Here is a 57671-nt window from a genome sequence, read left to right as displayed (position 1 = left end):
TGGAAAATGCTTTTCTTTGTCAAATACTGCTAATAATCGAAAATGGTCAACTTTATAGCCCGTTTCTTCCCAAACCTCTTTTGCTGCCACTTCTGTTGGCGTATAACCAACATCCGCCCATCCACCTGGAAGAGCCCATTTCCCATCACTTGTTTCTTTCACAAATAATAATTTGTCATCCTTATATACGACAGCCCGAATATCTACTTTCGGTGTTTGATAACCTGTTTCATTAGCAAATAATTTTTCTACCACTTCCCAATCAGTCTTCGTATAATGAGACATCATCGTAACTGAAAGATCACGTAATTGCCCGAAACGTTCAATATCATACACATCTTTTGAATACGTTAAACCCGCCTGAGCAATGGCTTGTATTTGTTTTACCCAATCGATCCATTTCGCTTCCATATTCTCACCATCCTATAAATAATATAATATTTGCATTTATTTACCTCACCTACACAAATAGTATCCTATTCACGCAAAATTTAAAAGAAATCAAATAATTTTATAAAAGTCTAGTCTTTTTTTATGAAATATATTAATCTATTTTGATTTTCCGACATACAGGTTGCTGCTACGAAGAAGAAAAGGTTACTTGCACTCATGTTCTCTCCCTATTTTGACTTGACATGGGACGGAAGAGGATACGATTGTTTCTATGCATAACCGGATGCTCTTCGCCTAAAAAGAAAGAGTTTAATATCGATTTTTTAATTTGAATTTCTATAAAACAAGAAAGAGATTGACAATATATCAACCTCTTTCTTGTTTTATCTTGCTATATATATCCATTTTAATTTTCCGACATATAAGCCACGGTTATGAAAAGAAAAGAAGGTCTTCACTCGTTTTCTCCTTCTGTTTTCACATGACATGGGCGACTACCCATGAGCGGATCCTCTCTCCTACATAAAAGGAAGGGGTTTATGTAGGTCTTTCAATCCACATTTATATATTTGCGAGCAGTAAGCCCCCACTGATTAAACTTTCACTTTATGACAACTCATCTAAATGTTCATGTATATATTCACGCCGCTTATTTATATATTGAAAAATAAACTCTGCTTCTTGATCAAAAATATCTATTTTATCTTTCATATAGGGATCTTGTATAAGGTATGGACGAATCGCTTCACACATCTCATCTACTTTCGGCTTTATAAAAGAAATTGTGAATTTTTCTTCCAAAATTTCTTCAAGAATATTGCGGTATTGTTTTCGAAATACCGGTATATCAAGAATTCTGGCACTCAACGTATTATATCCTTGGATTCGAATGTATTCATGGTTAAGTGGCCTTCCCTCTACATCACGTCCCCATGTAGCGTCATAGTCCCATGGGATTATTTCAAATAAACTCGTTTCATCATTATGATACAATGCATAGTTATGAACAAAACCATCAAAGTTTTGAGTCAAAATAACACCTGCTAACCACCGCAAATACTTTTCAACATCAAGATAATTTACAATTCCTTTTTCATATTTTTCTCGTGATAGTACATTTGCCTGATAAACAAATTCACTAAGCTGCTCTTCACTATGTTCATTTACACATTTAAACTCGTAACCTGCAGATAGATTTGTTTTAACATCCTTTTCACGCTCACTTATTAATGAAAAATTCGCATCATCATCAATTGCATAATAAATTGATCCACTCGGTAATTTACGGCTTTTCAAAAAGTTTTCATCTACAGATTCTAATTGTAAATATACCCCTTGAATTTGACCATTGATTTTAATAAAAACATGCTGTGATTTTGGCGATAATACACCAATATCACTAAAGAAGTCAAGTGATAATTTATTTCTTATAAGTGACGGATCCTTGAACTCTGAATTCAAATGAAACTCTTTTACCCCTTGAAATTGTTTCGGTTTATAGAACATAACTTGATATGATTTTTTATCAAATTCTCGAATATGCGCTCCCCGGTATACAATGTCAATATCATACTTTCTTTTTCCGTACGTTAACTTAGCAGGCACTGGATTATCAGACCAAATGTCCTTTTTTAGTTCAACAAGATACATTGGATGAATAAAAAAGTCATAAGAAGGCAACATGTTCTCCCATCCCTTCTTCTTCTCTTTCTCTTCATTCAATATATGCTCATGATTTTGTCCATACATCCGCTATCTACCTATTTTCTATAACAATTAAACTCTTGTCACATACAGGGTGATAAACACTTTCATATCATGATTAATGTAAAAGGCCACAAAAGGCCACTTTTTCATTTTATAAGCGATAAGGAGGATTTCTATGAAACGTGATATTCAAAAAGCCGTCGAGGAAATCAAAAGTGCAGGGATGGAGGAGTTTTTACATCAGGATCCAAGTACTTTTGATTGTGACGATGATTGTCATTCAAAAGAAGATTGCGGATGTCCAAGAACAAAATGTACTCATATAAAAAAATGGACATTTGTTACAAAAGTTACACGTGTAAAAAAATGTACATTTGTTACAAAAATTACACGTGTGAAAAAATGTAAACTCATTACGAAATGTGTTCGTTTTGAAAAGAAATTTTTCTGGACTAAACGATCATTCTGTAAAAAAACTGTATTTTATCGTGATCATGATTGTGATCATCGTAAACATTCATCTTGTGATGACGACTGTCATACAAGATGCCATGAATGCGATGACAGTAAACATTCATCCCGCAAAAGAAAAAAATTCGATCACTTCTGGTATAAAAAGCGTAATTGCTAATCCTTTATGCCTTCCTGTTAAAAATAAATGTAAAAAGACCGCTCTCGCGGTCTTTTTATACTTGCTGGAAATGACTGATATCGGCAAACTGTTTCACACTAGACTTTTTCTCTTCAAATTCAATAATACTTAGGCTTGCACTATGCATAAATGGATCATCCCACACTTTTTCAACAGAAAGACCAGCGAAGTGCCCTACCAGCAATTTTGCCGCTGCTGCATGTGATACAATTAAAATATTTTGCCCTTTATGTTTTTCTAAAAGAAAGTTTACTCCTTCTATCACTCGATTATACACATCATAAAAATTCTCACCGGATGTCGAACAAAAACGATGTGGTTCATTCCAAAATGTATGTACTTCCTCCGGATACTGCGCTTCCAAATCCGCTAACATTTGTCCTTCCCAGCTCCCCATATTAATCTCGTAAAAATGTTCATCAGCTATAATCGGGATACTTCGCTCACCCTTGATTAACTCTGCGGTATGCATGGTTCTTCCACTTGGACTGCTATATATCGCATGAAGTGGTATATCCTTTATACGTTCCCCCAACTGTTTTGCTTGTAGCATTCCTTTCTCAGTTAAATTCGAGTTCTTTCTTCCTTGCATACGCTTTGCTATATTCCATTCTGTCTCTCCATGACGTGTTACATATAAAGTCGTTTTCATTCGTTTCCTTCCTCCTCATTAAATTGGTCGTAATCCCCATGGCTCTATTGTCCCTACAATACACTCATCTTCTTTACTCTGAATTCCTGCTATAACCCCTTCAGCAATTTCTTCATGAGTCAACCATCTTGAATATTCACCTTGTAAAATAAATCCTAATATAACTCTATGATAATTACATAAAGGACTCTCTATTTTTCGGCGTTCCAATCGAGAAGCACTACTCCCTAATATATGAAACAGACTATATGATTTAGAATGTAATTCAATTTCTTCACAAATTACTTGAAGCGCCTTTTTAGCAGTTGTATGTATCCAAGCTACTACTAATGTGATAGGACCATTTTGTTTAACAGTATCTTTAATAGATTGTTTTAAAGTTTCGCTATCATGGTAATCAAGAGAAATACATGTGACATTTTTTGGAGCATTACATGTATTCTTTACACCTTCTAACTTATCTTTATCTCGCCCAATAATAGAAACGTAAAACTCTTGATTACAAAGCCAAACAGATACGTTCTTCAGCATCCCTGTGCCACCAATAACAAGAGCATGCATACTCTCCCCATCCCCTTATTCATCAATAAAATTTCATATGTGGTTTCTCTTCCTTATAATACTTCAAGCGATCCTCTAATGTACCTGAATGAAATTCAAACTTATGTCCATCTGGATCAATAAAATAAATAGACTGACAGTCTCTTACATCACGTTCTCTTCCTTGTAAAATATGAACTTTATTTTCCTCTAAGCGCTTTAATAGATGATCAAAATCCTCTTGTTGAACAGAAAATGCAAGATGTGTATATGACTGATGAATTTCATTTCTTGCAATATCTGTTTCTTCATTGAGTGCGATCCACACTCCACATACATCAAAATATGCAAGTTTTCTTCCTTTTACTAATAACTTCCCCTCTAATACTGTTTCATAAAATTGAATAGACTCTTCTAAATCTGAAACTGAAAAACAAAGATGATTAAGGCCATTTATCAACATAAATCCTCCTTACAAAATAAGAGATGAGCGAATATTCACTCACCTCTTATTGTACTATTTTTTTGTAACATATGCCCATTTATAACTAAAATCTCCACCGAATGTATGGTTTGCAATTCCTTTTACATATGGTTTTTCCAAATATGCGGTACTTTGCTGATAAGTAGGTGAAATTGCAACATCTTCTCCAATTAAGATTTTTTCTGCTTCAGCCAGTGCTTTCCAGCGTGCAGCATCGTCTTTTAACAACTCACCTTTTGACTTAGCAACTAAGTCATCATATTTTGGATTTGAGTACGCCATTTCATTAAATGAACTTCCTGTCACAAACATGTCAATATACGTCATTGGATCTGGATAATCCGGACTCCATGCCGATAAAGAAAACTCATACTGTAATTTTTTCTCTAAATCTAATTTTTGTTTATATGGTTGTTGTTTTAAATTCACTTTAATTCCAGGTAAATTTTTCTCAAGCTCTTCTTTAATAAAGTCGCCAACTTTTTTCCGACTACCATCATCATCGTTTAGTAATTCAACTGTAATTGTATCTTGTCCCAATTCTTTTTTCGCTTCTTCCCATAACTTTTTCGCTTTTTCTACATTATCTTTGCTGTCACGGAAATTTTTATTAACTGTACGGAAATCCTTCCCATCTGGACCCATTGTAAATTTTTCTGGTACTAAGAAATATGCTGGTAATGAACCATTATTTAAAATGACATTCGCAATCCCTTTTTTGTCATAAGCTAAATCAATCGCTTCTCTCACCTTTTGGTTTTTAAAAGTTGGATTTTGCTGATTAAAACGTAAGAAATACATACGTGGGTCTAATTTCGTTTTAAACTCATCTGCTTTGCTCTTTTTATATTTATCTACAAACTCAGAAGTTAAGATGACACGATCTGCTTGATCACTATCATACAGGTTCACACCTGTGCTCGTTTCCTTGACAATACCAACGTTAATCTCTTCTAGTTTTACAGTGTCTTTATCCCAATAGTTTGGATTTTTCTTTAATTGATAACTTTGTTCATGTTTCCACTCACTTAACGTAAATGGTCCATTATATAAAATTTTATCAGCTTCTAATGCATAATTTGCCCCTTGCTCTTTGACGAACTTCTCATTTAAAGGGAAGAACGTTGGGAAAGATGTAAGTTCAAGAAAGTACGGTGCTGGTTGCTCTAGTTCAACTACTAATGTTTTATCGTCTTTTGCTTTAACACCTAATTGCTCTAATGGTAATTCTCCTTTATTTACTTTTTGTGCGTTTTTCACATCAAATAAAATAAATGCATATTCAGCCGCTGTTGCTTTATCAAGCGCACGTTGCCAACCATATACGAAATCTTGTGCACGAACCGGCTCACCATTCGACCATTTTGCATCTCGCAATTCGAAAGTATATGTTTTCTTATCCTCACTAATTTTCACATCTTTTGCCATACCTGGAGTTGGTTTATTGTCTTTATCTAACCGATATAACCCCTCCATTGCATTAACAAATACTCGGAATGATACGGAATCTGTTGATTTTGATGTATCCATCGAAGGAATTTCTGCTGCTTCTAGTAAATTTAGCACTTGTTTATCGGCCATTCCCTTATTCGTTTCTTTCTTCGTTGTCGATGCTTTCTCCCCATTCCCGCAACCTGCAACGAACATACTTGTTGATAATGCAAGTGCCGCAAGCGTTGAAACTTTTTTCTTCATTCTTCCTTCCCCCAATCTGTATGTATACAATAAAGCATGTATGATAGTATTATACAAAAAATTCTGATTATTTCAAATGTTTTTCTAGTATAAAACAAAAAAAGAAATGAATATAAAAGCTACTTCATTTACTCTTACATCCATTTCTTATAACATTTCTTTCTTATCATCTTTGTGTAATCCATCTTCCAACTCAAAAAGATCTTGCGTCCGAAATACATTTTCCATCATTTTAAAAAATTCTTGTTCACCTTGCGGCTCACCGTTAACTGTAAGAGAATAAGGTTCGATTTCATGTAATCTGTAATCGACAACAAATTGAATAACGATTTTCTGTCTTGTCATTCCACTAGTGTATCCATGAAATTCTACTAATTCTAGTCCATCTTCACCGCGATAATACACCCAATTTGGTTGCTGAAAATGTTGTTCAAACGATTCTCCAATTGAAAAGAACGGATACTCATAAAGAGAACTTGCTCGTACTTTTTGAATAACATCTTGATCTGTCGGAAAGAAAAAGTGACTCATAAATATACTAGCAGCTGTCAAAATTGTAACAATAGTCGCTCCAATTCTACTTGTTCCACCACTATCACGAATAAGATAACCTTCAACATCGTCATTCTTTATTCCTCTTGCTTTTATCCGATATATTTTCCGCTCAGCAAATCGATAATATAACCCATTGGCAAAAATCCCAATTCCGATCATCATTAAAATAAGCAATAAAAAAGTAAGCGGCACCATATTAATGACTGGAAGTGCAATATTGAACCCCATATAATAGGAGAATGCATCACAAGCTACTAATAAAGTTACAAATAAACAAGCAGGTAAGTAATACTTTCGATATCCAAACCACCCAACATTAAAAATAGCAGCCCATCCATTCCAGCTCCATCCTGCTATTCGTTTCTTTTCTGTGTTCCATTTCCTTTTATAATACGGATAGTGTGCTCCCACATATTGTTCCATATCTTTTTCTAGTGGTGAGATTTCCTTTTTTGTTCTATTATGTAAAACTTGCTGACAATCTTCACAATTGAACTGACCGTCAGGACAAGGATTCCCACAATTTATACAACGCAAAATAATCCCTCTTCCCGTGATTTATCCCCTACTTATGCTTCTGTTGTTCAACCTACTTAAAAACTTAGTTGGTTGAAGAAAGAGCCTTTCATACGATGATACCTTCTCATAAATAATAGATTAAATCATTCATTTTAATACAAAAAGTTTCATCATTATTTCAAAATCCCCTCATGTTTTAATAACCATTCTTTTCGCCATAGACCACCTGCATAGCCAACTAACTTTCCGCTTTTTCCAATTACTCGATGACACGGAACAATAATAGAAATTGGGTTGCGACTATTCGCTCCGCCAATCGCACGCACTGCCTTTGTGTTACCAACCTTTTCCGCAATATCTAGATAAGAAGCACTCACTCCATATGGGATCGTATAGAGCGCATCCCAAACATTCTTTTGAAATTGCGTTCCAATCGCTGACAATGGTACTGTAAATTCAGTTCGCTTTTGATAAAAATATTCATCTAATTCAGTAAGACACTGTTCTACAATTTGATTTTTAATCTCTTCTTTCCGTTCCTCTACAAAAATAACAGACATAATTCCTTCATCATTTGCAGTGATTTCAAGCAAACCTATTTCGCTATCATAATACGCTCGGTACATGCCCCTATCCTCCAATTTGATTCATTTCAATCATTGTAACATATATATACAAAATTTCGAGAATAAGCGTTTCATTATGGAAACAAAAATGATAATGATACAATAAAGGAAACTACATAAGGGGGAATAACTATGGACTATCATCTTTTTTCACCTTATACGATTAAAGACATTACATTAAAAAATCGTATTGTTATGTCACCAATGTGTATGTATTCTTCAGAAAACGAGGATGGAAAGGTTACAAATTTCCATCCTATCCATTATGCATCTCGAGCAGCTGGTCAAGTAGGCCTTGTTATGCTTGAAGCTACAGCTGTTGTACCTGAGGGACGTATTTCTAATAAAGATTTAGGTATATGGAATAATAATCATATTCCAGGGTTACAAAAAACGGTGTCACTCATCCATGAAAATGGCGCAAAATCAGCTATTCAGTTAGCGCATGCTGGACGAAAAGCTGAATTACATACAGATGCTGTAGCACCCTCGGCTATTGCTTTTAATGATACAATGAAAATCCCGGTAGAAATGAGTAAACAGCTAATCAAAAAAACAATTTCCGCTTTTCAAGATGCTGCATATCGTTCCAAACAAGCAGGATTCGATATTATTGAACTCCACGCGGCTCATGGTTATCTCATTAATGAATTTCTTTCACCATTATCAAACAAACGAACTGATGAATATGGTGGACCTCCTGAAAACCGTTACCTCTTCTTAAGAGAAATCATTGATGCTGTAAATGAAGTTTGGAATGGCCCTTTATTCGTTCGTATTTCTGCAAATGACTATCATCCTGAAGGATTAACAGTACATGACTATGTTCAATTTGCAAAATGGATGAAAGAACAAGGTGTAGCTGTAATTGATTGTAGCTCTGGTGCAGTTGTCCCTGCTCAAATCGACGTTTACCCTGGCTATCAAGTAAAATATGCAAATCATTTAAAAAAACAAGTGGACATCGCGACAGGTGCAGTAGGACTCATTACAAGTGGTATACAAGCAGAAGAAATTTTAGCAAATAATGAAGCAGACTTAATCTTTATTGGTCGCGAGTTACTTCGTAATCCATATTTTCCAAGAACAGCAGCGAATGAACTTGGATTTGAATTACAAGAACCACGCCAATATCAACGTGCTCGTGGTAAAATAGCCCCGACTCGCCGCTAATACGACATAAAAACGAGAAGGGATTCCGCTTCTCGTTCTCATTATTTCATCATTGTAATCTCTGTGGAATTATAAATATGGACACCAGATTCTTCACGTAGTGCCGCTAAATACATCCCTTTTGCAACCTGCTCAGTTGTAATCGGCTTATACTTTTTTAAAGTGCCATTAAATACAAATGGTAAGACGCCAAATATCTTCTCAGCCATTCTTTCTCCAAAACGAAATTCTTCTCGATCCCCAAGCAATAGTGATGGTCTAAATATATGAATCCCACCAATCACCAACTTTTGAAGTTCTTCCTCCATCTTTCCTTTTACTTGTGAATAAAAGAAAAGTGATTTTGGATTGGCCCCCATAGAAGAAATAACAAGAAAATTTTGCACACCTTGTTTTTCTGCTAAACAAGCTGCTCGTAATGTAAATTCATAGTCTACTTTTTTAAAATTTGCTTTCGTTTTTGCTTTCTTAATTGTTGTCCCAAGACAGCTAAAGACATCATCAACAGCAAAAAATTCTTTATATTCTTCTAATATAGAAAAATCGACTTGTTTCTGCTGTAATTTTTCATGTTCCCATTGTAGTGGTTTTCTGACAAAAATCATAACCGAGTCATAGTAATCTGAATCAAGTAATAGCTGCGTCACTTCTTGTCCAACTAAACCACTTGCTCCCAGTACTAAGGCTGTTCGTTTATTCATCTACTTTTATACCTCTTTATCTACTTTTATTCCGTCTGAACGGGTAGCATAACTCCCACTTGTGAGAGTTTTCCTTTATCTCATTTTATCATAAGCAAAGCACTATGCATGATGCAAGTGCTTTGCTTACTCTTTTTCGTTTTCTTTCTCTTGTGGTAGTTTCGTTATATTTGTAGAATCGCCAAGATTACCTATTAATGTTTTTAAAAAAATCAAAACACATGTTAATGGCAAAACTATTGCTAGCACTAACAAAATTGCTTCCATCAAGTAATCCAATCGCTCATCTCCTTTTTATACCCTCTACCCCAATATATGAAAGTAGTATTGTCACATATGCAATAAACAGAAAAATAATACTGTTCTTTTTAACAACTTTATAACAAAATCAAATCGTAATGATTATTATTTATTGCAACTTTCGTAAAGATGTATTATACTAAGTCCGCAACTTAAAACGTAATTATTCCGTTTTATAACAAAAAGATATTTTTTCTCTTATTTCTGGAGAAAATAAAATTGGAAAAGAAAGAAAAGAGGAGAATTACATGAAGAAAAGATTAATGGTATTTTCTTTTATACTTATTTTCACATTAATTTTCGCTGGGTGTTCCGGCAAAAAAGACGGATTAGCAAAAAAAGATGGAAAACTTTCTGTATATACAACCATTTTTCCACTTGCTGATTTCGCAAAAAAAATCGGCGGGGACTATGTAAATGTCGAAACAATTTATCCGCCTGGCGCTGACTCTCATACATATGAGCCAAGTCAAAAACAAACAGTACAAGTTGCAAAGGCAGACCTGTTCGTATATAACGGTGCAGAATTAGAACCATTTGCAGAAAAAATGGAAAAAACATTAAATAAAGAGAATGTAAAAGTTGTTAATGCATCTAAAGGCTTCGATCTTATCGCTTCATCAGAAGAAGAACATCATGAGCACGAGGAAGGTCATAAAGAGGAAGAACATCACCATCACGACAAAGATCCACACGTATGGTTAGATCCTACACTTGCGATGAAGCAAGCTGAAAAAATTAAAGATGCACTCGTAGAATTACAACCAGATCATAAAAAAGAATTCGAGAAAAACTTCGCTGCCTTGCAAACAAAATTCACTGATTTAGATGATCATTTTAAATCTGTCGTTTCAGATGCAAAAACAAAAGATATTTTAGTTTCTCATGCTGCATATGGATACTGGGAAAAACGCTATGGTCTAAAACAAATACCAGTTGCTGGAGTTTCAGCTTCTGATGAGCCATCCCAAAAAGAACTTGCTAACATTTCAAAAACAGCAAAAGAACATGGTTTGAAATATATCTTGTTTGAAACATTCTCTACTCCAAAAGTCGCAGAAGTGATTCAAAAAGAAACAGGAACGAAAATTTTACGTTTAAATCACCTTGCTACTATTTCTGAAGATGATGCAAAGAAAAACAAAGATTACTTTACATTAATGGAAGAAAACGTGAATGCTTTAAAAGAAGCTACAAGCTAAATATTTTTATCTTTCAGACAGCTGGAATTTTTTCAGCTGTCTTTTTCATAGGCTATTGCTTGACTTAAACGGAATAACAAGTAAAATTATCCATATTAGATTCAAAGATATAACACTTTATGAAAGCGAGTTGGAACTATGAATCTTCACATTTGTGAAGTAACAGCAAATAATTGGCGTTCAGTCGCTGCTTTAGACGTAGCAAAGGAGCAGCAACACTTTATCGAAAGTAATGCATTTTCTTTAGCGGAATCTCTATATGAAGGAAATGGAACGTCAGTAGGCTTATATGATGCCGAGACACTTGTTGGATACGCAATGTATGGTTGGCATTCAGCAAAAGATGATAGCGTATGGATAGATCGTTTTATGATTGATCATCATTTTCAAGGAAATGGCTATGCGAAACGTTTTCTCCACCTACTCACCCAGTATTTGCAACAAAAATTTCAATGTAAAAAAATTCATTTAAGTCTTCATCCAGAAAACAAACTAGCAATGAAACTATATGAGTCTTTCGGCTTTCACTTAACTGGTGATATTGATGATGATGGGCCCGTTGTTGGTGTTGTGATGGAATTGCTTATAGATAAAAAACAAGCCTGCTAAATTAGCAGGCTTATTTTACACATTCTTTAAAATGTTCCTGGAACCACTCTTTATTAATGTCTTTCCCGATAAAGACCACTTCACTCACTCGCTCTTCTCCCTTTCTCCACTCTCTATCGTAAGAAGTAGCAAATAATGTATGAACACCTTGGAAAACAATGCGGCGATCTACTCCATCAATCGAAAGAATTCCTTTATATCGATATAGATACTCTCCTAGCTCTTGAACAACAGCTGACATCCATTCATTTAACTTTTGTAAATCAAGTGGACGCTCTTCACGTAATACAAATGATTTCACACCTTCTAAATGATGGTGCTCTTTATGCGGATAAACTTCTAATGTATCACGCGTTTTAAACGTTTGAATTTCTAACAAAGCAGGAATATCTACTTCACAATTTGTCGCTGGAATTAATTTTGCCGTCGGATTAATCCCTTGTAACTCGGTGAGAATCTCTTCCTTTTTCGCTTCTTCAATTAAATCTACTTTATTTACTAAAATCATATCAGCAAAGGCAATCTGCTCTTTTGCTTCTAATCCTTTTTCAAAATGTTTATGTATATGATAACTATCTACCACTGTCACAACACCATTAACTTTGTATGCTGATTGAATAACTGGATCTAAAAAGAACGTTTGGATAATCGGTCCTGGATTTGCAAGACCTGTCGTTTCAATCACTAAACCATCAAAATCCATGTTCCCTTCTGCTTTTACATCCAATAGTTGTTTTAAAGCAACGAGTAGGTCTTCACGTACTGTACAGCATAAACAACCATTTGTCATTTCCATAATTTCTTCTTCTACATTCATAATCAATTGGTTATCGATGCCAATTTGACCTATTTCATTTACAATGACCGCTAGTTTCTTACCATGTTCTTCCGACAAGATACGATTTAATAATGTCGTTTTCCCAGATCCAAGAAAACCAGTTAAAATTGTTACTGGAATCATTTCGTACATCTCCTTATAACTATATCTTCGTACATTATACCATATAGATAAGATGAAACTTTAATCAGTGGAGTTTTCTTTATCCCCCCATGATTAAAGTTTCGCAAATTGAGTTTTTAAGGCAGTAATCCACATCTACTTTCCTACTTTCTCTCTAGCCCTTTAGGCGTAGGTTTACTGCTCATTCATACAGAATAAGATTGTTTTTTACACCAAAGGCATATCCATTGTAAGTACAATCTAATAACTTTATAATAGTACCGAACAAGAAAGCCTTTTCAAAAATATTATCATTCATCAAGGGGGTCTACTCAAAATGGAACGAATTCAAATGGCTAGTAATCTTGAATTTTCTCGTATCATTCAAGGATTTTGGCGTTTAGCAGAATGGAATATGTCAAAACAAGAATTACTTTCTTTTATCGAAAATTGTATGGATATGGGGATTACAACTTTTGACCACGCCGATATTTACGGGGGATATACGTGTGAAGCATTATTTGGAGAAGCATTACAATTACAGCCTTCTTTACGTGATAACATGCAAATTGTCACTAAATGTGGAATCGCTCCCCCATCACCGAAATTACCCGAACGATATGTTGCTCACTATAATACGAGTGCTGAACATATCGTGAAAAGTGCGGAGCAATCACTGCGAAACTTACATACTGATTATATTGATTTGTTACTGATTCATCGCCCTGATCCATTTATGGACCCAAGTGAAGTTGCAGAAGGTTTCACACGTTTAAAACAAGAGGGAAAAGTACGTCATTTTGGTGTATCTAATTTTTTACCTTCTCAATTTAATATGCTTAGCTCATATTTAGATTTCCCGCTTATTACCAACCAAATTGAAGTATCTGCGATGCAGCTTGAACATTTTGAAAAAGGTACAATTGACTTATGCCAAGAGAAAAGAATCAGTCCTATGATTTGGTCTCCTCTGGCTGGCGGAGAAATCTTTACAGGACAAAATGGACGTGTTGTACGCTTACGCGAAACTTTACAAAAAGTCGCGAATGAACTCAATGTTGATAGCATCGATATTGTCATGTATGCATGGCTACTTGCTCATCCAGCAAAAATGATGCCAATCGTTGGTTCTGGTAAACTGGAACGAGTGAAAGCAGCTACCGCTGCAACAAAGTTTACATTAAATCGCCAACAATGGTTTACCATCTTTGAAAGTTCTAATGGGCATCCTGTACCGTGATGAGCAAATAATTCATGAAAAAGCAGAGCTAATACATTACAGCTCTGCTTTCTCATATTTGTTTCTTGTCATCGCAAACACACATGTATCCCTGAGTCCGCTACCATCTACTGCTGCACCGCTACTTTCTAAAATACCCTCTAATTTAAAACCTAATCTCTCAGGTATCGCTCTACTTTTTACATTTCGTGAATCACAGCGAATCTCTACCCGGTTTGCCTTTAACTCTGAAAAAGCATAATCCATAATCCCTTTCGCCGCCTCTGTCATATAGCCTTTTCCACCAAAGCGAGAATCTATCCAATATCCAATTTCAAATTTTGGTATTTCCCAATCAATACGATGCAATCCAGCTGAGGCTACAAATTCGCCAGTTTCTTTTAAAAATACTAGTAATCTCAAATCTTCACGTTGTAAAAATTGAATATGTGACCTTCTTATACTCGTTTCGATTTCTTTTTCTGTTTGCTCCTTTTGAGCGAACACCATCCACGGTTTTAGTTCTTCTATCGATGCATTGATAGCTTCATAGACCGCTTTTCCATCCCCTGGTTTCGGCATTCGAACAAAAAGCCTGTCTGTGTAAAATTCAGAAGGAAAATCAAGTAATAACGGATTCATTCCAAACACCCCTTATTTTTCTTTTATATATAATAATATTTAATCTTAATCATATAGTAAATGTTTTTTCTGATTTTTCTAACCATCTATACTTCACCTTATAAAAAATCGTTAAGATAACATACCTCTCCCATCATTCCTGTCCCAAATATTATTTATAAAGCCAATCAATCTCAGCTTGAAAATTATTTTCTGCTTCCATCATTTTTCGTTGCTAAGCCACTCCTTTCAAAGAAATAAACACTATAATCCCCGCTATCTCAATTGATTCACCTCTACAGCTGTACGTATTCCAGACTCAATCGCTCCTTGTATCCATCCATGATAAAGCGTTGTATGATCTCCTGCAAAATATATTTTCCCCTCTGGTTTTACAATCGCCGGTTGCAGTTCTGTTTCTTGACCAGCTTGAAAAATAGCAAATCCTCCTAATGCATATGGATCTAATGTCCAACTTTTGGATACTCCTGATATAAATTCATCATATACTTGACCGCCTAATATAGTTGCTAAGTTTTGTAATGTATAATAAATACGATCACCTTTCGTTTGTCCATCCCATAACAATGCATCATATGACCAAGTATAACTCCCAAGCATCATAGCCGGTCCCTTCGAACCAATTCCATGACTAGGATAATACGCATAGCGGATTGGTAAATCTGTAATAATCCTCCCCCCTAATTGACCCTGTTCTTCCCAAAAACGGCTTTTAAATTGAATTCCTATTTTCGTAGCCGCCATATAATGTAGTTCACGAATTGCTTTCCACTTTTCATGTGATACAGAATCGAAAGGATCAATTTCCACAAAGCGCATTGTGGAAAACGGAATTGTCGTAATAACTAAATCACCTGTTATGCTACTATATTCAAACGTTTCTTCATGCCTACAATAAGCTGTTACTCCTTTTTCATGCTGATGAAGCTTCATCAATTTTTGATTGTATATAATATCATCCTGTAACTGAGGTAAAAATGCTTTCGGTAGTTGATCATTGCCCCCTGTAATTTCACAAAAACCGCTTTCTTCCTGCAGTATATATATAAAACGTAATGTTTCAACAAATGATCTTTCTAAAAATCCTTCTAAATCTAAAAGTACACCAATCATCTCAATTGTTACTGGTGAAAAGTACGTATTATATTGATAAGGGTGATACTTTAAAAACTGTGCTGTTGAATACTTACCAAAGTCTTTTTCAACAATTCCCCAGTTTTTATCTGGATTTCTTTTAATGAAGTCAATAATTGGCTGCACTGCTAGTAATAATAATTCCTCAGATGTTTTTCCTTCCTCATTGATTGCTACCGGATAACGTAATACACTAGGAGTCTTTTCATACTGTCTTAATGTTGTTTTTCTACCATTCACATAAATAATATCTGTCTCATTTCGATTAATAAAAGGAGTTACTTGTAGCCCAAATTTTCTTATATAAGCCATCGTTAGTGTATGAATATAAGGAATACGCATTGCTCCAACATCTAAATATAACCCAGTATCCTCCATTCTAATAGTCTCAATTCGGCCTCCTATACGGTGATTCGCTTCTAAGATTTTCACATGATGTCCTGCACTCTTAAGTAACGATGCTGATACTAAACCAGCCATTCCAGCACCAATTATAATGATTTGTTTTGGCTCTACTGTTTTCGGTAGTCCTTTATCAATAATTTTCAACATCTCATCAGCTACAACATGGGATTGTGTATGCACTCGCATCATTCCACCCCTTACTTAGAAAATACAAAACAGTGATTCTCTGAATTGTATTCACGAGCATAGTAGAACAACACATCATATTTCTGAATATTCACTAATAATTCACAGAGATTTGCTCTCATTCGATCTTTCTTATCATATAATGAAAATATAGATAGGAAATGTAAGGAAAGGATTGATTCAAATGAAACGTACTTACGACTATCTTGAAACAAAAAAACATTTGGAATTGAAAAAACAACTATTATGTAAAAAATTATTAAATGTAAATTTAACTGAAGAGGATCGAAACCAAATTAAGATGGAGATCGATAACTACGACTATATTTTAACTTTAGTGGACATGAATCATTATGAACGAGGAATTTCTCATAATAAGCGGATGTGAAAACATTCGCTTTTTTCTTTGAGCATTTCTTTACGCATTTTTCGTAAGTAAATATATAATAGAATGTACATTAAGATAGAGAGGTATATTCTATGATAAAATTAAGCGTATTAGATCAATCACCTATTTCTGATGGCAGTACAGCAACTGAAGCTTTTTCCAATACAGTAACACTTGCTCAAGAAGTAGAAAAACTAGGATTTACTCGTTTTTGGGTATCTGAACATCATAATTCTGTCAGTTTAGCTGGTTCAAGCCCTGAAGTACTCATATCTCATATTGCAGCGAAAACAAATCATATCCGCATTGGCTCTGGCGGCGTTATGCTTCCTCACTATAGCTCATACAAAGTAGCTGAGAATTTCCGGGTATTAGAGGCACTTTACCCGAATCGAATTGACCTTGGCGTAGGTAGAGCACCAGGCGGTATGCCAATTGCAACACGCGCGTTACAAGAAGGAAAAATGCTTTCTCTCGATCAGTATCCCGAACAAGTACAAGATGTGGCAATGTACCTACATGATAAAGTTCCTGAAAATCATCAATATGCCAATCTAAAAGCTTCACCTGTCATTCCTACTGCACCTGAAATATGGATGCTTGGATCCAGTGGAGAAAGTGCAATGATTGCAGCAAAACAAGGAGCTGCTTTTGCCTTCGCTCAATTTATTAACGGCTATGGTGGCCCTGAAGTTATGAAAGCTTATCAAGAACAATTCCAGCCATCTTTCTTAGGAGACAAACCAAAATCAATTGTTTCTATTTTTGTTGTTTGCGGAGAAACAATTGAAGAAGCTGAAAAAATCGTGTCTAGTCTAGACTTATCAATTCTATTATTAGAACAAGGAAAGCGTACAACTGGTACTCCTTCCATTGAAACAGCACAAAACTATCCTTATAGTACCTATGACCTGTTCCGCATCAAAGAAAATCGACAACGTATGATCGTTGGAGATCAGACACAAGTAAAAAAACAAATCATGGAATTGAGTAAAGCATATAACACAGAAGAATTTATGATTGTAACCATCACTCATCAATTTGAGGATAAATTAAAATCGTATCGTTTATTAGCAGAAGCTTTTCATTTATAATATACAAAAAAGAGTGCATCACCGCATCACCCTATATGACGCACTCTTTTTTTACCTAAATTTTTTATAAATCTGTATCCTCAATGTATCTAATTGCTTCTTGTAAGATTTCTTCAAAATTCTCTGGATAATCATGCTTTAAGCCTTCTATAACTTTATATTTATACGCTATATTTTTCTTTTTTAATAATGCCACAAATTTCTGTGTACATTCAAAGCAATCTTCATCCTGATCTCCACAAACAATATATCCTTTGATACCTCTATCTTTTAATGTGTTCAGCAATTTTTCCCACTCTTCAACTTCAGGGAGCCACGGTGCTACAAAAATAAATCCTTTTACTTTTATATTTTCTTTTAATATTGTATGTAGCGCCACCCTTGCACCAGCAGAAAATCCCCCGATAATTGTATGGTCAAGCTCACCATGATTGTTCGCTATAATACTTTCATAATGTTCCTTTAACTCACGGGACCCTTTTTCTACATGATCCCACACATAACCTTCTGAAAATTGAATTTGAGAAGACTGCGGCAATGCTAACAAATAACCATGCGGTACAACCGATTGCCAATATGGTGCTGCTATCTTCATATTTTCTTGATCGCCATGCAATGAAATGAATAAATTGTTATAAATACCGCTATTTCCTTGTATCAATTTCAAATGAACTTGTTCAGACTTCTTTGCTACTTCTTCCCTCTCTTTACAAAGCTGAACCATCTGATGAAATTCTTCATGTTTATGGAGAGGTTTCAAATCATCGTCCGTCATTAAATACTCATAGCCATACCAAAATTTATTTTCTATAATCGCTTCTTTCATTATATGTAAAGCTTCTTTCTCAAGCCCTGATGCACTTGCTAATGCATATTTAAAATTATACAGTTGAGCTTTATTACCACTAGTTACTTTATCAGCGTTTTTTGTAATATATTGATACGCTTCTAAACTACCATTCTTTGTATAACATTCTAAAGTTCCATTCAACAAACCAATATAAGTGATGTTACTCATCCATCATTTCCTCCCGTAACTTTTTTAAAATATAAACTTCGCTAAAAGCTTTTGTACCATCCTAAGGTTTCGGCAGATGAGTACTATTATAGTCTGCCTATCTATTAATAGTGACTTCCTCTATCCTTAGGACACCGTTTGTTAATTAGATGATAATTTTTCATTATACATCACTCTTTTCTGCTACTCTCTTATTATTCAATCACCTTTAGACAGATTAATCAATCTATTCGGAATTATATATTTCCATTTAAATTTCTTATAAACAAAAAAAGACAACAATATATAAATTGTTGCTTTCATGTTAAACAATATTCTTTTTACTCTTATCTGGTTTACTTGAAACTAAATAATGTTTCTCTGAAATATATAAATTTCTTTTTAATACACGATCTAGATATGGTGCTAGTTTCAATCCACATATGAGACGATTCTCATCTTCTTCTACAATAGGAAACATTTCTTTTTCTGTCACATATTGATCTACTGCTCTTTGCACAAGATCAATCTCTTTTACAAGCTCCAAATTTTCTGCTGTATGATCAAATACCTCAAGCGTTTCCTTCGTTATAATGAACGTATTTGTAGGAAATGCTGGTAAATACGGCTTTAACAAATCATAATTCACTGTATAGTCTTCATTGACTAATACTGTATAAACAATATTTGCATTTTTTTCAAGAAATTGAGCCATCGCTTGCTCTAATTCATCTTTCGTAATTGACCTCTCCTCTTTTCCACTTTTGAAAAAGCGAAACATTGCATCGCCTCCTTTTTTACTATATTATACCATAAAAAGAATGCTTAAAAATCATAAAAAAACCTATTGAAAGAATTTTCAATAGGTTTTTGATATCTTATTTTAAGAATGCACTTAACATCCAAACATGTTGTTCTAATGTTGTATGAATAGCTAATAACATATCTGCTGATGTTTCGTCTCCAGCCTCATCTGCTACTTCCATACCTTCTTTTAACTCTTGAATAATCGCTGAAAAATCATTTACTAATGCTTGGACCATTTCTTCAGCTGATTCCTTACTTGAACCTTCATGTACTGTCGATGTTTCTAAATACTCTTTCATTGTTGCTAATGGTTTTCCTTCTAACGCCAAAATACGCTCTGCTAGTTCATCAATATACGTTGCTGCTTCTGTATAAAACTCCTCAAATTTTTCGTGTAATGTAAAAAAGTGTGGACCTGTTACATACCAGTGATAGTTATGGAGTTTTACATATAACACATTCCAGTTTGCTACCTGCTTGTTTAATACTTCAACAACATTCGTTTTTGTACTCATTCAATCCACTCCTCTTATTACTTTATAATTATTCTCTTTTGATAATACAGTCTTATTGTACCATAAATTCCCTACTCGTCCAAATCATCCGCTTATATGTAACAAAGTTGCAACAACTTTAATCATTCCCTATCGTTGAAAATCCATGCCTCTTTCTTTTACTTCATATGTCTAATTGTCCAAACTCACACATATACATAATAATAGGTCAAGCTCATCATAGTAGAAAGAGGGATTGCATGGATAATCAGCAATGGCAAGTGGCTAAAAAAGTTGCTGCTACTTATATTGGGACTGTCGTCGGAGCTGGATTTGCAACAGGACGAGAAATTGTTGAATTTTTTACGATTAACGGATTATACGGCACAATTGGAATATGCATTAGTGGCATTTTTTTTATTTGGCTAGGTACAAAGATGATGTTACTTTCCTCACAAATTGGTGCATTTTCTGCTCAGGAATTTAACAGATATTTGTTTGGTGATGTATTTGGAAATGTGATAAACACTTTGTTATTACTCGTTCTTTTTGGTGTAACAAGTGTTATGTTATCAGGTGCAGGTGCTGTATTCGAGGAACAACTTCGTCTCCCACGACAACTCGGTATTTTCATTACAGTTATCGCATGTATCATCATTGGTAGCCGAGGATTGCAAGGTGTATTTGAAGTAAATACACTTGTCGTACCAATTATGATGATTTTCATTATCGGACTTGCTATTACAACTTTTATTCATGGCACAACACCTATCCTAAACATTGTTCCTACAGAAGACTGGAATATGAAATGGGTAACAAGTCCACTTACATATGTCGCCTTAAATCTTTCTCTCGCCCAAAGTGTCCTCGTACCGCTAGCAAGTGAAGTAAAAGATCCAAAAGCTATCCTATGGGGCGGAATTTTAGGAGGAGCTGGACTATGCTTTATTTTATTATGTAGTCATTTAGCCATATTATCTGTTGACCAATTTTATCAATATAACATTCCTATGGCTGAAGTAGTAAGAAGGTTTAATGCTACTTTTCATTTCTTCTTTGTCCTTATTATTTTCGGAGAGGTGTTTACCACATTAGTTGGAAATGTATTTGGGATGACAAAACAAATGCAATCTATCACTGGTTGGAAAAGCAACAATATTGTTTATTTTATTTTATTAATTAGTTATGCCTTTAGCTATATTGGTTACAGTGAACTTCTTCACATCCTGTATCCAATCATCGGATGGGTGAGCATTATTCTACTTCCAATAATCGCATATAAACAACTAGAAAAAACATAGCAAAAAGCATCCGTTATGTACGGATGCTTTTTCACTCACAATCTTCACAGACTTCCCAATATAGCCCCATTTCCACTGCGAGAAATGGTTTTAATTGTAACCGAATCATTCGGCTTGGCATACGCTCTAATACAAATTGGACTCCGTCTTCATCCTCTTCTAACTCGGTTTTTAAGATTGCTATTCGTTGTATAGTTGTAATTGGATGACCCTCTTTATATAAAGTAATTCGTAATTCATCATATTCATTAAAAAACAATTCTACACTCATACGTTCTGCTGATACACTATTGACAATTGAATACTGACCATTTTTTTCTTGGATTACATATTTCCAGCTATTTTCCCCCTCTTCGATTGGAGCAGCTTGAAATAATGACATCAAATCCTCGTATAGCATAAGATAACCCCTCTCTTACTAAAAAACAATGAGTATTTTGTATACCCTTTTTCTCTATCACTATCAAGCATATTGTACCATATATCACTCCTCTTTCCTTATTCATCTGCCTAATAACTTTTCCACTATAATCGAAATTCACAAAAATAAAACAGGGATGACGTTATCATCCCTGTTTTTCATTACAATACTTTTCCTGTCGCAGCTAAAGCTAATACCACTATTAAGCTTGCAAAGAGTAATGATACAATAAAACTAAAAATTGGTAATGTTTTCTTTTCATTCTTTTTAAACAATAGTCTTAAACTAATAATGATATTTAATGGCACAAATATGAAATAAAAATATTTAATAAATTGCATTGCACCACCCGAGCTATTAAAAAGCGTTCTGATTACAAACACTTCAATTAAAAAGATAAGAAAAAATGAAATACTTAACCAAAATGAGGCATAGCTAAGCCAAGAATGTCTTTTTTTTCCCCAGTACACTCCCATAATCTTCTCCTTTATACATAGTTCTACTTTACAACAATTATACACGTATACAACAAATCCCTTTATTTTTCGACGATAATTTTCTATTTTCTACTTACAAACAACAAAAAACCAAAAATATTTTATCAACTTTTGGTTTCCTGTCCTATTTCCTATTCTATTTTTTCCGATTCTGTTTCTTCATCTTTTTCCATTTCCCTCGTTCAGCACGTGCAAGTACCGGATCTTGTTTTCTCATCGCGTATGCAATTTCTTTTTGTAGTTTTTTATAATTTCTCAAGCGGTGCACTGCTAAAATCCCTTCTTCAATGGCGGATTGAACTGCACATCCAGGTTCATTTTCATGGTCACAATTTCGAAAACGGCAATCTTTTGCTAATTCTTCAATATCAGAAAATGTCGCATGGATGGCCTCGCTTCCTTCCCACAGTTGTAACTCCCTCATTCCTGGTGTATCAATCACTAAACCACCACTCGGTAATCGAAATAGCTCACGATGAGTCGTAGTGTGGCGCCCTTTACTATCCTCTTCTCGAACATCACCTGTTTTTGCAACTTCGCTTCCAATTAATGCATTTAGTAAAGTTGATTTCCCTACCCCAGAAGAACCCACTAAGGCAATCGTCTTTCCTGGAGCTACAAACTGTCGCAATGACTCAACTCCAATTTGTTGCAAACTATCAACTACAAAGATGGGAACGCCAATTGCTACAGCTTCTGTTTCCAATACCTTTTGTTCCAAATCACCGCAAAGATCACTTTTCGTTAAAACAATTACAGGCATTGCCCCACTTTCATAAGCTAACAATAAATATCGTTCAATTCTTCTTACATTAAAGTCATGGTTAAGTGCGTTTACTAGAAACAGATAATCAACATTTGCCGCGACGATTTGTTCAGCAGTTTTATCTCCAGCTGCTTGTCTAGAAAAAGAACTCCTTCTTGGAAAAACACTATGAATAATCGCTTTATTTTCCTCTTCCATTTTCTTTATATGCACCCAATCGCCAACTGCTGGATAATCACTTTTAACCAATGCTTCATGACGAAATTTCCCAGACAACTCAGCGATATACTCACCATCTTCGCACATAATTCGATACATATGTTTATGTTCTAATAAAATACGTCCTACTGCAAATCCCTCTAAAGACTCCTCTTCAAAAAAAGAATCCCATCCAAATAATTCTAAATAAATTTTATTCAAGTTTATATCCTCCCTATTTTGAGCCTAATGGAAGGATTATGCGCTCTTTACAAAGTACTGCCTTCTCCGTCCACCTTTGTATCTGCTGTTACATTCATATAAGTCATCACCATAATACATCACTCCGTTCTTATTTTAGTTAATCTCATTATATGTAATATTATTTTGAAAAGCTACTTTATTTTACTAAATTTTCAGTTATATACTTTTTTATCGTTCTTATTTGTCCACGATGGCTAATCTCATCCTCTAATACGTGGAACCATAAATAGTACTGATTATATATAACTCCGTTTTCCCATCTTCCTTCTGACATTAACCAGTCATCATCTTTTTCTTTTAAATATTGTAGAGACTCTTTCCTAATTTCATTTAAAATTTGTATGTAATATTGTATGTTATGTCCACAAATGTTTCTGCCGAACTCTCCTAAAAAAAGAGCATCCTCCCATATTTTCAGTTCTTCTTTTGTCAAATCACGATTTTGAAAAGAAATAAGCTGATGAACCTTTTCTATCGCAGCAATATGTTTTAGCAACGCACCGATAGAATTTCCATCATCGATTAAGAAGAAATCTAAATGTTCTACTGGTAAATCTTTTATTTCTTGCAATGTAACCGCTCTTGTATGCTTAAGCATACTAACAAGCTGCCCAATATTAGGCGTATAATCCTCTACACTTCTTATTCGGTAATCTATTTTCATGTTCTTATCCCCCTTCTCTATATTTATAATAATGAAAACTAATGTTATGTAATAGACTGAAATATATCAAAATTTTCTGTTATAACGAATTTGAACATACATATAGCCAAACCAAATTTTCTCAATATTTGTATATGGAATTGAAAAAGGAATCCATACAGCGGAATCCGAATTTTATATACTAAAAGGAGTGGATTTGATGGAGATGTATCAATGGCTATCTGCTGTTCTCATTGGTGGTGTTACTGGTTTCGTTTCCCATCTTATCAATAACCAAGGTAAGTTATTGCTTCCACGCCGCTTAAAAACATTTTTCCATCTTGGTTTTTTCACTGATATTTTAACAGGTAGTCTTGCTGCACTACTTGGACTTGTTTTATTCGATGCAACAACAGTAAAAGAAATTGTGAAGGTTTCTATTGTTACTGCCATCTCTGGTCAAACTTTTTTACTTCACCAAGCTCTTGGTGGTGAACAAGCAAAGAATACTCAAATCGGAAAAGCGGATGAGAAAATTCAAGAAATTGACAAATTATTACGACGTTAATATATACTTCATTTTAAAATTATTGTTATAATGTATAAAAATATTTCTGAATTGCGTCGTTTGTCAGAAGAAAGGGTGTTTCGTATGCCAAAAAAGAAAATAGAAGATTTCTTAACCGACTCTGAAAAAGGGGAACTGGTAGAAAACTATAAATGTTTACGAGCAGCCCGCACAAAACATGAAGCTAACCATTTTGGTGAAAAAGTCAATCACCTATTAGATAAAGCAAAAAAACGAATTATTGAAGAAGCAGGAATAGAGGATGAAAATGCTGCAACTGTTCAATCTAAACGAAAAGCACTGTTTTAGTAATGTGTCTAAAACAGTGCTTTTTTGTTTATTTCAAATTTTATAGCTTTAAGAAAAAGCCCCCTGCTTTTCTCCTACTCCTTTCTTCATATATCGTTCACTTTTTCTAAACACTAGTAATGAACAATCATGTGGTTCACTAAATATTCCTGTAGCAAAATCAATCTTATCCCATCATTTTAAAGTTTTACGTGAATCTGGTGTTATGTACACTCGTCTAGAAGGTACGCAACGCTTTGTTTCTATTCGAACAGAAGATTTAAATACTAGATTTCCCGGATTATTAGATACTGTCTTGCAGGCAACAGAACCGTACTAAAAAACATCTCATATCAATATGAGATGTTTTTTAGTAACAACTATTCTTTTAACAAATCTATTAATCCATTTCCTTCTGATGTTCGCTCATACCCTAAAGGTACAGTGCGTTTAATAAGCTGTGCATAAATTTCTGGCTCTGTTAACTTTCTATCATACTCTCTCTCACATTGCTTAATAAGCAGTGCTAATGCTCCAGCAATGTGTGGCGTTGCCATCGATGTTCCGCTTAATACTGCATATTTTCCTTCTGGATAAGTAGAGAGGATCCCTTCCCCTGGTGCAACTAAATCAATTTCTTGATTTGAATTACTAAAGCAAGCAAGTTTCCTTTCTAAATTTACAGCTCCTACTTCAATTACTTCTGAATAAGCTCCTGGAAAGTCTAATTCTTCCGTTTTATCGCTGCAATCTCCATTATTTCCTGCAGCACATACAACAAGCACATCTTGTTTCACTGCGTGTTGTATAACTTCATGTAACTCTGGAACATCTTGTGGTCCTCCAAGTGACATTGAAATGATTCGTACTCGTTCTTGGTTAGGTCCTCTCCAGCGCACTGCATAATCAATTGCCTCAATAATATGTTGATAGTTCCCAGAACCGTCCCCAGACAACACTTTTAATACTAGTAATTTAGCAAGCGGTGCAACACCTAGAACACCAACCCCATTTTCTGTTGCTGCAATTGTTCCTGCAACGTGAGTACCATGCCCATTATTATCAAGATAAATATTGGGGTTGCCTTCATAATCCTCAGTGAAGTTTCTCCCACCAATAATTCGATTTTTTAAATCTACATGATTCATATCACAGCCTGTATCTAATACTGCCACGACAATATCTTGTCCTTTTACACTCTTTTCCCAAACCTCAGGAGCATGAATCAGTTGTACACCTGGTGGAATTTCGTTTACTTGCTCAACTACTTTATCTACCGTAAACGGAATTAATTGAATACCTTTTTGTTTATTGGCCGTACTACTATTCATCTTAATCCCTCCTAAAAATATATTAATCTCTCCATGTGAATGCGCTTACACTTATTGATAACATTCGTTTTCCCGCTCCTATTTTCCTGCTTCATAATTTTTTCTCAATATAAAAAAACGCCTTTCACGTATTCTCACAAAAACAAAAATCTCCCAACATCATGTATTAGGAGATTTGTATGAACTACTATATATTAACTCATTCGTAATCTTTCTTTCAATTGCTTTAAATAACGTGATCGAATCAAGATAAAGTACGTAATTTGAATCCCTACAAAGATACTTAATACAATCGAATTTTCTTTTACAAGCGAATACTCAAACATTTGCCCTAAAGCGGTTAATGCAACCACACCATGTAATGTTGCAACACTAATTGGAACAAAGAATAATAATGCCAATCGAATTGTTACTACTTTTGCTAACTCACCGCTTGTTAACCCTATTTTTCGAATGGAATCAAATAAACGTTGGTCATCTTCTAAGTCAGAGAACAGACGGAAGTATAGAAAACTACCTGCACAAACAAAGAATACAATACCAATAAAGAATCCTACAAAAAAGATAGGTCCAGCAAATTGTAAAGCTTGATTTTCATCATATTCTGCCGCACTAAATCGTGAATGTTCTTGATAAGGTTTTATTTGATTTGTAAGTTCTTTTCCAGCTTCTATTTCATTTTTTGTTTCCTTTGTTTTATACAAATAATCTTTTACTTCTTTAAATCCATCTGGCAATAAATTATATTGGGCTTCTGAAACTACATATATATTTCCAGTAAGTACTCTACCAAGAGAAGATGAGTTTACTTTTTTCACTTGCAACGATTTGTTATCATTCGGTAATTCAATTGTTGTTCTCTCTTTTTTCGGTGGACCAGGTATTTCTATCGATAAAAATAGTACTGCGTTTTCAGTTAATATCTCCACCCGCTCCCCAGTTAACTTTGCATACTTTTTATAATCAGATTCTCTCACAAACGTCGCATCTCTTAATGATTGATTTTCGGTTTGCTTTGATACAATCTCCATTCTTTCAGCAGATATATGATGTTTCTTCAATGTTTGCTCAATAGTTTGTACATGCTGTGATTCATTTTCATTTCCTTGTTTAGAGTGATACTGAAATGCAATTGGTTGCTCCATGATTCCTTTTGTCATAGAAGCAAAACCTACTAATGTACCAATAGCTGAAAATGCTACAGTGGAAATAATCGTAACAATAAAGAACATTCGCGCGTTATCTCTCATACGATATGCTAAATCTGAGAGAGTAATAATATTTGTTCTTTTCCAAAAAAACCGTTTACTCTTCTTGCATGATCGAATAATAAATACGCTAAGTTGCTTATATAATAAATATGTTCCAATAGTAACAACTGTCGTTACAGGAATAAGCATAATAAATACCATAGCACCATGCGAGGTTAGCGCACCTACATATCCCGCACTAAGCAATAATACAGCTAATACTGAAGAAATAATAGATGCTTTTGGTTCAGGTTTTGCTTTTACCGAACCTCTAAATAGTTTCATAATTTGATTTTTACGAATTAATCCTGCACTAAAGAAAGAAATGATAATAAATAAGATAAAAAACATCGAGCTTGTTACAACAATTGCTGTCGTTGGCACATAGTATGAGAGAGACAAATCCACCTTTAATAATAAAGGCGCTACTACAACCATTACCCCTGAAAATATCATTCCACAAATAATCCCCGTAATAATAGCCGCAATCCCAATTATCACATTTTCAAAAAAGATAAGACGCTTTAATTGAAATTTCGTCATGCCTAACATCATCAAAATTCCTAATTCACGCTTTCTTGTTTTCAAAAACATTCCCATTGAATATAAAATAAAGAAAAAAGTAAAAAGATAAATAATAACTTGTGCAAACGACATACTTACAAATACATATTGACCTAACTGACTAGCACTTAATGCTGGATGAAATGCAAAAAATGAATAAACAAAAAAGGCCATAATTGCAAATGCACTACTTAAAAAATATGCTGAATATGTTCGTCTGTTTCGCGTTACATTACGAAACGCTAATTCCCTAATATTCATATTGTTTCTCCGCCCTTTCAATCACTTTATCGCTATCATAATAAAGCGCGGAAATACATGCCATCGATTCAAATGACAAAAACCTTACATTTTTGAAAGGTTACAGAAAAATTGATTAAACGAAGTGGTTTCTTTATAATAACTACATTCATATTCATACCTTCAACCTATTGTATATTCGTTAATTTTGCGAAATAATAAGAATGGAGATTTATGAATCAGTACATATATACTTATCGCTCGTTCTATATGAATAGGAGGAAAATATAATGACATTACAAGAACAAATTATGAAAGCACTACATGTTCAACCTGTAATTGACCCGAAAGCAGAAATTCGTAAACGAATTGACTTCTTAAAAGACTATTTGAGAAAAACGGGTGCAAAAGGATTCGTACTTGGTATTAGTGGTGGACAAGATTCAACACTTGCCGGTCGACTAGCACAGCTTGCAGTTGAAGAAATTCGCAATGAAGGAGGCAATGTAACATTCATTGCTGTACGTCTTCCATATAAAGTACAAAAAGATGAAGATGATGCACAATTAGCACTTCAATTTATTAAACCAGATCAATCTATTGCTTTTGATATCGCTCCGGCTGTCGATGCATTTTCTAACCAATATAAAGACCTATTAGGCGAATCGTTAACAGACTTTAATAAAGGAAATGTCAAAGCTCGCCTTCGTATGGTCACACAATATGCAATTGGCGGTCAACAAGGTTTACTCGTTATCGGGACAGACCATGCTGCTGAAGCTGTAACAGGTTTCTTTACAAAATTCGGAGATGGTGGCGCTGACCTTCTACCGCTTACAGGCTTAACAAAACGTCAAGGAAAAGCTGTATTACAAGAATTAGGTGCCGAAGAACGCCTTTACTTGAAAATGCCAACAGCAGATTTATTAGATGAAAAACCAGGACAAGCGGATGAAACGGAATTAGGTATTACATATGATCAACTTGATGATTACTTAGAAGGAAAAACAGTTACGGCGGATGTAGCAGAAAAAATTGAAAAACGTTATACAATAAGCGAACATAAACGACAAGTACCAGCATCGATGTTTGATAATTGGTGGAAATAATCATCAAAAGACAAGAGAAGCCAGTTTATATTGGCTTCTTTTTCTAGATTTTTGAAGCATTAATGTCTCATCACTAACACTATCCTTTTACAGTCCCTTAACGATATACAGCCACTCTCCCCTCCGAAATATCATCTAAACAATCTCGATGTTGTTCATTAAATAAAGTTGGCATTTGATCTAACGAAAAGAACTTCAAATCCAAAGTCTCTTCTCCGTCTATCTTTTTACTTCCGCCAATGATAGAGCATTTAAAGAACATTCCAATTGTCTGTGCCTGATCTCCATTTGGATATGTATGAAAATATTTCGTATATACACCAATAAACCCATCAATTTTTACAATATATCCCGTCTCTTCTTTTATTTCTCGAATTGCTGTTTCTTCAGCCGATTCACCAATTTCCATCGCTCCGCCAGGAAATCCCCAACCCTCATTATCACCTCTTTTTTGTAATAGTACTTCGCCCTTCTCATTAAAGACGCATCCCCCTGCAAAATTTAAAATAATATAGTCGTGTCCTACTTTTTCACGTATTTCTTTAATATAATTAGCCACTTTCTTCCTCCCCAAAACATCTATGGTTATTTTTTCTCCCTTTCAAGCAATTCAATTATTCTATCAATTTTTTCTTCTATACTTCTAGAACGAGTTTTGTTTACAGAAGCTCTTAATACTAGCCTTTTTACAAACAAAGTAAATGAGATACAAAATATAACAATTAGTCCGATTATCACACATAGGTAAGCGATTGCAAATACATCATTTTCAAACAAAGACATTCAGCACTCCCACCTTTTGTTTTTGATAATTTTACCATATTCTAACTATAAGCTATTCCTTTCCAATCATCACGAACAATCCACACACAAATACAAAAAGAGCACCTGTTATAGATGCTCTTTTTTATTAATACGTAAATGTGATTGTTGCTAATGAATAACCTGCCATCGCACTATACGGCGCAACTTGGTATGAAACTCGCTTCGCCCCTATTGGCCAAGAAATTTCATTTAATACTTTTTTTATATCTTGCATCGTTCCATCCATCGACTGTTTATAACGCATTTCTACTTTTGTTGGCTTTGCAGTAAATTGCTTCTGCAATTTCACTTTAAATTCATTATAATTTTCAGCCCCGTATTGCGACGACAGATAAATTAAGTTCGTATCCTTTAGCATTTTTTTGTACACTACTGCTTTAGGAGTACCTGTTTTTATTTTATCTGTTAATTCGTTATAGTAATTAGTTGATGCTTTTGGATACTTACTTCGATCCCATTCATGATCCTTTCCTAACTGCTCATCAGATATATTATAATACGAATACGTAACACGCCCTGCTTTATCTGGAACTGGATCATCGAATGTGGTATCGATATGATACCACTTATTCTCAATCTTTACTAAGTTCCATGCATGTGCCTGCCCATTCCCTTTCCCTGTTACAATATGCGATTGAATACCTGCTTCTTGTAATAATTGATAGGTTAATAATGTATATCCTTGGCAAACGGCTGAACGATTTACTAACGCTTCATATGCAGTATAAGCCTTATAAGACGTATCATATGAAACATGTTTCACAACGTAATCATGTATAGCTTTCACCTTTTCATGCTCATCCATACCAGGCTTCAAGGTAGAATTTATGATTGACTTAACTTGTTTTTTCACATATTGGGTTTGTTCTTTTGATTCACGATATGTAATTTTTAATGTAAATGTATAGTTTCCTGGTATCCCTCTTATGGAATACTTTGTGCCCGCTACATTATATTTTAAGTACTCATCTTTATCTACTATCTTCGTATACTCTTTATAGAGCGTATCCAGTACTTCCCTGCCATTTTTGGCTTTTGTTTTATACGTAATTGTAATATTTTCTTCGCCATTATCAATATGTTTTTTTAATTCTTTGCGGAAACCTTCTAAGAGTTTAGCATCTGTTTGCGTAACAGCAACTTTTGAGTTTGTAGCCGCGTAAGATACCGCTGGAACTTGTAAACCACCAATCAAAATCGTTGAACATAGTGCAACAGTTGTTATATATTTGTTTTGTCTTTTCATCTCATCTAGTCACATCCTTCTATTTAAATCATATGAAAGAAATGTCCATATATCTTTAAAGTATACAATACTTTTTCAAAAAGAAAATATGAGATTATACATATTTATTAATTGCTATTTTACTATTATTAAAGGGAATTTCGATAATATTTCAGAAAATATAAAAGAACCAGCAGTTCTTCCATTAGAAGTAACTACTGATTCTTTCTAACAAGTCTGTAATAAAACGCATGTATTTTCAAACCGATGATGTTTCAAATCATCATTATCAATACAGAAATATAACATTCCTAAATCTCCCCACATCATATTACAGTTTTGATAATCAGAATCGACTTGGAATAAGAGTGTTATATTGTTAACATTCGTACCAATGCATTCTCCAGCTTCTTGAAACACTTCTTCTTGAACGGAGAAAGGTTCACCCAATAATTGATGGTTATCATAATGATCTGGGATTAATTCCTCAAGTAACTGCAGAAAACGATCCGAATCTTCTTCGTCTTCAATAAAGAGCTCTGGCAACTTATATGTAAGTTCAAATAAAATTTCACATTGTGTAAATTTCGCTAGATTTCCATCCATTCTTTGTAATTGTTCAGTTGAGACATCGCAATACAGAACACATCCAGCCTCGTGCTGATTTATCTCTTCCTCAAAATGATTGCCGTAATAAAAGAAATATAACATCCCCTTCTCAGGAAGATTGTGATTCATACCCATATCTTGTAAATCAGTTAAATTTAATTGTGCAATAAAATCTAATGAATTCCCTTCGTAGGTTGGATATTCGAATGAAACCGGCACATCAGGAACTCCGCCCATTTTAGAGCTACCAATTGGAAGTATATCCATCTGCTTAGGAACCACTTTTATACAAGGAAATATAGTATCTATTAGTTCCTGTTTTAAATGTGCCAACTCATATTTATCAATTAACGACTCAATTTGTTTTTTCATAAATTCTCCTTACATCATGTACTTATTGGTATCTTCACACAAACATTGTACAACATTCATCACGAAAAATGAAAACAAATCAAAAACGGGCTTATCTCTAGGACGCGAATAAGTTTAAAACAGCATAGTATACAGTGTTCCTACAAACAAAATATTTCATCATCTCTTCTAGTAGATCCTCACATTGCTCATTCTGCTTCATTCCAACTTTTATGATAAGGAGGCATTCCACATGGGTTACGGATACGGTTGTGGTGGTTATGGATATGGCGGTGGAGGTTGCGGTTACGGTGGCTTCGCTTTATTAATCGTTTTATTTATCCTTCTAATCATCATTGGAGCTAGCTGCTGGGGCGGCTTCATCGGTTGCTAAGTACACTTGAACAACTATTGTAAAAAAGCACGTGAATGACGTGCTTTTTTACTACATAACAAATCCAATCTTTGAAAGGAATATTCTTATGAAAATTGATGGAGTTTTTGAAGGCGGCGGTGTTCGTGGAATTGCACATGTTGGGGCGGTTTGTGCCTTAGAAAAACAAGGCTATGAATTGAAGCGTGTAGCCGGGACATCAGCCGGTGCTATCATTGCAGCTCTTCTAGCAGCCGGTTACTCATGTACAGAACTAAAGGACATTATAAGTAACATGGATTACCATCAATTCACAAAAAAAACTTTACTTGATAAAATCCCTTTTGTAGGAAAAGCTTTAAGCGCATGGACGAAATTAGGGATTTATTCAAATGACTTTTTAGAAAAATGGTTAGAAGACCTCCTACAAAAAAAAGGAATCCATCATTTTAGTGACTTGTCTAATCCACAAAATTTAAAAATCATCGCTTCAGATATTAGCAATGGAAAAATGGTTATTTTCCCCGATGATTTACCAAACTATGGATTTACAAATCACGATTTTTCTATTGCAAAAGCAGTCAAAATGAGCAGTACCATTCCGTTTTATTTTGAACCAATAAAATGGAAAACACCTAAATGGAAACAACCTTGCTATATGGTTGATGGAGGTATTTTGAGCAATTATCCAATATGGATCTTTGATTGCAATTCCATCCCAAGCTGGCCTACTTTTGGATTTCATTTTGTAAAAGATAAAATTCAAGCTGAACCTGTCCTTTATGAAGAACCTATTTCTATGTTCAAAGGTTTATTTAAAACAATGATGCAGGCACACGATTTACGTCATCTAGACAAAGAAACAAAAGCGCGCACCATTACAATTCCAACCGGAAGCATTACGAGCACAAAATTTCAATTAACTACCGCTGAGAAAGAATGGCTCTATCAGTCTGGTTTTAACGCTGCCGAGAAATTTTTAAAGTCTTGGAATTTCAAAAGATATGTGAATCAATATCGGTGCGGAAATCGAGTTCGAAAAACAAATCAACAAAACCAAAGTCTAGATGCATAGCGCTCTGCAAATTTAATAATTTCTTCTCTTACTCATTTTCATTCTGTGCATTTTAAAATAAAAAGAGTGAACTTAAGATTCACTCTTTTTTACATGTTTACGGCGTAAAACTTATCATCCATCCTAACATATATCCTACTATAGCAAACAATAACATAAAGATAAATAAACTACATGCCCACAATGCATATTTTCGACTTTTACTTTTTGTAATCATACCTATGACTGAACACAACAATCCAGCTCCAACTATTTGTAGAAAACCTTCACCTAAAAATGTTTCTTGAATAAGCAATGTAATGTTCAAATACAATAACGCTAGAAAGGCAATAATTAATGAAATAATCCCCATCCACGTTTCTTGTTTATAAATATGACTCTTTCTTTTCTTTAAGAATGCCAATTCCATAATCTCGCTTCACCTACTTTCAATTTTCTAACTTTTTCATGGCTCATCAATTTTTCAACTTCTCCTTTAGGTCCAGTTACAACTGCCCCGTATGTTTTGATTCCGTTTTTTTCAAGGAAAGGAATACGCTTTGATAGCTCTAATGTTTTCGCTCTAGATAGCTTCACCGCTAAATTTTCATGCTTCTGTAATGACTTTAACACACCAATAAATTGTTCCTCATGAGGTGTTTCACTTAAAAATGGGCCATTTGGACTTGAAATCATATCTGCTGGAAAACCAATCGGGGCAACATACACACCCTCATCATTTTTTTGCTTCTCCTCTAGCCCTGTATTCACCGCATACCAAACAATATCAATATTAGGAAACATGTTCTTTACCTCTTGTATACTTAGTAATTCTCTAAAAGATACAAATGCTTCTACAACAGATTCTTGCGGAAGACCTTTTAGTATCTGCGCTTCTTCACTACTATTATAGGACACATTATAATTATTAGGATGAGAAAATACTTCATTATCTATATATTGAATTTCTGGAATTTTTTCATCTGTTGTATATTCACGGCTTACTTTCGTTGCTTTACTTAATAAGTAATATGTTTTCTCTTCTCCTATTCGAACATCTTTCTTTCCTACCCTTTTATACAAATCAAAATTCAGTTGTAAACTAAGCGGTAACAATGTTTGCTCCATGTCTCTTTCCTTCATAAATACATTTGGTTCCGTTACACTTAGCGTTTGTTTTACTACATTCCGTATCTCCATTACGTTTGTTGGTGCCAATACATAGTATGCGAGTGTAGATACATATAAAATAGGTTGAATAAGTAATAAAAAAGTAAATACAATCAAAACATTAGTAAGACGAGCTCGTTTTTTTCCTCTTTTCAACACTTGCTCCTGTTTTCCCTCAGGAAGAGAAGCCGTTTTTTGCTGAAGAGCTTCTTGTAGCAAGTCTTTATAATCTTCTTGTTCAGAATGAGGCTTATCATTTGTCATTTTGACTCTTTTCCTCCTTTAACAATTGTTGTAATCTCTTTCTCCCGCGAAAGATGTGACTTTTATACGTGTTTAACTTTAAATCTAATACAGAAGCACCCTCTTCGTACGTTAATTGATGTACGTCGCATAATAAAATAGCTTGTGCCTCTATCACTGGTAAAGTATGAATAATCTGAATTAATTTTTCATAACTATTTTTTGCGACTACATACTCTTCTGTAGATTCACCTGCTTGTATTGTCTCTAATTCCTCCGTTCCTACAAAAGCTATTTTTTTCTCTTTCCTCACAAAATCAATAAACGTATGATATGCCACTTTAAACAGCCATGATTTTACCTGTTGGTTTTCATAATCTTCTAGATAAAGATACGCCCGATAAAAAGTCTCCTGCATCAAGTCCTCCGCTACGTGATGGCTACGAGAAAGGGAAAATAAATACCGGTACACATCGTTTATATAAACCTTATATATTTCTTCAATTTCCATCCCCCTCCTCCTTTCATATATAACACGAATGAACGCGCTAAAAAGTTGCATGATTTTTCCTTTTTTATATTTTTTTCGGTCATTAAGAAAGTATCAACAATCATCTATTTTAATACTAAGTTTTAATTATAAATAAAATTTAAGATATTATGACTAACTTTAAACCTCTTAAAAAAGCTACCAAAATGGTAGCTTTTTTAAGGATACTGTAACCCCACCGCTTCTTCAGCAGTAACAACAACGTAGCGTTCCCCTGTTCTTAACCCTAATAATTCAGCTTTTTCAATCGCTTCTTGTCTCGTTTCTGCATAGGCAGCTAAATACTTGATTCCATCAATAACCTGACAAATGACATATTGTTTCATTTTTCTTTCCCCTTTTTCAGTTACTCGCATTTATAATATCATTTTTTACTTTTTAAAAAATATGATTATTATACTGCAAGATTCTTTATCAATCTTGCAACCTTTTCAATCCCTTTCTCTATATCATGTATTGAAGCATATGAATAGGAAAGACGTAAATATTGATTTGCATTTCTATCATACACATTTCCAGGATTGAGCAGAATTTTTTCTTGTAATGCTTTTTCAAACAACTCCCGCATCGAAATGTTTGATTTAATATGTAACCAAATATAAAATCCACCTGTTGGTATTTGCCAAGTTGCTACATCTCTACAGTATTTCTCTAGCATTTCGAGCATAAAGTCTCTTCGTTTTTTCAACTCAATTCGTATTTGCTGTATATGTTTCCCATATAACTCACTTGCAAACCATTCTGCAGCAGCTCGTTGTGATAACGAACTCGAGCCGTAATCCATTTGCATCTTTATATCCGCCAATCTTTTAATGACTGGTTCTGGTCCAACAACCCAGCCAATTCTTAAACCAGGACTAATCACTTTTGACATACTTCCAATATGTAATACAATCCCATTTGTATCATATGCCTTTAATGGTTTAGGCGAAGGCGAATCAAGCCATAAATCTTGATACACAGCATCTTCAATTATAGGTAATCCAATTTCATTACATACTTTTATAACTTCTTGCCTTCTTTGTTCATTCATGACAAGACTTGTTGGATTATGAAAAGACGGGATGGTATATAAAATAGAACCATTGAATTGTCTTTTATATTTTGAAATAAGTGATGGTTGAATCCCATGTTCATCCATTGGAATACCAAACAAACGCATTCCTGCAGACTGAAAAACATTGAGCGAGTATAAATATGATGGTTTTTCAAGTAAAATGGACGAGCCTTTGCGTAGAAGTCCCATCGAAATAAGCTGCAGTGCTTGAATTGCTCCCGAAACAATTAATATAGATGCTGGCGATGCAAGAATATCATATTTTTGCAAATACTTTGCTATTTGTTCTCTTAATTTGAAGTCTCCTCTTGGTTCCTCGTACCCTAAAGGGATTTTCCTATGGGAAAGTTCCTTCATGATTTGCTTCATTTTCTTCTCAGGTAAAAGCTCTGGTGAAAGTTCACCAGTACCTAGTCGGATGATATTGGGGTAAAATTCAGCTTGATTAATTTCTTGAATGGTCGGGAGATTCGGATAATAAATACCTGTTTCTACATAAGAATTCCAGTTGGGAGGAGGTGACAAAGTAGAAACACTCCATGTATCGTTTCTCACAATTGTCCCCCTTCTCCCCTTGCCTTCAATGAATCCTTGCGCTGCTAATTCATCTAAAGCCATTACAATTGTACTTCGATTCACTTCAAATGCATGAGAGAAAGCTCGCTGAGACGGTAATTTTGTACCAATCGTCCATTCTCCATTTATAATTTTCTCTTTTATATACTCCTCAATTTGTTTATATAAGGGAACCGGAGAGGATCCATTTGGCTTCCAATCAAATCGCTCCATATTATCACTCCACTTTTTTGGTTGGTTTGTTATCCAACCATATGGATGGATACAATTTTGATTTTCTTTTATACAATATACACTATCATATTTCAGCTATTTATATAGGAGGGAATGAAATGACTGAAGCAATCCTTCACGGAATGATTCTTGCATTTGGACTCATTATTCCATTAGGTGTACAAAATGTCTTTGTCTTTAATCAAGGTGCTAGTCAGCCAAATATTTTGCGAGCTATACCAGTTGTTCTAACTGCATCGATCTGCGATACAATTTTAATTTTGATTGCAGTACAAGGTGTATCACTGATGCTGTTGACCTTTTCATGGCTAACAACAACACTTTATGTAATTGGATTTTTCTTTCTCATTTATATGGGATGGATGATTTGGAAAAGTAATGCCACAAAAGAGACGATTGAAGCAAAAGCAATGACTATCAAAAAACAAATTATCTTTGCCGCCTCCGTTTCCTTATTGAACCCACATGCAATTCTAGATACAATTGGCGTCATTGGTACAAACTCTATTCAATATGTAGGCAGCGAAAAATGGGCTTTTACTTTCACAACAATTACAATTTCTTGGATTTGGTTTATTGGCTTAGCCTTTGTAGGAAGAATACTTGGAAAAGTTGATTCCTCTGGAAAGACAATTACAATTCTAAATAAAATTTCAGGGGTTATTATTTGGGGAGTTGCTCTTTATATGTTGAAACAAGTTATTTTTTAGAAAAAAGTATACTGTTTCAGTATATTTATAGGTAATTGTTAAACAATAATTGAAGTTGTATTTTATTTATACTGTTCACAAAAGGAGCCGTTACTTATATGGAATATAGCAAAGATTAGAAATTTATCCCTATGACATCCATCAAAAAATGAGATAGTAAAAAAATCTATTTGTAATGATTTGCAGATGGATTTTTTTACTATCTCTTATTAAATTTCAAATTAAGATGTAGGTTCCGGAATTGAATTTAAAGGTTTATTCTTCTTTTTAGGTTTAATCCATATAATTGTAATAATTGCTCCTGCAACTGCAAATATGCAGGTTAAGTAAAACACTTCATGATCTGTCCCCTTCATAAAGTAAGAATACAGTGGGGGGCCTGCCGCCACACCGATAAAGCGCATCGAACTATAGAAAGAAGTAACCGTCCCTCTCTGTTCCTTTTCAATCCCTTGTGTAATAAGTGCATCTAAACACGGTAAAGAAATGCCAATTCCCATTCCCATAACAACAAGACAAAGAATTAACAAATAAATTCCTTTTAAAAATAACGGAAATATAACAGACGCAGCTGCTAGTATAAATCCGACATATATACATTTCTTCATAACACCTTGATTATCACCAATCTTCTTCCCTGCCATGTATGAACTTATTGATAATACAAGTAATGGAATCGCGAGTATACATCCTTTCCATATTCCATGAATGTTGTATTTAGATTCTAATATGGTGGACAAATAAAAAAGAATCCCAAATAAAATAAGCATTATAATAGCACCTAATATAAAAATTGCGATTAACCATCTCCCCTTTTCTCGGAAAGTCAAACCAATTGATTGGATAAATTCTTTGAAAGGCGGCGCTTGTTTTTCTTGTTTTTTTGCTTTTACTAATAGTAATAATAAGGCGATAGCCACAGCACATAGAACTGGGATGGCCCAAAACGGCAAAAACCATACGACTGCTGCAAGGGCAGACCCTAATATTGGACTAAGAACTTTCCCAAACGTGTTTGACGTCTCAATAATCCCTAAACCAGTACTTACTTGTTTTTCATCTTTATATAAATCACCAACACATGGAATAACGACTGGCATTGCTCCAGCAGCACCTATTCCTTGAATTGCTCTTCCAATCAAAATCCATACATAAGGATTTTCAACTTTCCATGATACCCACCCTGTTATTGCGCCACCGATAGCTGCAATTAATAAACTTGGGACCATGACCATTTTACGTCCCCATCGGTCTGATAAATAACCAGCAATAGGAATTAATAAAATTGCTAAAACAGAATATATGGTAATAATCATAGAAACTTGAAAAGAAGAAATATGTAGTTTCTTTTCGATTGTTGGAAGGATTGGAATGAGCATTGAATTTCCTAATGTCATAACAAGTGGAACAGATGCAAGTGCAATTAAACAACAGTTCTCTTTTTTTAACATGTTGATTTCGAAACCTTTCATCATTTATTTCTTTCCATGTAGTAGCCCTGATGAAATTTAATTGTAAATTTCATCAGGGCTACTATATTTCATCTGCTTTTTAACTTATATAACAAAAGAAATTGGAGTATAACATAGCATTACTTCTATTCTTTCAATCCTTACAACAGTATATCCATGCTATAAAATGGAAAAATTCATTTTCACTTTAAGAAAACAATAAAAAAGAAAGGAAGAAGTCTTCCCTTCTTTCATACAGCTTACATTAACGAGTATACCCGCCACCAAGCTGTTGTTCTGCCATAGCTACAAGACGTTTTGTGATTTCACCGCCTACAGAACCATTTGCACGAGAAGAAGTGTCAGCACCAAGTTGCACACCAAATTCTTGAGCAATTTCATACTTCATTTGATCAAGAGCTGCTTGTGCTCCTTGTGATACTAACTGATTAGAATTACGATTTCTAGCCATTTCCGTTCACCTCCTTTACATATTAAAATGTATAGATTTCAAAAAAAAAATACATGGTAAATTATGGGTTTGTTTTTCGAGGCTATTTTTAAATACACTTACATTTTGAACTCCTAAAAAAGAGTCTCGAAAAACGAGACTCTTTTTGTATCAATTCTACTATTATCTTTGTTCAAAAACGAAAATATTACATTTCATCACACTAACGATAGAAAATGTTTCACTTTATGGAGTCAATACTGTCAGTTGCTTTCTTCTCAACTGAATAATTTCTTCTCGTAATACCTCTTTTGCATCATATCCAAACCATTCTAGTGAAGCAAAATGTTCCGTACCTTGAATTTCTCTTATGATTTCTTCGTAGTTTACAACCCCTTCAAATAACGGAACCATCCCTTTTCGACTACCAGCTGAAGCGTATACATTATTCGGCTCAAAGACATCTAAATGAACAGCCGAAGATATATTTTTCATATGGTAGTGCTGTACCCACGGTTTTAACTGACGATAACTTTCTACTGGATCCGTACCAGATTCCCACATATGGAGAAAGTCGAGATTAATTTTTAAATATGGGTGATTCACTTCTTCTAGTAATTGTAGAGTTGAATCCAAACAATCTGTTAATGTATTCGGATGTGTTTCCAATAGCACGTACATATTGTGTTGTGCAAATAAATCACAAATCATGCGAATTCGTTTCACATATTCCTGACGTTCTTCTTTTGTAAAACTGTTGCTTCGTTTTTGTCCAGCAAATGTACGAATCTTATTTGTATTACACCAATTCGCTAGCGCTGCTAATCTCTCTGATTTTTCCATTGTTCTCCCAAAATCTGCTGACAATGAAATATCTAAATAATCACTTATCATTGTGATTTTTAAATTTTTATTTTCCAAAAAATCTAGTTGTTCTTCTGTCACTTTACGCTCTTGCCCATATAAATTTTGTGCATGAATTCCCCATAGTTCAATCCCTTCAAATCCGTTCTCATAGGCAAATTGAACAATATCAGTAAATGAAATTAGCTGATGGCGAAACGAAATAGTACATAACGAATATTTCATACATTCAAACCCCTTTATCTCAAATTCAATGATGGTTGTTTATCCCGCTAGTTGTGGACAGTAACACTCCCACCTCAAAATTCAGCGAAAAGCAAAGAAGTTTGGTAGGAGATGAACTGTCCGTAAAAGCCTATTGATTAAAATTTCACTTTATAAAGTGACAGACTGATTTATTCTTATCTTTTTCCATGCTACAAACTGTCTCTCTAACTCCTGCTTAATCGCAAATTCAATCTCATTCATCTCATTTAATTTTTCAACTATTGATGATAACATCTCTTTATTTTTTGTCATTGCCATTTTTATTACTTTATACTGTACATTTGTAAATCCTTGTACGATATCTTCTACTCGGTCACACCAATAATCAAATTCTGTTTCAGAGTATTGTAATGTTTCACGAAAATATGCAAATGCATGTTCATAACTATATTTACGAATGGCCAATACAGGTATTTGTTTCACTGCTGCTATTAGTTTAGAAAATTCCGCTCCACCTTCACCATTTACCATTCTTATGACCAAATCTTTTAATTTCATCGTTAATTCATTGTAATCCCTTTTGAATGTCTCAACAAAATAACTTTCTACTGCTTCCTGAGAAGGCTCTCGAACAGCCTGTACATCAATGAAATATCCTCCACCAAACGGATTGTTTTCAATGGAATGAATCACTTTATCCTTTGCCATATTTCCTTCCCAGCGAAAATCCGGATCCAGCATAAACCATTCATCTTCTTGATTTGTTTTTGATATCATTAAATAGTGTGGGAATGGTTTTTGATGGAATTTATTTTCCCTCTCTGGCAATAATGACATATCTACCATTACAATGACATATCGATTTTCTGGCTTTGTTTCTACTAACTCTAAAAAGGTCTCTACATTCGTTTGTTTCTCTTTTGAATGATCGTACCATTCATTTACTTTTATTCCGTATAGTTTTTCATACCAATGTAAGTAACTGTCATGGCTAATATTTTCAGAATGATAAGAAATGACACCTTCCTCTGTTATATCAAAATCTCCATCCCATAAACCAAAGTAAAAAGGTCGAAAATCTATATCACTACGTCTTTTAATAATTTCACAAAAACAACTCACTAAACAGTGCACTTTAATTGAAGTCATTTTCTCACCCGTTTTCTAAAATATTAGTTATTCGCATCCACCTGTAACGGTTGTAGTTCTTCCATAAAGTCCAGTAAAGAACCTATAGTAGAAAAAGCTTTCGGATCCACTTCATCTTCAGGAACACATAATTGTAAATCCATTTCGATATAAACAATAAGCTGAAGCATCATGACAGAGTCAATATATAAATCTTGATTTAAACGCATTGTATCTTCCAAATAAGTAACATGTTTTAATTCCATTTTTTCGATCATAATTTTTAATAACGCTGCCTTTAACATTTTACGATTCACGTTGTCATTTCCTCCATTTCTAATAGTTTACGGCTTACCTTCCCAGTTGCATTTTTAGGAATTTCCGTAACATTTTCAATTTCATGAGGGACTTTATAGGACGGTAAATGCTGTATACACCATTCTCGTATTTGAACAGGCTCAATACTAGAAATCACTTTCGCTTTTACAATCTCACCCATTACAGGGTGTTTTCCGCGATACACAATTGCCTCCTGAATACCATCTAAACGGAGCATTGTCTCCTCTACTTCTATCGGGAATACCTTCAAACCTGACACGTTAATTACATCATCCATACGCCCCACAAAATGTAGCCCACGTTCTGATTTATATCCTAAATCTTTTGTATAAATCACTTTCTCTCCAATTGTTACTACTATTTCCTCAGGCTGGTTTTGATCACCACTAATACGAATAGACACGTGAGGAAGTGGTTCTCCTAAATCTAAATGTGTGTTCATATTGTGACAAATACTAATGCAACCTGCTTCTGAGCATCCGTACTGCTGCATCATATACTTTGTCATCCCTTTAAGTTTATAAAATAATGATTCTGGTAACGGTGAACCTGACGTCATCACTTTATGAAACTGAAATGCTCCTTGTGGAAAACTTCCCATAATATGTAGCATAAGTGGTACCGCATATACGATATATTTTGGTGTATTACGAATGATATTTAATGCAAATTTCGGGTTTTTATTTGTAATAACAATTGGCTTACTACCTCGCATGATTGCAGATAACGTCCCACAAATTAATCCATATGAATGGGAAACAGGAGCCAATACAATTGGTACTTCATCAACTTCACACTGCAAAGCTTGATTATAAGCGTCAATTTCTCTTTCAATTTCTTCCCATGGCCTTTCAATGAGTTTCGGTTCACCAGTTGTTCCTGAACTATATTGCAGTAAAGATGGTTCTTTTTTTATTTCGTGCTCACTATTTAATGTTATGAATTGCTTAAAATCTCCATATAAGAGCCCAAAACATTCGGCACGTTTTGCCATTTCAATAGCTGTAGCTTTTGGCGTCTCTCCATGAATAAGTAGCACAGATGCTTTTTTTTGTTTTAAGAAAAGGATAAGCGTAGTAATATCAAAAGGATCGATTATACAAAGAGCAAATCTCTTTCCATTCACTTTTTGAAAATGTTCCATATTTTCATACATTTGTATTCTTAATTCAAAATCATTCTTGCTATATTCTTGTTTGTTAACGATTAGCATGATTTACCTCCATAACAACAGTCTTACTCTTTATAAGTTGCAGTGCATGATATAAAGGATTGGGCACTTCATGTACAAGCGATTCCACATCTTTATATATGCGACGTCTTGTTAATTGCTCCGCTCGAAATGTAGGTGTGTATAGCTGTAACTCCTCAAAACGTCCATATAGATACTGAGAACTTGTAAAGTGATTCTCTAATTCTTCTACAACAAGCATCCAAAATCTCTCTTCATTAAATCGATATTCATCAGCAAGCAGTAACGCTAGTTCACCTAAATTAAATAAGAAGAGCGCATCTAAGATCATTTCTTGTAAACTACGCATACTGTCCATTTCAAAAAAGTCATTGAGCTGTCCTTTTGCATACATACTGTGTACTTTTGCAAAATCGGGACACTTTTCTGGCATTTTTAAATATGGACGATAAAACTCAAGACCTTCATGAAAATCTTTTAGCGCAATCCGGATCGGCATTCCTTGTTTATGAATAAGAATCATATTTTGTCCATGTGATTCTAACGCAATGCCCTGTTCCACTAATAGATGTACAACTGGTAACACCGCTTTTTGAATAAGTATACGAAGCCAATTTTCAATGCCGTTTTTCTTTAGCCAGGGCTCAATAATAGGCTTTCCGTCTTGGTCTTTTGCATATAAAGCATTAAACGGTACGGCTTCTTCTGTCTCTTCTAAATGTACATGAATACTTTCACGCCAAATACATCCTAACGAACCGTAAGTAGCTTGACCTGGTGGATCGTACGTTACACCGGCAAATTCTTGTAATAAAACAACACGCGCCTTATCCCTTAAATATGAGTCATCCCTTACCAAATCTGTTAACCAATTTGAAATAATAGGTGCACTAACAACTGAGTGTGGTTTTAACGTCCGAACAGTTGATGTATTTAACAAGTTCATAGAAAGCTTCACATAAGGTTTCATACAATTGGTAGCATTTTGTAAAGTACGCATCGATTGCTGTGCAAAATATTCATCTTCTGATTGTTCTATAAAAATAATGTGCCTATTGTGTATATGTTCAGCATAATTCGGGATAATATAATTCTCCCATTGCCACGGATGAACGGGCATGAATGTATAATCATTTGGATTGCATCCTATATTTCGAACAGTAGAATAAAATTCAATTCGTTTCTTCTCTCCTATTTCTGCACCCACAAAGTGATTGAAATCTTCCTTGGACAGAGCTCCTATATGAGTATATTTATTATGAATGGCAATCCAAATGAGTTTCATCGACTGTTTAAATTCGAAACCATATTGGTAATTATCACGATAATGAAAGCCGATTCGTGCCTTATAACTTGGATGATACGGATGTCCATCCATTAAGCGATTTTCCAGCTCATCGTATGTTTCCTCTATAAGCTTCTCTTTTGTTTCGTTTCCTTCATATTGAGCCATTGTATCTTTAAAGATTGTTTGTTCTAACTCTTGAATAAAGGAATGTAATTTCGCTTCATCTACCTGAATCATTTTAAAAACTTCATTTAAAAATTGTGCAATTGATGTTACTTCTTCTTCTCTATCATTTTGTATTCTTACAAGTGGTTTTTCGGTTAACCGAATACGGCCAAATGTCATTCGCTCTTGACCACAACATCTGTATGTGACGCTGTTTCCACTTTCATCAAACCCTGAAATGATAAAAAATATATCTTCTTCCTCTTGTATGCGAATTGGAGAAATGATTTCCTCATAAATTAAGGACTCTATTAATTGACGAAAAACTCTTCGTCTAACAGCAATATAACGATCTGATTGAACCGCTTTCATTACTCTCGTATGATAAACCTCTTCCTTCATAGCTGCCTCCATGATAGAAAATATTAAAAATACCATTTTTTGTATTACGTGAAATTTTAAAAATATTTATGAACGAACAACGCTTTCTCTTTTATTGCACTCTGCCTCCACTTCTTGAAAGAGAGGATTGTCAACCTTGACATAAATAGCTTGCTCAAGAGGGCTTGTTAATTCATCAACATCAAAAAATCTTGTTAATAAATTTGCTTTACACGGTAATTCTTTATCTTTCAATAATTCTTCTAAAAATGTAGATGGTTCACGATTATATGGAAGGAACGATTCTAGTACACTCCGTAATTCGGAAAGGAGAATTTCCTCATCTATTAACCTCGATGTACCAAATCCATTTATTAACCCAAACATATGATTAAAAATTAAGTAATAACGGAAACGTTCATCTGCAATACTGTCATCATATAAATTCCCACTCTTTTCACCAATACCAGGCAATTCGGCATCCAAAATATGTTTCATTGAATTACAGAAATAAAATCCTTGATTATCACGGAAATAAAATTTTGCTGGATAACCATCTTTTAGATGAATAACACTATTTTGTTGATGTGCCTCTAATGCAACTCCATATTTTAAGTACATCCATACCATTGGTTTTAAGGAAATATTCATATAGCGCCTGAACCAATCTAAACTTACCTCTTCACAACTTCTTCCTTCTTCTTCTGCAAGATGATGAATAATATTTGCTAATCTCGTTTTTTCACCTGGAAGCGCATCTTGGGTAAGCCCTGCAATGAGGGTTGCATTGTTTGCATTCTCACCATAGAAAGCATTTTCACGAATAATTACTTCAAATCCTGATTCTTGTCCTTCAAGTCCTAGCGTAATATAAGCTGGATCACATATAAAATCAAATCCTGGGAATTTATCTCGTACTTCTCCAATTTTTGTATTTAATATTTCTTTTCCTTCTATTCCACTTTCAAGCTCTTTCAATTTATTTACACGCATTGAATTTGTAACTTTCACAGGAAAAGAAAATTTAAACATATAGTTTGATTCTGGATGATACATTGTTCTAAGTGAAGATGTTGCCATATATGGTTTTCCAACTGGTCCGAAATACTCAAGAACACCATTATCTATCCAATTCTTCACATAAGGTTGATATAATAACCATTCTGCTTGAAGTGGATGAATTGGAATTAAAGAATAGTCATCTTCTTCACAATAACGTTCAATAAATTCCGTACTGACAGACGGGTCTTTTCTTAACTCCCCCTTTATAATTTCTGTTGCCTGTTCCATAAGAATGGATTTTTCCTTTACTAAATCTTTATGCGCTCGAAAATAATGAAGTTGACACTCACCCTGTAATTCAGGCGAATACATTGAACTTTTCCAATTTAATATTCCTTGTCTACTCTTTGGCGTAGGATGGTTTAAATGACCAAAAAGTAAAGATTGCTCTGCTTCTATAAAAGTCGTATGGAATCCATATAACTTTGCAACATCTTGTTCTCTCTCCCCAATAAACTCCTTCATATTTTGACAACTTTGAATAACTCGAAGTAGAAGTTCGTCCGGGTTTGTCCCCTCTCCATAGTTCATGGACATCTCTTTTATTAGTAATGTAATAACCGTTACATAATCAGCTTTCACAACATGAAAATCTGTTCCAATTTGATAATAGAAATGTTTTCCAAACAGATGACGATCTGTTGGTGATTTATATATAACTTCTGCATACAAAGTAATGTTTTGCGCCGATAACCGACAGCATAAATATGTTGAAACAGCACCTGTGTCCTTTGTATCACTAAAGATGGTACTCATATTCTCATCTTCTGTAATCCATTCCCCGCTTCCTGTTTCACGTAAATAACAATTTAAAAAACTTTGCATTGTTGCATGTTCCGCGATTTGTTTCGCATGCTGCATACTTGTCCTCCTCTTTACAATAAAGCTATCGGAAATTTTTATTTTTAATAATAACTAACAGAAAAATGATTATCATTATCAAATAAGATTTTAATTGATTATCATTATCAATTCAAGTATATCTTTCAGAATTTTTTTATCATAATTAAATTTTGATAAAATTAGAAAGCATTTAAAAATCTCAAATATATTATTTAGAAGTTTAAATCCTAATGTTAAGGAGGTGTTGTCTATGCAAAAGGAAATAGTATTTTTAGGGTGTAAATATGAGGGGATAACGTTTTAATAGCCCAAAAACTTCGTGGTTCCCATCTATATTCGAAAGGAGGATTCATATTGAACAAACTATCTTTAAAAACCATTGACAAAAGTAACTGGGAAGAGGCTATAAAATTATCAGTAAAAGAAGAACAACGTACATTTATTGCCTCCAATCTTTATTCTATTGCAGAGGTTCAATTTTTAAATAATTTCTATGCAAATGGTATATGTCTTGATAATAAATTAATAGGATTTGCAATGTTTGGAATAGACTCTGATGATAATAATTATTGGATTTATAGACTAATGATTGATAAAGAATACCAAGGACAAGGTATAGGTATAGGTATACAGGCTATATTTCTCATTATTGAAAAGATAAGAAGTATTAATAATAACAATATTCCTCTAATCATGATTGGATATAATCCTAAAAATCTTTCAGCAAAAATTGCTTATAGGAAAGCTGGATTTGTTGAAACTGAATTATCATATTGGGGTGAACAATTGGCAAAGTTCACCTTATAAAACACTATACATGCCTATCAACTTAAGAACGGAAACACAATGAACTCTCGTTCAAATAAACTAAAAAACTCTTAAAATACTATTTATCCTTAAAAATAGGCATGTATAGTGAGACCAATTAGGTATTCTTTTCAATCAAAAATGTAGTGATTTGATTAAAATGGAAATTGTCATGATCTACCATTGCATTCATGTAATCTTGTAAAGACTGATTTTTATCTTGAATCATATATATTTTGCTGAAATCCTCTTCCGAAAATGCTTCAAGAAAGTGAATAAGGTTAAAACGAGCTTCTTTGAATTGCTGGATAAGTTCATCTTTTGCAACTCCTGATTTAGCATAATTTGCGGATTTTCTATTGAATTCATCTACATTGATGTTTGCCTTTGTTAAGCATTTTTGTGATTGTAGTAATGAAAGTCGTTCAAGGATGAAGCGATCCCAAAACAAAATATGCGCTACAATTTCGGACGTCGACCATTTATCTAATTGAATAGGAATAAACCAAATTTGATCGTTAAGATTTAATAATGACTGCAATATATTGTCAATAGAAGCATATCGGACTAAAATCTCATCTTTCGTTCGCAATAAAACACTCTCCCTCCACTTTTCATTCAATTCTTTCTTATTCAACAGAAAGTTAATCAAAACCCTCTGTTTACATAATTATATTATTTAACTTCTTTTAATCATGTATTAACAATTTATAAAGATTATCTATATCTCTCCAACAGTAAGCTGTCTCTTGAATATTCAATCTTTCTAAAAACTTTGTATGGACCCGCTCTGGAGAAAACTTTTCATAAAAACCTATTGAAGGATTATTGGATATAACCCAGACTAATACAGAACACATATCATTTTTCATAAATTCTGACACAAGCGTTTGAAATAATTGCTTTCCGACTTTATATCCTTGGTATTCTTCCAAAAGATAAATTGCGTATAATTCTCCATCACAGTCATATTTTCCTGTTCTTTCGAGCCCACCGTCAATAAATCCTATCATTTCTCCATCTAACGTTTCTGCCACATACCTATATTGATTTCCTACCGCTTGTTTAAAAATGTTTTTCCATTGTTTTTCCCGACTCTCATAAATTGTAGCCTCTATCATTTCATCAGATAGTATTCCTTTATAGGTTGTTTTCCAGCTATCAACATGCACTTTCGTGATTCCTTTTATATCGTTTGCTGTTGCCCTTCTAATTTTTATGTCCATCTTTTCTCCCCCTCTTGTTCCTCTATTATAGCAAAGGAAAACATAGCAGCTATATCAGGTAAGCAAATCATTTCGTATTTTTCTTTCTTCCCTATATAATTAATTTCCTACGGCAATTCATATCAAAATCATTTGAAAGAAGGAGAAATTAAGATGATACGATTTGGGATTATTGGAACCAATACAATTACCACTAAATTCATTGAAGATTCACGTACATTACCAGATTTTTCTCTTACGGCTGTATACTCAAGAACAAAAGACAGAGCGAAGGAATTTGCAAGTAAATATAATGTGGATACTACTTTTACAGACTTAGAATGCATGGCAAAAAGCGATGTAATTGATGCCGTTTATATCGCAAGTCCAAACTCATTTCATGCAGAGCAGGCTATTCTCTTTATGAAACATGGCAAACATGTATTATGTGAAAAACCAATCGCCTCTCATACAAAAGAAGTAGAAAAAATGATTCAAACTGCTAAAAAGCATAATGTCATTTTAATGGAAGCGTTAAAATCTACGCTTATTCCAAACTTCCAAACCATTCAAAATAACATACATAAGATCGGAAAAGTTAGACGGTATTTTGCAAGTTTCTGCCAATATTCTTCTCGTTATGATGCTTATAAGGAAGGAAAGATTCTAAATGCTTTTAATCCTGCTTTTTCAAACGGCGCATTGATGGATATTGGAGTGTATTGCATTCATCCAATGGTTGTATTATTTGGAGCACCATCTCATGTACAAGCAAATGCCTACCTTCTAGATTCTGGTGTAGATGGAGAAGGTAGCCTTCTATTAAAATATGCTGAGATGGATGCGGTTATTATGTACTCTAAAATAACAAATTCATACGTTCCTTCTGAAATTCAAGGTGAAAACGGTAGCATAATTATCGATAAAATTAGCTCACCTACAAAAGTTGAAATTCGTTATAGAGACGGTCGTGTTGAAAATATTGCAAAATCGCAATCAAATAATACAATGTCCTATGAAACACAAGAATTTATTAGATTGATTCAGCAAAATCAATTAGAGTCCACTGTAAACTCTCATACTGCTTCTATGATTACAATGAAGGTTATGGAAGAAGCTAGAAAACAGATTGGTCTTGTATTTCCAGCTGACTTAAGAAAATAATTTATATATTTAAAAAGGGGGATTCTTCATCTCCCCCTTTTTATCTTAATTATGAGATTAATTTTCAGCCGATAGTCTTTAGTTCTTCACCAAAACCCTAAGCTCTTCCTCATATTCCGAAAGTGCCTCATCTAAAATTGTTAAACCCGTATCAATCTGATCTCTGTTTACAGAAAGCGGTGGAATCATTCGAATTACTTCGCTTGCATTTCCACAGAAATAAAATAATACACCTTTTTTCAATGCAATATCTAATATTTCAAATAATCCCTTACCATTAGGTGTCCCTGTTTCTGGGTTAATAATTTCAATTCCGATCATTAATCCAACAGCTCGAATACTTCCAATCATAGAATGTTTTTGTTTTAAGTCATACAACTTCTGAACTGCATAAGCCCCCATTTCTTTAGCATTTTCAATCAACTGTTCTTCTTTCATTACTTCAAGCGTTGCTAATGCCGCTGCACATGCAATTGGATTTCCTCCAAAAGTCGTACCATGCGTTCCTAAAGGCCACTGTTGCATCAACTCTTTTGAAGCAACTGTTGCACTCAGAGGTAATCCTGACGCAATTCCTTTTGCAATTGCCATAATATCCGGTGTTACTCCAAATGTTTGTGCCGCAAACCATTCACCTGTACGACCAAAACCTGTTTGTACTTCATCAAAGATTAATAGAATACCATGCTGATTACAAATTTCACGAATTTTCTTTAACCATCCTGTTGGCGGAACAACATATCCGCCTTCTCCTAATACCGGCTCTACAATTACACATGCAACTTCTTCTGGTGTAACTTGATGGTTAAACAACATTTCAAAGTCCTTTTCTAGTTTTTCCACACAATATTGCTCCGGATCAACCCCTTCTGGACAATTTTTTATATTCGCATATGGAATTTGATACGTTAGCCCATTAGGCTGCATAAACTTACGATATTTACTTTTTGAAGTTGTTACACTTAATGATCCCATTGACCTCCCATGAAAACATCCTAAAAAAGAAACAACATAAGGCCTTTTCGTCACATATTTTGCTAACTTAATTGCTCCTTCAATCGCTTCTGTACCACTATTTGCAAAGAAGAAACAATCTAGCTTAGGTGGTAATACCGTACTGAGTTCTTCTGCAAGACGTAAAATTGATTCATACATAATCACTCCGGATGGACCATGAGCCAGATTATCGGCACTATCCTTAATTGCTTGTACAACTTTTGGATGACGATGTCCGACATTCGTCGTTGCAATACCTGATGTGAAATCAAGATATTTCTTTCCATCTAGTCCAAAATAGTAACATCCTTCTTCTTTCACAACCGGTAAATTTGGATGATCTTTTGCCATACTTGGTGCTAGTAATTGCGGCATTCTTTCAATTAAATGATTCCAGTTTGTATTCATTTTGAATTCCTCCTTATGATTGTGCATCATTTTCCCATCGTGTATAAAAATCATTGATTCATTTGTTTATGCATCTATATCTACATTAGTATGCTGTTCTTTCCACTCCTCATATTTTTCAAATTCCGGAGACGTTAAATATGAAATGATGACAATTGATAAGATACTACACGCCATTCCATATAAAATTGGATCTGTAGCCGAAAGTCCTTGCACGATTAACCCCCCTATCGTTACGGTTGCACTTAAAATAATCGAATAAAAGGCAGCTTTATCTGTTACACGTTTCCAAAACAATCCTAAAATAATCGGAAAGAACACTGAACCAGATAAAATTGCATACGCAACATCTAATGCTACAATAACGTCCTGAATCCAGATAGCACTTATTATCACGAACATTCCGACAATTAAGGTTACGATTCTCGACATTCGAATCATTGCCTTCTCACTCAATTCCTTAGATGAAGTCCCTTTTATGATGTCATTCACTATCAACGTTGAAGATGCTAATAATGTCGCCGAAGCTGTCGACATTAGAGCTGAAACAACACTTGCAATAACAATCCCTAATAAGCCTGCTGGCAAAATTGTAATTGCCATTGTTATAAACGCACTTTGTGGATCACTTAAATTCGGGAAAACTACAGCCGCACACATACCAATTATACTGATTGCAACCGCATACAAAAGACAATATACCCCAGCACCAATCGTACCTTTTTTCGCAATTCCCACAGTCTTTGCCGTGAAAATTCGCTGCCATATGTCTTGCCCAATTAGTACTCCTAAACAATATAAGAGAAAGTACGAGAAAATCTTATCTCCACCAATATTAGCGATTTCAAAATACCCATGTGGTAATGTTTCTTGCAAAACAGCCCATCCTCCGGCCTTTTGTAAACTAAGAGGCAACATGATTGCAAATACTCCAATTGTCATTACAATAAACTGAAATATATCGGTCATCGTTACAGACCACATTCCGCCAAGTAGTGTATACAAAACAACTACACTACCACCTAATAACATACAAAGTTTAATATCCCATCCCAGTAGTACATTCAATATCGTTCCCATTCCAATTACTTGCGTGACAGTGATCATCGTTACGTATATAAAAGTAATCAATGAAGTAATCAGTCTTGTTTGCGAATTAAAACGTAATCCCAGTAATTCACTGATTGTAATAATTTTAAATCTCGCTACTTTTTTAACTAAAAATATTCCTAATAAAATAATTCCGATACCAATCATCGTAACAAGCCATATCCCTGAAATACCAAATTCATACCCTAACCTTGCTGTTCCGATTGTAGATGCCCCACCAAGGATTACTGCCGCTAGACAAGCAAGATACATTACTAAACCTAAACTACGGCCAGCAACCATAAAATCTTCAGATGTTTTGGCTTTCCTTGCTCCTATGAAACCAATACCAATAATAATTATAAAATAACCAACCATTAGCAATATATCTACTGTATTCATAACATCCTCCTTTTCAATACATATTATTTTAGTCTTACTACATTACGTCGTTTTTGCATCGCTACAAGAGTAATCATTTCATATGCAATGCTTGATGCTGCAATTGCCGTAATTTCTCCGCTATCATACGCAGGCAACACTTCTACTAAATCGAATCCAACAATATGTAATCCATCTAACCCTTGCACAAGCTCCACTGCTTCAATCGTTGTAGGCCCACCAATTTCAGGCGTTCCCGTTCCAGGTGCATATGCAGGATCTATAAAATCAATATCAAATGAAACAAAGGTTACTGCATCCTTTACTCGTTCATGAATTCTCCGTAACACTTCTGTATATCCAATTTTCCGCACTTCTCTCATTGGAATCACTTCAAAACCTAAACCTCTTGCATCCTCTATATCATTTGGCCCATACAAAGGACCACGCATCCCTATTTGAATAGAATGCTCGACATTAATAAGGCCTTCTTCAACCGCCCGCCGAAATGGAGTTCCATGCATATATTTTTCTCCGTAGTAATGATCCCATGTATCACTATGAGAATCAAAATGAACAAGAGCTATAGGGCCGAATTGCTTTGCGAATGCTCTTAAATTTCCTAATGAAATAGAATGATCTCCACCTAATATAATAGGTACAATCCTTTTTTCTAATAATGGTGTTAAACCTTCTACGATGTTGTCATATGTGCGATGAATATTGCCAGGTACAATATCTAAATCTCCATAGTCTACACCTGAGCAATAATCAAAAATATCAATCGCTTGATCTGGATTATATGGACGTAGTAAACTCGAAAAATTCCTGATATGATTCGGTCCTAAACGCGCTCCCACACGATACGACTGTGCAGTATCAAAAGGAATTCCTAACACTGCAAAATCTACATTTTCAGTCGTATTTTTTTGTTCTAGTCTCATAAATGTTTTCACTCCACAAAAACGAGGCGACATAGCAGAATCTTTAGGTTTATACATCTTCTCACTCCTACAAATTATTTTTCTATTACTTTAAATAAAACGATTCTTCCATTAACGAGATATTCTTCACCTCATACTAATAAGGTTGACCTTATCAATTTATCCCCTACTTATCTCCCTTTTTCTTTTATCGAATTTTAAATCATTGAAAATAAGCACTCCTATATAGAAGGTAATGTTCTCTCCTCCTTTGTATCGTTTATTAATGCAAATACCATGCCAATTTTGAAAAAAGAAAAAGATGGAGGAAAATACTTCATCCCTCTTCTCACAACTCATAACTTCCCTTTCCCCCGTATTAACGAGCAGTAAGACCCCCACTGATTAAAGTTTCACTTTATCTTATACTTCTTCAGCTTTCTTACTACAGAAGGCTGACTTATCGCTAAATTCTCTGCTATTTTCACAGTCGTCTTATATTGTTTCTTAGCATCCAATAACACTTGTTTCTCTACCTTTTCTAGTATTTCTGTAAGGGTTTGAGGCGAATTTACAACGAATTCATCACTAGGAGTAGCTTTATAGTAATCTGGTATATTTTCAATGGTAATTAACTTGGAATAGGATGTAATCACGAGCCGTTCTATTATATTCATTAACTCTCTTACATTACCTTTCCAGTTTTGTTGTAATAAAATTTGTATAACAGCTTGATCTAATTCCCTCTCCCTTTTATATTGAGTACAGAATTTATTCAAAAATAAATATATCAAATTCATAATATCTTTAGGTCGCTCACGTAGTGGAGGGATCAAAATTGGTACAACAAATAAACGGAAGTATAAATCTTGTCTAAATTTTTTAGTCGCTACCAACTCTTCTAAATCACGATTTGTCGCGACAATAAGACGAAAATCCGCCTTTTTAAGCTTTGTTCCACCCACTCGATAAAACTGCCTTTCTTCAATTAACTTAAGAAGTTTTACTTGTTGGTCAAGTGAAAGCTCCCCTACTTCATCAAGAAACAACGTTCCCCCGTGAGCTAGTTCTGCAAATCCAAGTTTCCCGTTTTTTTTCGCTCCTGTAAAAGAGCCTGCTTCATACCCAAAGAATTCAGCCTCAAATAAAGACTCAGGTATAGCAGCACAATTCACTTCAATAAAAGGCCCATATTTTCTCGGGCTCTTATCATGAATATAACGAGCAATAGCTGTTTTCCCTACTCCTGATTCCCCAAGCAGAACTGTATTTACATCCACTTCTGAAACTTGATGTACCGTCTCCATTGTTTTATACATTGCAGGGTCATCAGCAATTAACCCTACTGATGTAATTTTTTCACGCAATGCAAGTTGAGCTTCCTCTTTCACACGCTCCAGTTCCTCTTGCATATGATCTAAATATTTCTGAATTTCTATCAAATCCGAAACATCATAAGAATAACTTACAACCCGATACACTTCTCCTTCCTCATCAAATAAAGGTATGCCTGTTACTAGCAATTTATTTCCTGTCTTTGTAAGCTGAACAACTGTGATTTTCTCTTTTTTCTGTATAATTAACGGCGTTACAATTGGCGTAATAATGCCCGTTCTTTCCAATTCATAAATAGAAGCACCGATTAAACTTTCATACTCAATTCCATATCTATCAGCAGTAAATTGTGTCGCTTTTAAAATCGTTCCATTTACATCTGTTACAATCAAATCATCCATTAAAGATTCTAATATCGTTTCTGTTTCAGAAATAAATTCTGTATATAACAAATTTTTCACCATCCTATAAACAAAGAAAATTCAGTCTATTTATTAATGAATAGTTTATTTGATTTTGTATAGATATGTAAAGCATAAATTATGCCTCATATTATTTTTCTATTACTTCATACAACAAGAAAAAACCCCAGTTTCAATTGCATAACTGGAGTTTTTTTACAATACATACTTTATCTACTTTCAACTTCAACCGAAACAATGTGATCAATTTCTTTTAATGAACTATATAATTCAGTTGTATATAAGTCTTCAGGTGCTAATATAACCATTTCTAATTGCTGAGACTCACTGTCAATATCTTTAATTTTCACGCGCTTCACTTGCATGTTTAAGTTTTTAATTTGTTTAAAAATACCATCTAATTCTCGATGCTCTTTTACGATAATTTTAATTGCTAAATCCTTTTGTCTTAAAGAATAAGGGCCAGCTATTTTAACAAGGTGTGGCAATACATTTATAGCTAATATAATGAGAACCATTGCAACTGTTGCTTGTATATAAAAACCTGCTCCAATTGCAATCCCTAAAGCAGATGCTGCCCAAACCATTGATGCCGTTGTTAATCCTGAAATCACATCATTATTTCTTCTTAAAATTACACCGGCTCCAAGGAAACCAACACCACTCACAATTTGAGCCGCTAAACGCATTGGATCCATATTGGTATGTCCTGGTGAAGAGTAAACATTAACTGATTCAATTGAAACTATCGTAATTAAACAACTCGCTACAGAAATGACCATACTTGTTTTCACACCAAGTGGTTTATTCTTTAGCTGCCTGTCTATTCCTATAAATAAGCCTAGAAAAAGTGCCAAACCTAATTTGAGTAAAAATTCATATGTCATTTTTCATTCTCCTTACTTATATGATGTTCAACATTTTTGTTCTTAAACATCATTTTTTTCCTTTAAATATTAAACTATAACTCTTTTAGCACTTCAATTCCAGTCTTTTCTAGACTACAAGTAAAAAAGTCGAAAAACATAGAAATACATGT

62 protein-coding genes and 1 pseudogene (1 of these 63 running past the window's edge) are annotated in these 57671 nt (G+C 34.3%); 17 read left to right on the top strand and 46 right to left on the bottom strand.

All coding sequences use genetic code 11. The features are described 5' to 3' along the window. Together HRG09_RS19675 and HRG09_RS19670 are read right to left on the bottom strand one after the other, a co-directional pair. Positions 1-411, bottom strand: the 5' portion of a protein-coding gene (locus HRG09_RS19675) for an NUDIX hydrolase (RefSeq protein ID WP_174102559.1). It extends 207 nt beyond the left edge of the window; the window shows 411 of its 618 coding nt (coding positions 1-411); the start codon lies at positions 409-411; its stop codon lies off the left edge, out of view. A gap of 588 nt (positions 412-999) precedes the next feature. Then, complete coding sequence (locus HRG09_RS19670) at positions 1000-2076, bottom strand: CotH kinase family protein (RefSeq protein ID WP_174102575.1); 1077 nt, start codon at positions 2074-2076, stop codon at positions 1000-1002. A gap of 199 nt (positions 2077-2275) precedes the next feature. On the opposite strand from HRG09_RS19670, the gene HRG09_RS19665 reads away from it, so the two are divergent. Continuing rightward, positions 2276-2731 carry a CotG/ExsB N-terminal domain-containing protein gene (locus HRG09_RS19665; RefSeq protein ID WP_174102558.1) on the top strand — a complete coding sequence of 152 codons (456 nt, stop codon included), beginning with the start codon at positions 2276-2278 and terminating at the stop codon, positions 2729-2731. 55 nt (positions 2732-2786) lie between these two features. Here HRG09_RS19665 and HRG09_RS19660 read toward each other — a convergent pair whose 3' ends face one another. The 6 genes from HRG09_RS19660 to HRG09_RS19635 form a co-directional block, all read right to left on the bottom strand. After that, positions 2787-3404 (bottom strand): phosphoserine phosphatase 1, encoded by a 618-nt coding sequence (locus HRG09_RS19660; protein WP_174102557.1) that lies wholly within the window; start codon positions 3402-3404, stop codon positions 2787-2789. Between the two features lie 18 nt (positions 3405-3422). Further along, positions 3423-3965 (bottom strand): short-chain dehydrogenase, encoded by a 543-nt coding sequence (locus tag HRG09_RS19655; protein ID WP_174102556.1) that lies wholly within the window; start codon positions 3963-3965, stop codon positions 3423-3425. Between the two features lie 22 nt (positions 3966-3987). Continuing rightward, on the bottom strand, positions 3988-4404 hold the full coding sequence (fosB, locus tag HRG09_RS19650) for a FosB/FosD family fosfomycin resistance bacillithiol transferase (protein ID WP_174102574.1): 417 nt from the start codon (positions 4402-4404) through the stop codon (positions 3988-3990). A gap of 57 nt (positions 4405-4461) precedes the next feature. Continuing rightward, the gene (locus tag HRG09_RS19645) at positions 4462-6123 is read right to left on the bottom strand and encodes a peptide ABC transporter substrate-binding protein (protein ID WP_174102555.1); all 1662 of its coding nucleotides are present in this window, start codon (positions 6121-6123) and stop codon (positions 4462-4464) included. A 147-nt stretch (positions 6124-6270) separates the two neighbouring features. Then, positions 6271-7215, bottom strand: coding sequence for a DUF2628 domain-containing protein (locus HRG09_RS19640; RefSeq protein WP_174102554.1), 945 nt, complete (start codon positions 7213-7215; stop codon positions 6271-6273). A gap of 155 nt (positions 7216-7370) precedes the next feature. After that, positions 7371-7823 (bottom strand): methylated-DNA--[protein]-cysteine S-methyltransferase, encoded by a 453-nt coding sequence (locus HRG09_RS19635; RefSeq protein WP_174102553.1) that lies wholly within the window; start codon positions 7821-7823, stop codon positions 7371-7373. 132 nt (positions 7824-7955) lie between these two features. On the opposite strand from HRG09_RS19635, the gene namA reads away from it, so the two are divergent. After that, a complete protein-coding gene (gene namA, locus HRG09_RS19630; RefSeq protein ID WP_174102552.1) occupies positions 7956-8996 on the top strand; it encodes an NADPH dehydrogenase NamA in 1041 nt (346 codons plus the stop codon). Positions 8997-9037: 41 nt separating this feature from the next. On the opposite strand, the gene HRG09_RS19625 is transcribed toward namA, so the two are convergent. Together HRG09_RS19625 and HRG09_RS19620 are read right to left on the bottom strand one after the other, a co-directional pair. Beyond that, positions 9038-9697: an oxidoreductase gene (locus HRG09_RS19625; RefSeq protein WP_174102551.1), complete on the bottom strand. Its 660-nt coding sequence runs from the start codon at positions 9695-9697 to the stop codon at positions 9038-9040. A gap of 126 nt (positions 9698-9823) precedes the next feature. Further along, positions 9824-9976, bottom strand: coding sequence for a hypothetical protein (locus HRG09_RS19620; RefSeq protein ID WP_174102550.1), 153 nt, complete (start codon positions 9974-9976; stop codon positions 9824-9826). A 269-nt stretch (positions 9977-10245) separates the two neighbouring features. Here HRG09_RS19620 and HRG09_RS19615 point away from each other — a divergent pair, with 269 nt between their 5' ends. Together HRG09_RS19615 and HRG09_RS19610 are read left to right on the top strand one after the other, a co-directional pair. Beyond that, the gene (locus HRG09_RS19615; RefSeq protein WP_174102549.1) at positions 10246-11199 is read left to right on the top strand and encodes a metal ABC transporter substrate-binding protein; all 954 of its coding nucleotides are present in this window, start codon (positions 10246-10248) and stop codon (positions 11197-11199) included. Positions 11200-11337: 138 nt separating this feature from the next. After that, positions 11338-11808, top strand: coding sequence for a GNAT family N-acetyltransferase (locus HRG09_RS19610; RefSeq protein ID WP_174102548.1), 471 nt, complete (start codon positions 11338-11340; stop codon positions 11806-11808). A gap of 10 nt (positions 11809-11818) precedes the next feature. Here the strand turns inward: HRG09_RS19610 and HRG09_RS19605 are convergent, their stop codons facing one another. Next, positions 11819-12769 carry a CobW family GTP-binding protein gene (locus HRG09_RS19605; RefSeq protein ID WP_174102547.1) on the bottom strand — a complete coding sequence of 317 codons (951 nt, stop codon included), beginning with the start codon at positions 12767-12769 and terminating at the stop codon, positions 11819-11821. A gap of 316 nt (positions 12770-13085) precedes the next feature. Between HRG09_RS19605 and HRG09_RS19600 the strand changes: the two genes are divergently transcribed. Then, positions 13086-13988, top strand: a complete 903-nt coding sequence (locus tag HRG09_RS19600) for an aldo/keto reductase (RefSeq protein WP_174102546.1) — start codon at positions 13086-13088, stop codon at positions 13986-13988. 36 nt (positions 13989-14024) lie between these two features. On the opposite strand, the gene HRG09_RS19595 is transcribed toward HRG09_RS19600, so the two are convergent. Next, a complete protein-coding gene (locus HRG09_RS19595) occupies positions 14025-14609 on the bottom strand; it encodes a GNAT family N-acetyltransferase (protein ID WP_174102545.1) in 585 nt (194 codons plus the stop codon). A 255-nt stretch (positions 14610-14864) separates the two neighbouring features. Then, entirely contained in the window at positions 14865-16334 is a 1470-nt protein-coding gene (locus HRG09_RS19590; protein ID WP_174102544.1) for a flavin monoamine oxidase family protein, read from the bottom strand. 184 nt (positions 16335-16518) lie between these two features. Between HRG09_RS19590 and HRG09_RS19585 the strand changes: the two genes are divergently transcribed. Then, positions 16519-16722 carry a DUF3896 family protein gene (locus tag HRG09_RS19585; RefSeq protein WP_000831893.1) on the top strand — a complete coding sequence of 68 codons (204 nt, stop codon included), beginning with the start codon at positions 16519-16521 and terminating at the stop codon, positions 16720-16722. Positions 16723-16814: 92 nt separating this feature from the next. Then, positions 16815-17816: an LLM class flavin-dependent oxidoreductase gene (locus HRG09_RS19580; RefSeq protein WP_174102543.1), complete on the top strand. Its 1002-nt coding sequence runs from the start codon at positions 16815-16817 to the stop codon at positions 17814-17816. A 64-nt stretch (positions 17817-17880) separates the two neighbouring features. On the opposite strand, the gene HRG09_RS19575 is transcribed toward HRG09_RS19580, so the two are convergent. The 3 genes from HRG09_RS19575 to HRG09_RS19565 form a co-directional block, all read right to left on the bottom strand. Then, positions 17881-18834, bottom strand: coding sequence for an alpha/beta hydrolase (locus HRG09_RS19575; RefSeq protein ID WP_174102542.1), 954 nt, complete (start codon positions 18832-18834; stop codon positions 17881-17883). A 304-nt stretch (positions 18835-19138) separates the two neighbouring features. Beyond that, positions 19139-19594 (bottom strand): DUF3939 domain-containing protein, encoded by a 456-nt coding sequence (locus tag HRG09_RS19570; protein ID WP_174102541.1) that lies wholly within the window; start codon positions 19592-19594, stop codon positions 19139-19141. A gap of 97 nt (positions 19595-19691) precedes the next feature. Beyond that, positions 19692-20135, bottom strand: coding sequence for a Dps family protein (locus tag HRG09_RS19565; protein ID WP_174102540.1), 444 nt, complete (start codon positions 20133-20135; stop codon positions 19692-19694). A 239-nt stretch (positions 20136-20374) separates the two neighbouring features. On the opposite strand from HRG09_RS19565, the gene HRG09_RS19560 reads away from it, so the two are divergent. Continuing rightward, positions 20375-21415 carry a YkvI family membrane protein gene (locus tag HRG09_RS19560; protein WP_174102539.1) on the top strand — a complete coding sequence of 347 codons (1041 nt, stop codon included), beginning with the start codon at positions 20375-20377 and terminating at the stop codon, positions 21413-21415. A gap of 31 nt (positions 21416-21446) precedes the next feature. Here the strand turns inward: HRG09_RS19560 and HRG09_RS19555 are convergent, their stop codons facing one another. The 4 genes from HRG09_RS19555 to HRG09_RS19540 all read right to left on the bottom strand — a co-directional run bounded on the left by HRG09_RS19555 (position 21447) and on the right by HRG09_RS19540 (position 24225). Then, the gene (locus HRG09_RS19555) at positions 21447-21815 is read right to left on the bottom strand and encodes a DUF3979 family protein (RefSeq protein WP_174102538.1); all 369 of its coding nucleotides are present in this window, start codon (positions 21813-21815) and stop codon (positions 21447-21449) included. Positions 21816-21997: 182 nt separating this feature from the next. Next, positions 21998-22312 (bottom strand): hypothetical protein, encoded by a 315-nt coding sequence (locus HRG09_RS19550; protein ID WP_174102537.1) that lies wholly within the window; start codon positions 22310-22312, stop codon positions 21998-22000. 157 nt (positions 22313-22469) lie between these two features. After that, the gene (rsgA, locus tag HRG09_RS19545; protein ID WP_174102536.1) at positions 22470-23519 is read right to left on the bottom strand and encodes a ribosome small subunit-dependent GTPase A; all 1050 of its coding nucleotides are present in this window, start codon (positions 23517-23519) and stop codon (positions 22470-22472) included. Between the two features lie 178 nt (positions 23520-23697). Beyond that, positions 23698-24225 (bottom strand): DinB family protein, encoded by a 528-nt coding sequence (locus HRG09_RS19540; protein WP_174102535.1) that lies wholly within the window; start codon positions 24223-24225, stop codon positions 23698-23700. 199 nt (positions 24226-24424) lie between these two features. Between HRG09_RS19540 and HRG09_RS19535 the strand changes: the two genes are divergently transcribed. The 3 genes and pseudogenes from HRG09_RS19535 to HRG09_RS19525 all read left to right on the top strand — a co-directional run. Next, positions 24425-24772 carry a DUF4257 domain-containing protein gene (locus tag HRG09_RS19535; RefSeq protein WP_174102534.1) on the top strand — a complete coding sequence of 116 codons (348 nt, stop codon included), beginning with the start codon at positions 24425-24427 and terminating at the stop codon, positions 24770-24772. Positions 24773-24856: 84 nt separating this feature from the next. After that, the gene (locus HRG09_RS19530) at positions 24857-25081 is read left to right on the top strand and encodes a hypothetical protein (protein WP_174102533.1); all 225 of its coding nucleotides are present in this window, start codon (positions 24857-24859) and stop codon (positions 25079-25081) included. Positions 25082-25199: 118 nt separating this feature from the next. Further along, positions 25200-25400, top strand: a pseudogene (locus HRG09_RS19525) (ArsR/SmtB family transcription factor); the annotation flags it as partial. Positions 25401-25440: 40 nt separating this feature from the next. Here HRG09_RS19525 and HRG09_RS19520 read toward each other — a convergent pair. Beyond that, entirely contained in the window at positions 25441-26391 is a 951-nt protein-coding gene (locus tag HRG09_RS19520; RefSeq protein ID WP_174102532.1) for a S8 family peptidase, read from the bottom strand. 194 nt (positions 26392-26585) lie between these two features. Then, positions 26586-28466 (bottom strand): FtsX-like permease family protein, encoded by a 1881-nt coding sequence (locus HRG09_RS19515; RefSeq protein WP_174102531.1) that lies wholly within the window; start codon positions 28464-28466, stop codon positions 26586-26588. Between the two features lie 269 nt (positions 28467-28735). Between HRG09_RS19515 and nadE the strand changes: the two genes are divergently transcribed. After that, positions 28736-29554 (top strand): ammonia-dependent NAD(+) synthetase, encoded by an 819-nt coding sequence (gene nadE, locus HRG09_RS19510; protein ID WP_174102530.1) that lies wholly within the window; start codon positions 28736-28738, stop codon positions 29552-29554. A 97-nt stretch (positions 29555-29651) separates the two neighbouring features. Here nadE and HRG09_RS19505 read toward each other — a convergent pair whose 3' ends face one another. The 4 genes from HRG09_RS19505 to HRG09_RS19490 form a co-directional block, all read right to left on the bottom strand. Next, positions 29652-30113 (bottom strand): NUDIX hydrolase, encoded by a 462-nt coding sequence (locus HRG09_RS19505; protein WP_174102529.1) that lies wholly within the window; start codon positions 30111-30113, stop codon positions 29652-29654. A gap of 26 nt (positions 30114-30139) precedes the next feature. After that, positions 30140-30337, bottom strand: coding sequence for a DUF4083 domain-containing protein (locus tag HRG09_RS19500; RefSeq protein WP_174102528.1), 198 nt, complete (start codon positions 30335-30337; stop codon positions 30140-30142). 127 nt (positions 30338-30464) lie between these two features. Next, positions 30465-31625 (bottom strand): transglutaminase domain-containing protein, encoded by a 1161-nt coding sequence (locus HRG09_RS19495; RefSeq protein WP_174102527.1) that lies wholly within the window; start codon positions 31623-31625, stop codon positions 30465-30467. Between the two features lie 207 nt (positions 31626-31832). Beyond that, positions 31833-32585 carry a YwqG family protein gene (locus HRG09_RS19490; RefSeq protein ID WP_174102526.1) on the bottom strand — a complete coding sequence of 251 codons (753 nt, stop codon included), beginning with the start codon at positions 32583-32585 and terminating at the stop codon, positions 31833-31835. A 232-nt stretch (positions 32586-32817) separates the two neighbouring features. On the opposite strand from HRG09_RS19490, the gene HRG09_RS19485 reads away from it, so the two are divergent. Further along, complete coding sequence (locus HRG09_RS19485; RefSeq protein WP_000540417.1) at positions 32818-32958, top strand: YjcZ family sporulation protein; 141 nt, start codon at positions 32818-32820, stop codon at positions 32956-32958. Positions 32959-33046: 88 nt separating this feature from the next. After that, positions 33047-34012, top strand: coding sequence for a patatin-like phospholipase family protein (locus HRG09_RS19480; RefSeq protein WP_174102525.1), 966 nt, complete (start codon positions 33047-33049; stop codon positions 34010-34012). Positions 34013-34109: 97 nt separating this feature from the next. On the opposite strand, the gene HRG09_RS19475 is transcribed toward HRG09_RS19480, so the two are convergent. The 5 genes from HRG09_RS19475 to HRG09_RS19455 form a co-directional block, all read right to left on the bottom strand. Continuing rightward, positions 34110-34421, bottom strand: a complete 312-nt coding sequence (locus tag HRG09_RS19475; RefSeq protein WP_174102524.1) for a hypothetical protein — start codon at positions 34419-34421, stop codon at positions 34110-34112. After that, entirely contained in the window at positions 34403-35425 is a 1023-nt protein-coding gene (locus HRG09_RS19470) for an anti-sigma factor (protein ID WP_174102523.1), read from the bottom strand. Before HRG09_RS19470 ends, HRG09_RS19475 begins: the two co-directional genes overlap by 19 nt. Continuing rightward, positions 35415-35915 (bottom strand): sigma-70 family RNA polymerase sigma factor, encoded by a 501-nt coding sequence (locus HRG09_RS19465; protein ID WP_174102522.1) that lies wholly within the window; start codon positions 35913-35915, stop codon positions 35415-35417. Before HRG09_RS19465 ends, HRG09_RS19470 begins: the two co-directional genes overlap by 11 nt. Before the next feature lie 197 nt (positions 35916-36112). Beyond that, positions 36113-36280 (bottom strand): DUF3933 family protein, encoded by a 168-nt coding sequence (locus tag HRG09_RS19460; RefSeq protein ID WP_174102521.1) that lies wholly within the window; start codon positions 36278-36280, stop codon positions 36113-36115. Positions 36281-36348: 68 nt separating this feature from the next. Beyond that, positions 36349-37800, bottom strand: coding sequence for an aminotransferase-like domain-containing protein (locus HRG09_RS19455; protein WP_174102520.1), 1452 nt, complete (start codon positions 37798-37800; stop codon positions 36349-36351). Between the two features lie 119 nt (positions 37801-37919). On the opposite strand from HRG09_RS19455, the gene HRG09_RS19450 reads away from it, so the two are divergent. After that, a complete protein-coding gene (locus HRG09_RS19450) occupies positions 37920-38531 on the top strand; it encodes a LysE/ArgO family amino acid transporter (RefSeq protein ID WP_174102519.1) in 612 nt (203 codons plus the stop codon). A gap of 221 nt (positions 38532-38752) precedes the next feature. On the opposite strand, the gene bcbE is transcribed toward HRG09_RS19450, so the two are convergent. From bcbE to HRG09_RS19410, 8 genes are all read right to left on the bottom strand, one after another. Beyond that, positions 38753-40006, bottom strand: coding sequence for a bacillibactin exporter BcbE (gene bcbE, locus HRG09_RS19445; protein ID WP_174102518.1), 1254 nt, complete (start codon positions 40004-40006; stop codon positions 38753-38755). A 241-nt stretch (positions 40007-40247) separates the two neighbouring features. After that, a complete protein-coding gene (locus tag HRG09_RS19440; RefSeq protein WP_174102517.1) occupies positions 40248-40454 on the bottom strand; it encodes an alpha/beta-type small acid-soluble spore protein in 207 nt (68 codons plus the stop codon). 225 nt (positions 40455-40679) lie between these two features. Next, the gene (locus HRG09_RS19435; RefSeq protein WP_174102516.1) at positions 40680-41522 is read right to left on the bottom strand and encodes a sugar phosphate isomerase/epimerase family protein; all 843 of its coding nucleotides are present in this window, start codon (positions 41520-41522) and stop codon (positions 40680-40682) included. A gap of 150 nt (positions 41523-41672) precedes the next feature. Then, positions 41673-42653 carry a DUF6005 family protein gene (locus HRG09_RS19430; RefSeq protein ID WP_174102515.1) on the bottom strand — a complete coding sequence of 327 codons (981 nt, stop codon included), beginning with the start codon at positions 42651-42653 and terminating at the stop codon, positions 41673-41675. A 23-nt stretch (positions 42654-42676) separates the two neighbouring features. Continuing rightward, on the bottom strand, positions 42677-42949 hold the full coding sequence (asbD, locus tag HRG09_RS19425) for a petrobactin biosynthesis protein AsbD (protein ID WP_174102514.1): 273 nt from the start codon (positions 42947-42949) through the stop codon (positions 42677-42679). After that, the gene (locus tag HRG09_RS19420) at positions 42946-44184 is read right to left on the bottom strand and encodes an AMP-binding protein (protein ID WP_174102513.1); all 1239 of its coding nucleotides are present in this window, start codon (positions 44182-44184) and stop codon (positions 42946-42948) included. Before HRG09_RS19420 ends, asbD begins: the two co-directional genes overlap by 4 nt. Then, positions 44171-46018: an IucA/IucC family protein gene (locus HRG09_RS19415; protein ID WP_174102512.1), complete on the bottom strand. Its 1848-nt coding sequence runs from the start codon at positions 46016-46018 to the stop codon at positions 44171-44173. The genes HRG09_RS19420 and HRG09_RS19415 overlap by 14 nt, the downstream gene beginning before the upstream one ends. A 66-nt stretch (positions 46019-46084) precedes the next feature. Beyond that, positions 46085-47920, bottom strand: a complete 1836-nt coding sequence (locus HRG09_RS19410; RefSeq protein ID WP_174102511.1) for an IucA/IucC family protein — start codon at positions 47918-47920, stop codon at positions 46085-46087. Between the two features lie 336 nt (positions 47921-48256). Between HRG09_RS19410 and HRG09_RS19405 the strand changes: the two genes are divergently transcribed. Next, on the top strand, positions 48257-48709 hold the full coding sequence (locus HRG09_RS19405; RefSeq protein WP_174102510.1) for a GNAT family N-acetyltransferase: 453 nt from the start codon (positions 48257-48259) through the stop codon (positions 48707-48709). 118 nt (positions 48710-48827) lie between these two features. On the opposite strand, the gene HRG09_RS19400 is transcribed toward HRG09_RS19405, so the two are convergent. Together HRG09_RS19400 and HRG09_RS19395 are read right to left on the bottom strand one after the other, a co-directional pair. Further along, positions 48828-49301, bottom strand: coding sequence for a DinB family protein (locus HRG09_RS19400; protein WP_174102509.1), 474 nt, complete (start codon positions 49299-49301; stop codon positions 48828-48830). A gap of 97 nt (positions 49302-49398) precedes the next feature. Next, complete coding sequence (locus HRG09_RS19395) at positions 49399-49935, bottom strand: GNAT family N-acetyltransferase (RefSeq protein ID WP_174102508.1); 537 nt, start codon at positions 49933-49935, stop codon at positions 49399-49401. 153 nt (positions 49936-50088) lie between these two features. On the opposite strand from HRG09_RS19395, the gene HRG09_RS19390 reads away from it, so the two are divergent. Continuing rightward, entirely contained in the window at positions 50089-51078 is a 990-nt protein-coding gene (locus HRG09_RS19390; RefSeq protein WP_174102507.1) for a Gfo/Idh/MocA family protein, read from the top strand. 78 nt (positions 51079-51156) lie between these two features. Here the strand turns inward: HRG09_RS19390 and HRG09_RS19385 are convergent, their stop codons facing one another. The 5 genes from HRG09_RS19385 to HRG09_RS19365 form a co-directional block, all read right to left on the bottom strand. Beyond that, a complete protein-coding gene (locus tag HRG09_RS19385; RefSeq protein ID WP_174102506.1) occupies positions 51157-52482 on the bottom strand; it encodes an aspartate aminotransferase family protein in 1326 nt (441 codons plus the stop codon). Positions 52483-52548: 66 nt separating this feature from the next. Beyond that, positions 52549-53973, bottom strand: a complete 1425-nt coding sequence (locus HRG09_RS19380) for a sodium:solute symporter family protein (RefSeq protein WP_174102505.1) — start codon at positions 53971-53973, stop codon at positions 52549-52551. Between the two features lie 23 nt (positions 53974-53996). Further along, on the bottom strand, positions 53997-54953 hold the full coding sequence (gene speB / locus HRG09_RS19375; RefSeq protein WP_174102504.1) for an agmatinase: 957 nt from the start codon (positions 54951-54953) through the stop codon (positions 53997-53999). 335 nt (positions 54954-55288) lie between these two features. Continuing rightward, a complete protein-coding gene (locus HRG09_RS19370; protein WP_174102503.1) occupies positions 55289-56662 on the bottom strand; it encodes a sigma-54 interaction domain-containing protein in 1374 nt (457 codons plus the stop codon). Positions 56663-56841: 179 nt separating this feature from the next. Further along, positions 56842-57519, bottom strand: coding sequence for an MgtC/SapB family protein (locus tag HRG09_RS19365; RefSeq protein ID WP_174102502.1), 678 nt, complete (start codon positions 57517-57519; stop codon positions 56842-56844). Between the last annotated feature and the right edge of the window lie 152 nt (positions 57520-57671).

It is taken from the genome of Bacillus sp. Xin1 (genome assembly GCF_013314535.1).
Classification (GTDB): domain Bacteria; phylum Bacillota; class Bacilli; order Bacillales; family Bacillaceae_G; genus Bacillus_A.
Note: the sequence above shows the minus strand (reverse complement) of the source record. Positions and strands in the feature narration are given on the sequence as shown.

Coding starts and splice junctions, on each gene's coding strand:
- HRG09_RS19670 (WP_174102575.1), bottom strand. CDS start 2,076: ATGTTGCCTTCTTATGACTTTTTTATTCATCCAATGTATCTTGTTGAA.
- HRG09_RS19665 (WP_174102558.1), top strand. CDS start 2,276: ATGAAACGTGATATTCAAAAAGCCGTCGAGGAAATCAAAAGTGCAGGG.
- HRG09_RS19660 (WP_174102557.1), bottom strand. CDS start 3,404: ATGAAAACGACTTTATATGTAACACGTCATGGAGAGACAGAATGGAAT.
- HRG09_RS19655 (WP_174102556.1), bottom strand. CDS start 3,965: ATGCATGCTCTTGTTATTGGTGGCACAGGGATGCTGAAGAACGTATCT.
- HRG09_RS19645 (WP_174102555.1), bottom strand. CDS start 6,123: ATGAAGAAAAAAGTTTCAACGCTTGCGGCACTTGCATTATCAACAAGT.
- HRG09_RS19635 (WP_174102553.1), bottom strand. CDS start 7,823: ATGTACCGAGCGTATTATGATAGCGAAATAGGTTTGCTTGAAATCACT.
- namA (WP_174102552.1), top strand. CDS start 7,956: ATGGACTATCATCTTTTTTCACCTTATACGATTAAAGACATTACATTA.
- HRG09_RS19625 (WP_174102551.1), bottom strand. CDS start 9,697: ATGAATAAACGAACAGCCTTAGTACTGGGAGCAAGTGGTTTAGTTGGA.
- HRG09_RS19615 (WP_174102549.1), top strand. CDS start 10,246: ATGAAGAAAAGATTAATGGTATTTTCTTTTATACTTATTTTCACATTA.
- HRG09_RS19610 (WP_174102548.1), top strand. CDS start 11,338: ATGAATCTTCACATTTGTGAAGTAACAGCAAATAATTGGCGTTCAGTC.
- HRG09_RS19605 (WP_174102547.1), bottom strand. CDS start 12,769: ATGATTCCAGTAACAATTTTAACTGGTTTTCTTGGATCTGGGAAAACG.
- HRG09_RS19600 (WP_174102546.1), top strand. CDS start 13,086: ATGGAACGAATTCAAATGGCTAGTAATCTTGAATTTTCTCGTATCATT.
- HRG09_RS19595 (WP_174102545.1), bottom strand. CDS start 14,609: ATGAATCCGTTATTACTTGATTTTCCTTCTGAATTTTACACAGACAGG.
- HRG09_RS19590 (WP_174102544.1), bottom strand. CDS start 16,334: ATGCGAGTGCATACACAATCCCATGTTGTAGCTGATGAGATGTTGAAA.
- HRG09_RS19585 (WP_000831893.1), top strand. CDS start 16,519: ATGAAACGTACTTACGACTATCTTGAAACAAAAAAACATTTGGAATTG.
- HRG09_RS19580 (WP_174102543.1), top strand. CDS start 16,815: ATGATAAAATTAAGCGTATTAGATCAATCACCTATTTCTGATGGCAGT.
- HRG09_RS19575 (WP_174102542.1), bottom strand. CDS start 18,834: ATGAGTAACATCACTTATATTGGTTTGTTGAATGGAACTTTAGAATGT.
- HRG09_RS19570 (WP_174102541.1), bottom strand. CDS start 19,594: ATGTTTCGCTTTTTCAAAAGTGGAAAAGAGGAGAGGTCAATTACGAAA.
- HRG09_RS19565 (WP_174102540.1), bottom strand. CDS start 20,135: ATGAGTACAAAAACGAATGTTGTTGAAGTATTAAACAAGCAGGTAGCA.
- HRG09_RS19560 (WP_174102539.1), top strand. CDS start 20,375: ATGGATAATCAGCAATGGCAAGTGGCTAAAAAAGTTGCTGCTACTTAT.
- HRG09_RS19555 (WP_174102538.1), bottom strand. CDS start 21,815: ATGCTATACGAGGATTTGATGTCATTATTTCAAGCTGCTCCAATCGAA.
- HRG09_RS19550 (WP_174102537.1), bottom strand. CDS start 22,312: ATGGGAGTGTACTGGGGAAAAAAAAGACATTCTTGGCTTAGCTATGCC.
- HRG09_RS19540 (WP_174102535.1), bottom strand. CDS start 24,225: ATGAAAATAGATTACCGAATAAGAAGTGTAGAGGATTATACGCCTAAT.
- HRG09_RS19535 (WP_174102534.1), top strand. CDS start 24,425: ATGGAGATGTATCAATGGCTATCTGCTGTTCTCATTGGTGGTGTTACT.
- HRG09_RS19530 (WP_174102533.1), top strand. CDS start 24,857: ATGCCAAAAAAGAAAATAGAAGATTTCTTAACCGACTCTGAAAAAGGG.
- HRG09_RS19520 (WP_174102532.1), bottom strand. CDS start 26,391: ATGAATAGTAGTACGGCCAATAAACAAAAAGGTATTCAATTAATTCCG.
- HRG09_RS19515 (WP_174102531.1), bottom strand. CDS start 28,466: ATGAATATTAGGGAATTAGCGTTTCGTAATGTAACGCGAAACAGACGA.
- nadE (WP_174102530.1), top strand. CDS start 28,736: ATGACATTACAAGAACAAATTATGAAAGCACTACATGTTCAACCTGTA.
- HRG09_RS19500 (WP_174102528.1), bottom strand. CDS start 30,337: ATGTCTTTGTTTGAAAATGATGTATTTGCAATCGCTTACCTATGTGTG.
- HRG09_RS19495 (WP_174102527.1), bottom strand. CDS start 31,625: ATGAAAAGACAAAACAAATATATAACAACTGTTGCACTATGTTCAACG.
- HRG09_RS19490 (WP_174102526.1), bottom strand. CDS start 32,585: ATGAAAAAACAAATTGAGTCGTTAATTGATAAATATGAGTTGGCACAT.
- HRG09_RS19485 (WP_000540417.1), top strand. CDS start 32,818: ATGGGTTACGGATACGGTTGTGGTGGTTATGGATATGGCGGTGGAGGT.
- HRG09_RS19480 (WP_174102525.1), top strand. CDS start 33,047: ATGAAAATTGATGGAGTTTTTGAAGGCGGCGGTGTTCGTGGAATTGCA.
- HRG09_RS19475 (WP_174102524.1), bottom strand. CDS start 34,421: ATGGAATTGGCATTCTTAAAGAAAAGAAAGAGTCATATTTATAAACAA.
- HRG09_RS19470 (WP_174102523.1), bottom strand. CDS start 35,425: ATGACAAATGATAAGCCTCATTCTGAACAAGAAGATTATAAAGACTTG.
- HRG09_RS19465 (WP_174102522.1), bottom strand. CDS start 35,915: ATGGAAATTGAAGAAATATATAAGGTTTATATAAACGATGTGTACCGG.
- HRG09_RS19460 (WP_174102521.1), bottom strand. CDS start 36,280: ATGAAACAATATGTCATTTGTCAGGTTATTGATGGAATCAAGTATTTA.
- HRG09_RS19455 (WP_174102520.1), bottom strand. CDS start 37,800: ATGGAGCGATTTGATTGGAAGCCAAATGGATCCTCTCCGGTTCCCTTA.
- HRG09_RS19450 (WP_174102519.1), top strand. CDS start 37,920: ATGACTGAAGCAATCCTTCACGGAATGATTCTTGCATTTGGACTCATT.
- bcbE (WP_174102518.1), bottom strand. CDS start 40,006: ATGATGAAAGGTTTCGAAATCAACATGTTAAAAAAAGAGAACTGTTGT.
- HRG09_RS19440 (WP_174102517.1), bottom strand. CDS start 40,454: ATGGCTAGAAATCGTAATTCTAATCAGTTAGTATCACAAGGAGCACAA.
- HRG09_RS19435 (WP_174102516.1), bottom strand. CDS start 41,522: ATGAAATATTCGTTATGTACTATTTCGTTTCGCCATCAGCTAATTTCA.
- HRG09_RS19430 (WP_174102515.1), bottom strand. CDS start 42,653: ATGACTTCAATTAAAGTGCACTGTTTAGTGAGTTGTTTTTGTGAAATT.
- HRG09_RS19420 (WP_174102513.1), bottom strand. CDS start 44,184: ATGCTAATCGTTAACAAACAAGAATATAGCAAGAATGATTTTGAATTA.
- HRG09_RS19415 (WP_174102512.1), bottom strand. CDS start 46,018: ATGAAGGAAGAGGTTTATCATACGAGAGTAATGAAAGCGGTTCAATCA.
- HRG09_RS19410 (WP_174102511.1), bottom strand. CDS start 47,920: ATGCAGCATGCGAAACAAATCGCGGAACATGCAACAATGCAAAGTTTT.
- HRG09_RS19395 (WP_174102508.1), bottom strand. CDS start 49,935: ATGGACATAAAAATTAGAAGGGCAACAGCAAACGATATAAAAGGAATC.
- HRG09_RS19390 (WP_174102507.1), top strand. CDS start 50,089: ATGATACGATTTGGGATTATTGGAACCAATACAATTACCACTAAATTC.
- HRG09_RS19385 (WP_174102506.1), bottom strand. CDS start 52,482: ATGAATACAAACTGGAATCATTTAATTGAAAGAATGCCGCAATTACTA.
- HRG09_RS19380 (WP_174102505.1), bottom strand. CDS start 53,973: ATGAATACAGTAGATATATTGCTAATGGTTGGTTATTTTATAATTATT.
- speB (WP_174102504.1), bottom strand. CDS start 54,953: ATGTATAAACCTAAAGATTCTGCTATGTCGCCTCGTTTTTGTGGAGTG.
- HRG09_RS19365 (WP_174102502.1), bottom strand. CDS start 57,519: ATGACATATGAATTTTTACTCAAATTAGGTTTGGCACTTTTTCTAGGC.